Source organism: Sphingomonas sp., assembly GCF_041661885.1.
GTDB lineage: Bacteria > Pseudomonadota > Alphaproteobacteria > Sphingomonadales > Sphingomonadaceae > Sphingomonas.
This window is the reverse complement of record NZ_JBAZTL010000007.1, coordinates 1-55,712: the sequence shown is the minus strand read 5'-3', so window position 1 is coordinate 55,712 and position 55,712 is coordinate 1. Positions and strand designations below refer to the sequence as shown.

Below are 55,712 nucleotides of genomic sequence, written 5' to 3'. Positions count from 1 at the left end.
GTCCTCCTCCATATAGCCCCAGCTATACAGATGGACGAGCGCCGAGACGCTGGTGATGACCACCAGCATAACCGCAGTGAGCGAGTCGACGCGCAGCGCCCAGTCGATGCGCATGTCGCCCGAGTGGATCCAGTCGAGCACCGGCGTCACCGTGGCTTCGCCACCGCTCAGATACGGAATGAACACCGTCCAGCTCAGCACGGCGGACACGAACAGCGCGCCCGTCGTCACGATCTTCGGCAACACCGCCCCGAACGTCTTGTTCGAAAAGCCCGCGACGATCGCCGCCAGCAGCGGCAGGAAAACGATGAAAAGGATAGACGTCACGTCGCGATCACCCCTTCATCCGGTTGACATCGTCAACCGAGATCGTCCCGCGGCTGCGGAAATAGATAACGAGAATGGCCAAGCCGATCGCGGCCTCGCCAGCCGCCACCGTCAGCACGAACATCGCGAACACTTGGCCCACCAGATCATGCAGATAGCCCGAAAAGGCCACGAAATTGAGGTTCACCGCCAGCAGGATCAACTCGATCGCCATCAGCATGACGATCAGATTTTTGCGATTGGCGATGATGCCGAACACGCCGAGCGCGAACAGGATCGCCCCGACGACGAGATAATGGCCGAGCCCAATCACAGGTCTATCCCTCCGCCGACAGTCGGTTGCGTGTTGCGCGTCGCATCCTGCGGACGCCGCGCATTCTGGCGTGCGATGTTCTGCTTGCGCGATCCCGTGCGGTCGCGGTGCGTCAGCACGATTGCGCCGATCATGGCGACCAGCAGCACCAACCCGGCCCCTTCGAACACGAACAGGTAGCGCGTGTAGAGCAGCATCCCGATCGCTTCGATATTCGGCACCGTTTCCGGCGTCGGCGCGGCGCGGCGGGCGAGCTCGATCTTGCCCGCGCTCCAGGCACCAAAGGCGACCATGATCTCCGCCGCCAGCCCGACCGCGAGCACTGCGCCAAGCGCCGCATAGCGCACGAACCCCGCGCGCAGCTCCGCGAAATCGATGTTGAGCATCATCACCACGAACAGGAACAGCACGGCGACTGCGCCCACGTACACGATGACGAGCAGCATCGCGATAAACTCCGCCCCCACCAGCACCATCAGGCCAGCGGCGTTGAAGAAAGCGAGGATCAGCCACAGCACGGCATGGACCGGGTTGCGGGCGGTAATCGTCAACGCGGCCGACACGATAACGATCGTCGCGAAGAGATAAAAGGCGAGTGCCTGTATCACGGAATCAGTGGGCCCCTTACAGTCGGCTGGCGATTAACGGTACGGCGCATCGGCGGCAAGGTTCGCCGCGATGGCGCTTTCCCAGCGATCCCCGTTGGCGAGCAATTTCGCCTTGTCGTAAATCAGTTCCTCGCGTGTTTCGGTCGCATATTCGAAATTCGGCCCTTCGACGACGGCATCGACCGGACATGCTTCCTGGCACAGGCCACAGAAGATGCACTTGGTCATGTCGATGTCGTAGCGCGTCGTGCGGCGCGATCCGTCATCACGCGGTTCGGCCTCGATCGTGATCGCTTGCGCCGGGCACACCGCCTCGCACAGCTTGCACGCGATGCAGCGTTCCTCGCCATTCGGGTAGCGCCGCAACACATGCTCGCCACGGAAGCGCGGGCTGAGCGGGTTCTTCTCGAACGGATAGTTGATCGTCGCCTTCGCCTTGAAGAAATACCGCAAGGTCAGCGCGTGCGCCTTGACGAACTCCCACAGCGTGTAGGACTTGATGATCTGAGCAAGGCTCATGACGGAACTCCAACGCGGGTCAGCATGAGGAAGCCGGACACCAGAAACACCCAGAACAGCGACAGTGGCAGGAAGATTTTCCACCCCAATCGCATCAACTGGTCATAGCGATAGCGCGGCACAGTCGCCTTTACCCAACTGAACAGGAAGAAGAACGCGAGGATCTTGATAAACAGCCAGATGATCCCCGGCACCGCGTACAGGATCGGAATGTCGAGCGGCGGCAGATAACCACCCCAGAACAACGTCGCGTTCAAGGCGCACATCAGGATAACGTTGGCATATTCGCCAAGCCAGTAGAGCGCGAACGCCATCGACGAATATTCGGTCTGATAGCCCGCGACCAGTTCGCTCTCGGCTTCGGCAAGATCGAACGGCGCGCGCTGCGTTTCGGCGAGCGACGAGATGAAGAACACCACCGCCATCGGGAACAGCAGCGGATTGAGGAAGAAGCCGTTGACCGGCGTCCCCATCACGCTCTTCTGCGCCTCCACAATCGTGGTCAGGTTGAAGCTGCCGCTCCACAGCACGATCGAGATCAGCACAAAGCCGATCGCAACTTCGTAAGACACCATCTGCGCAGCGGCGCGGATTGCCGAGAAGAACGGATATTTCGAGTTCGATGCCCAACCGGCGAGGATGATGCCGTACACCCCGAGCGACGACGCCGCGAGCACATAGAGCAAGCCGACATTGATATCAGCCAGCGCCGCGCGCGCCTCGAACGGCACCACCGCCCACACGATCAACGCGACGGTGAAGGTAATGATCGGTGCCAGTAGGAACAGCGTCTTGTTCGCTGCCGAAGGAACGATCGTTTCCTGCAGGAACACCTTGAGGCCATCGGCGAAGGATTGCAGCAACCCGAGCGGGCCAACCACGTTCGGACCCCGGCGGAGCGCCATCGCCGCCCAAATCTTGCGATCGGCATAGATGATCATCGCCACTGCCAGCATCAGCGGCAGCGCGATCAGCAGGATGTCCATCAGCGTGGCGAGGAACCACGCCCAGCCAAAGGGAAGGCCGAAACGGTAGGTGAAGAAAGAGGTCATTCCGCCGCCTCCGCGAATTCCTGGCCGTGGACAAGTTCAGCCGAGCAGCGCTGCATCGTCGGCGACGCGCGACAGATCGCGTTCGTCAGGTAGAAATCCTTGATCGGATAGCCGACAATCTCGCCCGCAGCCGCCGCGTCGAGCGCAGGCGGTGCCCAGTCGAACGTCGCCAGCCCCAGCGTTCCGAGCGCAGACGTATCGACCGCCATCGCCGCACGCAGTTCCTCGATCGTGTCGAACGGCAGCGTCTTGCCCATCACGCCCGACAGGGCGCGCAGAATCGTCCAATCCTCGCGGGCATCGCCCGGCGGGAAGACGGCGCGCTCGCCGCGCTGCACCCGGCCTTCGAGATTGACATAGGTGCCCGATTTCTCGGCATAGCTCGCCGCCGGCAGAACCACGTCCGCTGCCGCTGCACCCTTGTCGCCATGATGGCCGATATAGACTTTGAAGGTTCCCGCAAACGCGCCGAAATCGACCTCGTCCGCGCCCAGGAAGAAAGCGAGCTTCGGCTTGGCCGCGACCAGATCTGCAATGCCGCCCTTCTGCGCATAGCCCAGCATCAATCCGCCCATGCGGCTCGCCGCCATGTGCAGCACGTTGAAGCCGTTCCAGCCGTCCTTGACCAAACCCAGCGAGGGCACCAGCGCCAGCGCCGCGCCGAGCGCCTTCAGCCCAGCCCCGCCGACGATCACCATCGGACGCTCGGCCTTGGCGAACGCCTCGGTCACGGCCTCGGGCAGATTGCCGAGCACGCCGAGATCGGCACCCAGCCATTCGACCTTATAGGTCAGCTCGGTTTCCGGCCCAATCGCGAAGACCCTTGCGCCCTTCTTGATCGCCTTGCGGATGCGTGTGTTCACCAGCGGCGCTTCCCAGCGCACGTTGCTGCCCACGATCAGGATCACATCGGCCTTTTCGGTGCCCGCGATCGTCGTGTTGAAATTGACCGCGGCGAGACTCGACGTGTCGTAATCCATGCCGGTCTGACGGCCTTCGAGCAGGGTCGAGCCCATGCTGCCGAGCAATGCCTTGGCGGCATACATCGTCTCGCAATCGACCAGATCGCCCGCGACCGCCGCCACGCTCGCGCCCGCATCGACCTGTGAGATCGCCAGGAACGCCGCATCCCACGATGCTTCGGTCAGGCGACCGTCCTTACGGATATAGGGCTTGTCGAGGCGACGGCGCACCAGCCCGTCAACGACATGGCGCGTCTTGTCGCTCGCCCATTCCTCGTTCACGTCCTCGTTGATGCGCGGCAGCGCGCGCAGCACTTGGCGACCGCGCGAATCCAGCCGGATGTTGGTGCCGACCGCGTCCATCACGTCGATGGTCAGCGTCTTCTTCAGCTCCCACGGCCGGGCTTCGAACGCCGAGGGCTTCGCCGTCAGTGCGCCGACCGGGCACAAATCGACGACATTGCCCGACAATTCGCTCGTCACGGCCTGTTCGAGATACGACACGATCTGCATGTTCTCGCCACGCCCGATCGCGCCAATTTCCTCGACGCCGGCGACTTCCTCGGCAAAACGGATGCAGCGCGTGCACTGGATGCAGCGCGTCATCACCGTCTTGACGATCGGCCCCATATATTTCTCGGTCACCGCGCGCTTATTCTCGCTGTAGCGCGACTGGCCACGGCCATAAGCAACCGATTGGTCCTGCAGATCACATTCGCCACCCTGATCGCAAATCGGGCAATCGAGCGGATGGTTGATGAGCAGGAACTCCATCACCCCTTCGCGCGCATTCTTTACCATCGGCGAGTTGGTGAAGACTTCCTGATTTTCAGCAGCGGGCAGCGCGCACGATGCCTGTGGCTTGGGCGGTCCCGGCTTCACTTCGACCAGGCACATCCGGCAATTGCCGGCGATGCTCAGGCGCTCATGATAGCAGAAGCGCGGAATTTCCTTGCCGGCGAGCTCGCACGCCTGGAGCACGGTGGCACCAGCGGGTACTTCGATCTCGACGCCATCGACTTTAAGTTTAGGCATGTGGAGCATTCCGTTTCGCGACGCTGAGACGATAAAGGGCTTCGGCAGCTAGGCCTCGCATAATGGATGTGCTCAATGTAACGGTACGCCCAGCGTCCATGCACTTCGAAACAACAGGCACTAGCGCTTTGATTGACGCCGTTTCCTGATCGCTTTCAACATTTGTCAGGATAAGCGTGCGCGCTGCCGCAGGGTCTGCGTGGACCATGCAATCGCCCACTTCCATCTCAAGCCGATACTTCGCGCCGTCGCGATATTGATCTTCTTGCGATACCGGATAGGCTATCGGCGCGACGTCATCGAACGTTACAACCGCCGGAAACTTACCGAAATCCATGCGATAAATAATTTCGTAAAAAGCTCCACGCATCACATTAGGTTGAAATCGAAGCGAACCTTCAATGTCGAGGCAGCCTTCGTCAAGCAGGCTTATCCAGCGATCGCGCGTCGCTTTGGCTCCAACGGGAAGATCGAGGATTTTCCGCAATTTAAAACCCGCGCGATTTTGCAGACAGGCTGCGAACGCCATCATTGTTTTCCGTGCTTCGCCAACTACCACCTCCCGTTTTACGGGCGCAGCCGAAATCAACGCGAGAGCGACAAGCATGCTCATTCCGCCGCCTCCATCATCGGGCTCAACCCGCCGCCACGCTTTTCGGTGATGCGCCGCTCCATCTCGGGGCGGAAATGGCGGATCAACCCTTGGATAGGCCAGGCCGCCGCATCGCCGAGCGCGCAGATCGTGTGGCCCTCGACCTGCTTGGTCACCTGATACAGCGTATCGATTTCGGAGATGTCGGCGTCGCCGGTGCGCATCCGCTCCATCACGCGCCACATCCAGCCGGTGCCCTCGCGGCACGGCGTGCACTGGCCGCAGCTCTCATGCTTGTAGAAATAGGACAAGCGGCTGATCGCGCGGACGATGTCGGTCGACTTGTCCATCACGATGACCGCCGCCGTACCGAGACCCGAGCCGACCTTCTTGAGGCCGTCGAAATCCATCGGGCAGTCCATAATCTCGGCGGCCGGCACCAGCGGCACCGACGATCCACCGGGGATCACCGCGAGCAGATTGTCCCACCCGCCGCGAATACCGCCGCAATGCGTTTCGATCAGTTCGCGGAAGGTGATCGACATCGCTTCTTCGACCACGCACGGCGTGTTAACATGGCCGCTGATCTGGAACAGCTTGGTGCCGCGATTGTTCTCGGCACCGAAGCTGGCGAACCATTCAGGGCTGCGCCGCAGGATCGTCGGCACGACCGCGATCGACTCGACGTTGTTCACCGTGGTCGGGCAACCATACAGCCCCGCCCCCGCCGGGAACGGAGGCTTCAGGCGCGGCTGGCCCTTCTTGCCTTCCAGGCTTTCGAGCATCGCGGTTTCTTCGCCGCAAATATATGCGCCCGCGCCGCGATGGACGAACACGTCGAAATCATAACCCGAACCGCTCGCATTCTTGCCGATTAGGCCCTTGGCATAAGCCTCGGCCACGGCGGCGAACAGCACTTCGGCTTCGCGGATATATTCGCCGCGAATGTAGATATAGGCGGCGCGCGCGCGCATCGCATAGCCCGCGATCAGCGCGCCCTCGATCAGCTTGTGCGGATCATGCCGGATGATCTCGCGGTCCTTGCACGAACCCGGCTCGGATTCGTCGGCGTTGATGACCAGAAAATTCGGGCGATCCGGCTTCGGTTCCTTGGGCATGAACGACCATTTGGTGCCGGTCGGGAAACCCGCGCCGCCACGGCCACGCAAGCCAGATGCCTTGACCGCATCGATCAGGGCATCCTGCCCACGCGCCATCAGGCCCTTGGTGTCGTCCCAGTCACCACGCATGATCGCGGCGTCGAGCGTCCACGGCTGGAAGCCGTAAACGTTGGTGAAAATGCGATCCTTGTCCGCGAGCACGTTACTTGCCCCCCCCGATCCGCTTGTTGCCGGTGAGCGCGAGATAAATCACGACCCCAAGCCCGATCACGACCAGCGGCCCGAGCAGCGACAGCGTCAGCCGCAACACCCAGCCCGCGACCACGATGCCGCCGATGATCGCCAGGATCAGTATGATAGTGTTTTTGTTCATGCCCATTCCCCGCGATAATCGTGGTTCTCGGCAACCATGTCCTTGAGCGTGGTCGGGCCACCCGCCGGGCAGCTATCGCGTCGCCCGGTCTGCGAACCCGCCGTCACCGGCTTGCCCTCGGCGAGCGCTTCGAGCAGCGCGATGGTCTTGTCGTAGTCGAGGTCTTCGAAATTATCGTCGTTGATCTGCACCATCGGCGCATTGGCGCACGCGCCCAGACACTCGACCTCGGTCAGCGTGAACAAACCGTCCGGGGTGGTATGCCCCTTCGAAAGGCCCTTATTCTTGCACGCCGACAAAACATTGTCGCTGCCACCCAACAGGCACGGCGTCGTGCCGCACACCTGAACGTGATAGCGGCCGACCGGCGCCATGTTGAACATCGTGTAGAAGGTCGCGACCTCGTACACGCGCATATACGGCACGCCGATTTGGCGGGCGACGAACTCGATCACCGGGACCGGCAACCAGCCTTGCGTCTGGGTCTCTGCACCGACCTGGCGCTGTGCCAGATCAAGGAACGGGATCGACGCCGATTGCTCGCGGCCCTTGGGATAGCGCGCGAGAATCTCGTTCGCCTTGACCTGGTTCTCTTCAGTCCAGGCAAAGAAACCCCAGCGTTCGCGGGTTTCGGCTTCGTCGGGGATTTTGGGGGCTTCAGCCATTCGAAACCATTTCTATGGTCGTCAGGAAATTAGCGCGCTCTTGAACTCGCTTCATCCGTCGTGATCGCAAATACAACCCAGCGACGAACGAAAGCGTTGCTGGAACAATGCCGAAAATCAGAAACGCCGATACTGCCAAAGCCGTTTCTCCGGCCGATGCCACCCAGATTGAGAGGCCACAGAACACGAGCAAAAGTGTTGCTGCGAGCGCGAAAAGCCCACGCTCTAAATTGGACGCCGCAACGTACTCGATTGACGGGTAAGACTTTGGGTCGATCACCGGTCACACTCCCCGAACACGATATCCATCGCGCCCAGAATTGCCGTCGTATCCGCCAGCATGTGCCCCTTCGCCATGAAGTCCATCGCCTGTAGATGCGAGAACGCGGTCGGGCGGATCTTGCAGCGGTACGGCTTGTTGGTGCCGTCGGCGACCAGATACACGCCGAACTCGCCCTTGGGGCTTTCCGTGGCGACATAAACATCGCCAGCCGGCACATGATAGCCCTCGGTGTAGAGCTTGAAGTGATGGATCAGCGCTTCCATCGACCGCTTCATCTCGGCGCGCTTGGGCGGCACCACCTTGCGGTCGAGCGACGCGATCGGCCCCTCGGGCATTTCGCTCAGGCACTGCTTCATGATCCGCGCCGATTGACGCACTTCCTCGACACGCACCATGAACCGGTCATAGCAATCACCGCGCGTGCCCACCGGCACGTCAAAGTCCATCTTGGCGTAGACATCGTACGGCTGCGACTTGCGCAAATCCCAGGCGATGCCCGAACCCCGGATCATCGGCCCCGAAAAGCCCCATTTGATCGCATCGTCACGGCTGACCGTGGCGATATCGACATTGCGCTGCTTGAAAATGCGGTTGTCGGCAACGAGCGAGATCGCGTCCTCGAACAGACGCGGCAAGCGCGTGTCGAGCCAGTCGGCAATGTCGGTCAGCAGCTTGAGCGGTGCATCCTGATGCACGCCGCCCGGACGGAAATACGCGCTGTGCATCCGCGCGCCCGAGACGCGCTCGAAGAAGTTCATGCAGTCTTCGCGGATTTCGAACAGCCACAGGTTCGGCGTCATCGCGCCGACGTCCATGACGTGCGAACCGAGGTTCAACATGTGGTTCGAAATGCGCGTCAGCTCGGCGAACAGCACGCGCAGATATTGCGCGCGCAGCGGCACCTCAAGGTCGAGCAATTTCTCGACCGCGAGCACATAGCTATGCTCCATGCACAGCGGCGAGCAGTAATCGAGCCGGTCGAAATAGGGCAGCGCCTGCGTGTAGGTCTTGTACTCGATCAGCTTCTCGGTGCCACGGTGCAGCAGGCCGACATGCGGATCGACACGCTCGACGATTTCACCGTCCAGCTCCATCACCAGCCGCAAAACGCCGTGCGCGGCGGGATGCTGCGGGCCGAAGTTGATCGTGTAATTCTGGATCTCGACATCGCCGACTTCGGGGTTTTCCCCGTCAAGGCGATGTTCGATCTGGTCGAGATAGTCGGTCATAGCTTGACCTCGAACATTAGCGCTTCCCCGGCGAAGGCCGGGGCCCCGTCGCGAAAGTGGATGTTATAGAGCACAGCACCCGGCCACGGCCCGCTCGCGGCCAGGCCTCGGCCTTCGCCCGGGAAGGGATGAAGGGAAAGGGACATTATTTGGCCCCCGCTTTCTCATCGCCCGGAAGCACGTATTCGGCACCTTCCCAGGGACTCATGAAATCGAAGGTGCGGAAATCCTGCGCCAGCGCGACAGGCTCGTATACAACGCGCTTGGCTTCTTCCGAATAGCGCAGTTCGACATAGCCGCTGAGCGGGAAGTCCTTGCGCTGCGGATGACCACGAAAGCCGTAATCGGTGAGAATGCGGCGCAGATCGGCATTGCCCGAGAACAGCACGCCGTACATGTCATACACTTCGCGCTCCAGCCATCCGGCAACGGGCCAGATGCCCGTCACCGACGGCACCGGCTTTTCATCGTCGGTCTGCACATGCACGCGGATGCGATGATTGCGCGTCAGCGACAGCAGGCAATAAACCACCTCGAACCGGTCGACACCGCGATCCGGATAATCGACGCCCGCGATTTCCATCAACTGCTGATATTCAAGGCCGGGCGTGTCGCGCAGCGCGACCATCGTCTCGACCAGCGAGGCACGATCGACATGCAGCGCGACTTCGCCGACCGCATCAACCGGCGCGAGCAACTTGGCACCAAGCGCCGCACGGGCCGCGTCGATTACGCCATCATTGGCGACATAGGCTGGAGCGGGGGCCCTCACCGTTCGATCGTCCCGACACGGCGGATCTTCCGCTGAAGCTGCATGATGCCGTAGAGCAGCGCTTCGGCGGTCGGCGGACAGCCGGGCACATAGATGTCGACCGGCACGATTCGGTCGCAGCCACGCACCACCGAATAGCTGTAATGGTAATAGCCGCCGCCATTGGCACAGCTACCCATCGAGATGACGTATTTCGGCTCGCTCATCTGGTCATAGACCTTGCGCAGCGCAGGCGCCATCTTGTTGCACAGCGTGCCCGCCACGATCATCACGTCCGACTGACGCGGCGACGCGCGCGGTGCCGCGCCGAAACGCTCGAGGTCATACCGCGGCATGTTGACGTGGATCATCTCGACCGCGCAGCAGGCGAGCCCGAAGGTCATCCACCACAGCGAGCCGGTGCGCGCCCACTGGAACAGGTCTTCGGTCGAGGTGACAAGGAAACCCTTGTCGCCGAGTTCGCCATTCAGATCGTTGAAGAACGACGCATCGGGCTGGATGATATCCTGACCGGACGGACGGATGAGTTCTACTCCCATTCGAGCGCTCCCTTCTTCCACGCATAGACCAGGCCGAGCGCCAGTTCGACGATGAACAGCATCATCGAGCCCCAGGCGACCCAGCCAAGTTTGAAGACCGACACGGCCCAGGGATACAGAAACGCCGCTTCCAGATCGAAGATGATGAACAGGATGGCGACGAGGTAAAAGCGCACGTCGAACTGGCTGCGCGGATCCTCGAAGGCGGGGAAGCCGCATTCATATTCGCTCAGCTTTTCAGGGGTCGGCTTGTGCGCGCCGGTCAGGCGGGCAACGATCATCGGCAGGAACACGAACGCGCTGGAAAGCGCGAGCGCCACGCCGAGGAACAACAGGATCGGCAAATAATGGGACAGGTCAACCAATGGGTTTCTCGCATGTGCGAACAGGTGTGCGTGGGCTTTAGGACGATGCACTTTGAGGGGCAAGGGTCGCGGGAGTGAGAATGAATCGCAACTGAACGTCCTCCCCCAAGGACCGACCGTCTCCCCCAGTAAGCGCAGCCGGTGGCAGTCGGCTCTGCTCTTTGTGGCGTTGTGCCTTCGTGCGAGCAAAACCGCTTCTCGCACGAAGACGCAAAGCCACGAAACGTCGCGTTCGCGCTGGACTGTACCGCTCCCTTCCCGACGAGGGAGAGACGATATTTTAGCGGAGCGCGCCCGCGAGCAGCTTGTGCAAGCGCGATTGCAGCGCGTCGTTGGCCGCAAGGAATTCGCTGCGTTCCATCATGCGGTCGCCGCCCCGAAAATCGGTGACGAAACCACCGGCTTCCTTGACCAGCAACAGGCCTGCCGCAACATCCCACGGTTGCAGCGCCGACTCCCAATATCCGTCATACCGGCCGGCGGCGACCCAGGCGAGATCGAGCGCGGCCGATCCCATCCGGCGGATGCCCGCGACTTCCGGCGCGATCGCACCGAAAATGCGGCTCCATTCGACGAAATTGCCGTGGCCCAGGAACGGGATACCCGTCGCGATCAGCGAATCGGCGAGGTCGCGCCGCGCCGACACACGCAACCGCTGCTCCTGCACCCACGCGCCCCGGCCCTTTTCGGCCCAGAACGCTTCATCGGTGATCGGCTGATAGATCAGCCCAGAGGTAATCTCGCGCTTGCCATTGGGCATCGGCTCCTCGACCGCGATCGAAATCGCGAAGTGCGGGATGCCGTGGAGAAAGTTGGTGGTGCCGTCGAGCGGATCGACGATGAAGCGCGGCTTGTTGGGGTCACCCGCGACCTCGCCGCGCTCCTCCATCAGGAAGCCCCAATCGGGCCGCGCGCGCGACAGTTCCTCATACAGCGTCTGTTCGGCGCGCTGGTCGGCCATCGACACGAAGTCGGCAGGCCCCTTGCGGCTGACCTGCAATTGCTGGACTTCGTTAAAGTCGCGACGCAGGCGCGGGCCGGCCTTGCGCGCGGCGCGGTCCATGATGGTCATGAGACCGGAATGGGATGCCATATTCTTACTTTCTTTCTCCCTCTCCCCTTCAGGGGAGAGGGTCGGGGAGAGGGGCAGGTTCGAGCGCTACGCCCGACAACTGCCCCTCTCCCTCGCTTCGCTTCGCTCGCTTGCCCTCTCCCCGCCAGCGGGGAGAGGGAGATGAATTAATCCGCCCGGCGGACGTAGCTCTGTTCATACACATCGACGACAATGCGCGTGCCCGCACCGATATGCGGCGGCACCATCACGCGCACCCCGTTTTCAAGGATGGCAGGCTTGTAGCTCGACGAGGCGGTCTGCCCCTTCACCACGGCGTCAGCCTCGACGATCAGCGCCTCGATTGTGTCGGGCAATTGCACCGAGATCGGGCGTTCTTCCCACAGCTCCATCACGACATCCATGCCGTCCTGCAGGAAGGCGGCGGCATCGCCGAGGATGTCGGCGTCGAGCGAAATCTGCTCGTAATTGATCTTGTCCATGAAGGTCAGCGTATCGCCTTCGCGGAACAGGAACTGGAAATCGACGGTGTCGAGCCGGACCTTCTCGACGCTTTCCGCCGAGCGGAAGCGGACGTTGGTCTTGCGCCCGTCGATGAGGTTTTTCATCTCGACCTGCATATAGGCCCCGCCCTTGCCCGGCTGGGTGTGCTGGATCTTGACGGTTTTCCAGATGCCGCCTTCATATTCCAGGATGTTGCCGGGACGGATTTCGACCGCGTTGATCTTCATGGGGGAGCCTGTAGTTGGAAAGAGCGAGGCGCGGCCTTTAGCCGGGCAAGGGCCTTCCGGCAAGATAGGGCCAAGGATCGATATCCGCCCCTTCATACCAATGCCGACCGGGCGCGGTGTACCTGAGGCATCACGTCCCGCGTGCAGGACGAAATCGGGCGGTGATGCGGCAGGCAGCGCTTTTGTTCCCGGCTGGACGGCTGCAACGAGCCCAAGCGACGCTATTGCCCGACAGGCCGATCCCGCCACGGTTTTTCGCGTCGGCTGAAGCGCCTACATTGAAATATGAGTTCCACCAATGAATGGAATACCCGCTTGTGCCCGACGCAACCCCAGCCACGATGAAGCTCTCCCGCCGCTCCATGCTCGGCGGCGTGATCGCTGGCGGCGCCGCGTTGGCGATGCCCTTCCCGGCGGTGGCGGTCGGCACCGAATGGCGTCTCGCCATCCGCAATGTCCATAATAACGAAACCGTCGATGCGCTGTTCGCCCGCGACGGGGCGTTCGTTCCGGAAGGGTTGGCGGAACTCAACCACGGCCTGCGCGACTGGCGCACCGGAGAAGCGACGGTCATGGATCGCCGCTTGCTCGCCTTGCTCGTGCAGTTGCGCGACAAGTTGGAACTCAGCGGCGGCAGCAAGATCAACCTGATCTCGGGCTATCGTTCGCCCGCCACCAACGCCGCACTCCGCGCCAAAGGCGGCGCGCATACGGGCGTCGCAAACCAAAGCCAGCACATGCTGGGCAAGGCGACCGATATCATGGTGCCGGGCGTAACGCTCGACCGGCTGCATGGTGCGGCGCTCGCTTTGGGCGGCGGCGGGGTTGGCTATTATCCGCGCGACGGCTTCGTCCATGTCGATACGGGGCGCGTTCGCCACTGGTAGAAGTGGCCCGCCAAACCGCCCACGTATATCCCCTACTGGACTTGCTCTGCGCGCTGGATAACAGTCCTCATCCGTGCGCAAGTTCCTAGCCGATGCTGAAGCCGTACTCGGCTCCCCCGCCCGTAACCTCGTCACGATTCTGGGCTATGTCGGCACGGTCATCATCGTCGCGACGCTCGGTTATATGGCGGCGGGATGGAATCTCACCGACGCCTCCTACATGGTGCTGCTGACGGTATTTTCGGTCGGTTACGAGGAAGTCAGGCCGATCGACACGGCCTATCTCCATGCCGTCACCATCGGGACGATCGTGCTTGGCTGCACCGGCATGATCCTGTTGACGGGCGCACTCGTTCAATTCTTCACCGTCCTGCAATTGCGGCAGATTCTGGGAGCCAATCGGATGCGTGCGCGAATCGACAAATTATCCGGCCATGCCGTGATCTGCGGCTTCGGTCGCATCGGCACGATGCTCGCGCGCGATCTTGCCGAAGCGAATATGCCGCTGGTGGTGATCGAGCGCAGCGCTGACCGGCTCGCCGAAATCGAGGCGGCGGGCCATCTGTGCATCGGCGGCGACGCGACCGAGGAGGAAATCCTGTTCGCCGCCGGGATCGACCGCGCGCGCGTGCTCACCACCGTGTTGCCCGATGATGCGGCCAACGTCTTCATCACGCTCAGCGCGCGCAACCTCAATCCCAAGCTCGAAATCATCGCGCGCGGCGAGGCCCCGACGACCGAACGCAAATTGCGCCGTGCCGGGGCCGACCATGTCGTACTGCCCACGCATATCGGTGCCGAACGCATCGCGCGCATGGTGCTCTTCCCGAAAAGCGCCGATCTGGGATTGGATTCGGCGCTCAAACGCGCGCGCGGCGAACTCGGCGAAATGGGGCTGGACCTTGAAGTCGTATCGGCACGGGCAGGATCGGCAATGTGCGTACTGACCGTCGGCGAGGCTGAACGTCAGGCAGCCGGGGCCTTCTTCATCGTCCAGATCAAGCGCGCCGGTGCCGCGATCCTGCGGCCCTCCCCCGACGAGAAGATTCGGGTCGATGACGAAGTGATGGTGCTGGTGCGCGATGCCGGCACCACCGCCCGCAAGCTGTTTACCGCCAAGGCCGAAATCCGCGCCGGGCGAAACACCTATTGAGCCGACGTCATCCGGCCAGAACGGCCTCGAACGCGCGCACCGCAGCCGCCTCGTCGCCACCCCACACCGCGCCCGACACCGCGAGGAAATCGGCACCGGCTTGTACCAGCGGCGGCGCGTTGACCGGCGTAATCCCGCCAATTGCAACGCAGGGAATTTCGAACACGGTCGACCACCAGCTTAGCAGCACCGGATCGGCGACATGCTCGGTCGCCTTAGTGGTGGTAGGATAAAAGGCTCCGAACGCGACATAATCGGCCCCTGCCTCGCCCGCTTCCATCGCGAGATGGCGGCTGTCATGGCACGTTACGCCGATTTGCGCCGACGGCCCGAGTTGCGCACGTGCCTCGCGCGGGTCGCCATCCCCCTGCCCCAGATGGACGCCGTCCGCGCCAAGTCGCTTGGCGAGAGCAATGCTGTCATTGACGATAAACGCGACATCGGCATTGGCACAGATGCGCTGCAACGGCTCGGCCAAAGCCGCGGCGCTATGCTGATCGATGTCCTTCACGCGGAACTGGAAGGCCGCGACCGGGCCAGCGTCGAGCGCGCGCTTCAACCGATCGGGGAAAGCGCCGCCAACCTCGAGCGGCGAAATGAGATAAAGCTGGCAGCGCGGCCGACGGTCGTCGCGCTGGAATTGCACCGCGAAATCGGGGTCGAGCGGGCCGAGGGGGTCTTCAATGTCCATTGTCGCGCGATAGCGCGGTGATCGCGGCATGGAAAGCGGCGGGATCGTCGAGCTTGTGCGCAATCGCGTGGATGGGTTTGCCGCGCCGCGCGAAGATGGGCGGGGCGATATCGACCACGACGCTCGGCCAACGCACCAATGCGAGATTCAGCACGCCGCGCTCTTTGAGTACAGCGACATTCCAGGTCGCGCGCAAGCCGGCGATCTGGCCCGTCGGAACCGCGACCGCCTTCAGCAGGCCCGCCCGCATCGTCAGCACGCCATCCGCGATGGTGACCGGCAATCGCCGGAACGACCGCAGCAACACGGCAAGGCTGACCACCAAAGACAGGTCGAGCACGCCGACGAGCAACGCGACTGTCCAGCCAAACAAAGCAGCCACCACCAGATGAACAACGCACATCTCGACAATGGCGATGCCGAGGAGGACGGCTACCATCGGCCCAAGGCTGCGATGATAGGCGAACTCCTGGGACATCGTGCTCAGACCGCTTCCACCACGGCCAGCACAAAGCCATCCCATTTCTTCGCGCCAACGGTCTGCACGGCGGTGGCGCTCAACCGGGGTTCGTTGGCGATCATCTCGAACAGCGCCCGTACCCCGTGAACGCGCGAGTCCGCACTCGCTGCGTCCAGCACCTCCCCCTCGCGCACGACGTTGTCGATGACGATCGTCGTGCCCGGTCGTGCCAGCGCCATCGCCGCGCGGACATAGGCCACGCTGCTTTCCTTGTCGGCGTCAACAAAGACCAGGTCGAAGAGCTCCTCGCCTTGTGCGATCATCGCCTCAAGCGACGACAGTGCCGCGCCGACGCGAATCTCGACCCGGTCGCCAAGACCGGCGCGCGCAATGTTGTCGCGCGCGACCGCCGCGTGATGCGGTTCGATCTCCAGCGTCACCACTTGTCCGCCCTCAGGCAGCGCGCGCGCCAGCCAAATCGTCGAATAGCCGCCAAGCGTGCCGATCTCGAGAATGCGGCGCGCACCGACCATCCGCGCGAACAAATGCAACATCTTGCCCTGCGCGGGCGAAACGTCGATTTGCGGCAGCCCAGCGGCGGCGTTGGTGGCGAGCGCGGCATCCAGGGCGGCGTCAGCACTCAGCAAATGGTCAACGATATAGGCGTCGACCGCACGCCACGCCGCCCCGGACATCGCGTTTACTCCTCGCCCTTGTAGATCGCGATGATCTTGGCGAGCATCTCGAGCGCCTCGGCGCGCGGGCGCTGGAAGGTGTTGCGGCCGATGATCGAGCCGTTGCCGCCGCCATCGCGAATGTCGCGCGCATCCTGATAGACCGCATCGGCGCCCTTGGCCGCACCACCCGAGAATACCACGATGCGCCGCCCGGCAAAGCTCGCCTGGACGACATGGCGGACGCGGTCCGCCTGTTTCGACCAGTCGGTGCCCTCGTACAGCGGTTTGGCTTCTTTCTGCTCGATATGGTCGCTCGGCAGCTTCACCTTGATGATGTGTGCGCCCAGCAACGCCGCCATGTGCGCGGCATAGGCACCAACATCGAGCGCCAGCTCGCCTGATTTGGGCAGGATACCACCGCGCGGATAGGACCAGATCACGGTGGCGATGCCGACCGATTTGGCCTCGGCGGAAAGTTCGCGGATCTGGCCGATCATGTCGAACAGGTCGTCCGACCCCGGATAGATGGTAAAGCCGATCGCCGCGCAGCCAAGCCGCACCGCATCCTCGACACTGCCCGTCACCGCCTGGTTTGCGCCCTGCGCCCAGCTATTCGAACTGTTGACCTTGAGGATCGTCGGGATTTGCCCGGCAAAGGTTTCGGCCCCGGCTTCGAGCATACCGAGCGGCGCGGCATAAGCCGACAGGCCGGCGTCGATCGCGAGCTGATAATGATAATGGGGATCATAGGCCGCAGGATTGACCGCGAAGCTGCGCGCGGGCCCGTGTTCGAAACCCTGGTCAACCGGCAGAATCACCAGCTTGCCCGTTCCGCCGAGCTTCCCCTGCATCAGGATGCGGGCGAGATTGGCCTTGGTGGCAGGGTTGTCCGACTCATATTTGTCGAGAATGGCCTTGACCTGTGGCGTCATCGGAAGCTCCCATTACCTATGGTTGTTGCAGCGGCTGTTAGCCGTGCAGGGCACCGGGAGCAACGCTTGACGCACCCTTGTTGGCGCGGCACCTTCCCGTTTCCACCTGGGGGAAAACCGATGCTGCCTTTGTCCAAGATATCTCAGCGCCTTGCACTGGGGCTTGCCGCAATCGCCTTGCTCGGGGGCAGCGGGCCGCCCAAGGTCGGAGACATCGCACCGCCTTTCGAACTGACGTTGATCGACGGCACCAAAGTCTCCTCTGAAGCACTGCGCGGCCAGGTGGTGGTGCTCAACTTCTGGGCAACGTGGTGCGGGCCATGCAAGCGCGAACTTCCGACGCTCGACCGCTATTATGACATTCAGAAGGAACACGGCCTGAAGGTTTTCGCCATCGCAACCGAAGATTCGCTGCCGCTGTTCCAGCTCAAGAAGCTGTTCGCGGCGATGCACATGTCGTCGGTCCGCAAGATCAAAGGCAATTATCCGACCCTTGGGGGCGTGCCGACCAACTATATCATCGATCGATCGGGCCATGTCCGTTACGCCAAGGCATCAGCGTTCGACCTCGACGCTTTGAACGAAGAGCTGGTCCCGCTGCTGCGCGAGCCAGCCCCCTCCGTTCCGTCAAGCTGAACCGATCAGCCCCGCGCGAGCGCCGCCACGCCGGGGAGATCCTTGCCTTCCATCCATTCGAGGAACGCGCCGCCTGCGGTTGAAACAAAGGTGAAATCGTCGGCCACGCCCGCCTGATTGAGCGCGGCCACGGTATCGCCGCCGCCAGCCACCGAGACGAGCGACCCGCTCTTGGTCAGCGCCGCCGCCGTTTTCGCCAGCGCAACCGTGGCCGTGTCGAACGGCGGCGTTTCGAAGGCGCCGAGCGGGCCGTTCCACACCAGCGTCCGGCAAGTCTTGAGCACATCGGCCAGCGCCTCGGTCGCGGCTGGCCCGATGTCGAGGATCATCTCGTCCGCAGCAACTTCATGCACGTTGACAGTGCGAACCGGCGGGTTGGCGCGGAATTCCTTCGCCACCACTACATCATACGGCAAATGGATCGTGCAGTTTGCGCCGTCCGCAGCTTCGAAGATCTCCTCCGCCGTTCCAGTCAAATCGTGCTCGCACAGCGATTTGCCGACATCGACCCCGCGCGCGGCGAGGAAGGTGTTGGCCATACCGCCGCCGATGATGAGATGATCCACCCGCGTTACAAGGTGCTTGAGTACGTCGAGCTTGGTTGAAACCTTGGCCCCACCGACCACCGCCGCAACGGGATGCTCAGGGTTGCCCAGCGCCTTGTCGAGCGCGTCGAGTTCGGCCTCCATCGCGCGACCGGCAAAGGCGGGCAGCTTGTGCGCGAGCCCCTCAGTCGAAGCGTGCGCGCGGTGCGCGGCGGAGAAGGCGTCGTTGACGTAAAGATCGCCCAGCGCGGCAAAGCGATCGACCACTGCCGGATCGTTCTTTTCTTCACCCCCAAAGAAGCGGGTATTTTCGAGCACGGCGATATCGCCGGGCACCAACGCCGCAACCGCTGCCGCATCGCCTTCCCAGTCGACATAGGTGACCGGCCGCCCGAGCACGACTGCATAGGGGCCGACGAGTTGCTTCAGCGAAAACTCGGCAGACGGCACGCCCTTCGGCCGACCGAAATGCGCCAGGATCAACACGATCGCGCCCTTGTCGGCAAGTTCGGTGATCGTCGGGATCGTCGCGCGCAGCCGCGTATCGTCGCTTACCGCGCCATCGTGCATCGGCACATTGAGATCCTCGCGCACCAGCACACGCTTGCCGCGCACATCGCCCATATCGTCCAACGTCTTGAAGGCCCGCGTCATGTCCATCACTCCTCAAGAACCACTATTGCATCGCCAACGCGGATCATCCCGCCAGCCAGAACCCGCGAACAGGCGCCTCCGCGCCAGTCGGGCAGCAGCGCTGCCTTCAACCCGGGCGCAAGCGCTTCCATGCGTTCGCACGGATCGGTCTCGCGCGTAATCATCACGATCACCGTCTCGCCAATCCGCAGCCGCGCGCCGGGAAGCTGCGGCAAATCAAGCCCATCGACCAGCAAGTTCGCACGACGCTCGAACCAGGGCAGGTTATGCCCCACCTCAGCCATCGCCGCATCCCAATCGCCACGTTCCAGTAACGTGACTTGCCGCCGTCCCTTGCCACCGGGCTTGATGACGCCGTGAAAATCGCTGTGGAGACCGCCGTCCACTGTCACTTCGACATGGTCGACGGTCTCCATCGGGCCTTTCGGGCGCCCGTGGCGGGCAATGCCCGCCAGCACCCCCATCAGAGGAACTTGCCCATCGCTCCTGCGGTATCGACCATGCGGTTGGAGAAGCCCCATTCATTGTCATACCAGCTAACGACGCGGACCAGCTTGCCGTCCATAACCGCCGTTTCCAGGCTATCGACCGTCGACGAGGCCGGCGTGTGGACGATATCGACCGAAACCAGCGGCTCGTCGGAAAACACCAGCACGCCCTTGAGCGGGCCGCTTTCCGACGCAGCCTTCAGGATCGCGTTGACTTCGTCTTTGGTCGTCTCGCGCGACGGCATGAAGGTCAGGTCGATCAGGCTGCCATCGGGAACCGGCACGCGGATCGCCGAACCGTCGAGCTTGCCCTTCAGTTCGGGCAGCACTTCGCCGACCGCACGCGCGGCACCCGTGGTGGTCGGGATCATCGACATGGCAGCGGCGCGCGCGCGGCGCAGATCGGGGTGGATCTGGTCGAGGATCTTCTGGTCGTTGGTGTAGGCGTGAACCGTGGTCATCAGGCCGCGCTCGATGCCGATCGCATCGTTCAGTACCTTGGCGACGGGTGCGAGGCAGTTGGTGGTGCACGATGCGTTCGACACGATCGTGTGCTCGGCGGTCAGCTTGTCATGGTTGACGCCGAAAACGACGGTCAGATCGACGCCCTTGCCGGGCGCCGAAATCAGCACTTTCTTGGCACCGGCATCGAGATGCTTCTGGCAGCTCGCGCGATCGGTGAAGAAGCCGGTGCATTCGAGCACGATGTCGATGCCCTGCTCGGCATGGGGCAAATTGGCGGGATCACGCTCGGCGGTGACGCGGATGCGCTTGCCGTCGACGACCAGATCGTTGCCCTCTGCCGAAACTTCGCCCGGATATTTGCCATGCACCGAGTCGCGGCTGAACAGCCAGGCGTTGGACTTGGCGTCGGCAAGATCGTTGATCGTGACGAGTTCAAGCCCGCTATCGCCACGCTCCAGAATGGCGCGTGCGACAAGGCGACCGATACGCCCGAAACCGTTGATCGCTACCTTGATCGTCATAATGCTGGCTCCTTCAAGCGGCTGACCCCGTAGCAGCGCGCCACCGAGTCCTTCGAATGCGCGCGTCTTTGCGGGCGACAGGCGGGCGCGTCAACCGCCCGCCCCGTTCCTCCATCTGCATCGCGCAATCCGAACGGATGACGCGAAGGCGTCACAAATGCGCCTTGTCCCCGCGCCGCGCCATGCTATCTCAACGAAATGGCAGACGTTCCTTATCCTGCCGCGCTCGACCGGATCGACCGTGCCCTCGCTCGCATCGACGCCGCCGCCCAAGCGCGGACGACCCGCTTTGAGGCACTTTCGCGCCGCCATGAAACGCTGCGCGCCCGCATGACCGACGCCATCGCCGCCCTCGACGCGATCCTCGAACGCGAGGGCGAGTGATGGCCGACGTTACGCTGACGATCGGCGACCGTCGCCACACCGTTGCCTGCCCCGATGGGCAGGAGGATCAGTTGCTCCGCCTCGGCACCCTGCTCGACGCGAAATGGGCCACCGCCGCGCGCGCCTCAGGCGGGATGAATGGCGAGCGCACGATGCTGTTCGTCGCCTTGATGCTGGCCGATGCACTGGACGAGGCGGAGCGTCGCCCCGCGAAGATCCAGGATGAGGTGCTGCTCACGCGCATTGCCGAACGGCTCGAAGCGCTCGCCAGCTCCCTTGAGCAATAGCGCGCAAGCGCCTATATCGTTTGGCGGCGGGCACTGCCCGGTACGAGCCTTTATTATCCCTGAGGCTATTCATCATCCAAGGGGGCTGTCCCTGCCCGGGCCCTGGCCCGACGCACATGGTCCCCACCTGACGTACCGTGCGTCAGAGGATAACCCGGCACACGGCCACGGCGGTCCCGCCACCCCGCTTTTCCGTGGCGCTCCGGCCACGTATGGGCCGTTGCCCGACGAGATACCGTGATGCAGACGACGATCGACAAGCGGGCGTTGCGCCCACGGATCCGCGCCGAGCGCGACGCCTTTTTCGCGCGTTCGCCCGCACCGATCGAGGCACCGACGCCTTTGCTTGCGCTGCTGAAGCCGGGGCGGATCGTTACCTCCTACATGCCCATCGGCAGCGAAGCCGATCCCCGACACCTCACTGCCGCAGCGATTGCCTCAGGCTGCCGTCTGGCCTTGCCCCATATAACCACGCGGGAAGCGCCAATGCGCTTTCTGGAGTGGGATGGGCGCTCCGCGCTTGTCGAGGGGCGGTATGGGCTCTCCCAACCTCCCGGCGACGCGCTGGCGGTGCAACCCGACATCATCCTCACGCCGCTGCTGGCATTCGATGCGAAGCTCGATCGGTTGGGGCAAGGTGCCGGCTATTACGACCGCGCCTTCGCGGTGTTCCCCGAGGCGTGGCGGATCGGGGTTGCGTGGAGCGTGCAACAGGTGGAGACGTTGCCGACCGAAGCGTGGGACATGCCGCTCCATGCCATCATCACCGAATGTGGATGGATTCCCCGACCATGACCCCAAGTTGGCGTAAACCGGTCGGGATGCTGGCGATTTTGGTGTTGATCGGCGTGTGGTGCCTTCTCGTCGTCAGCCTGTCCCGGTTTGTCGGCGGCTGGCATCCGTTATTGCAAGCGGCCTTCTATCTGATCGCTGGCATCGCCTGGATCTGGATTCTGCCGATGCGGCGGATGCTGGCGTGGATGGAGACGGGAAAATTTCGCTGAATTCCCCTTGGTGTGAAAGGGAATGGCGCGAGTGACGGGGCTCGAACCCGCGACCTCCGGCGTGACAGGCCGGCGCTCTAACCAACTGAGCTACACCCGCTTGAGAAGCGAGAGGCGCGGCTCCTAAGCGACACCCCCTACCCTGTCAATGACCTCAGGCGGACACGATACGATTGATCCTCGAACCGTGGACACAGCCGCCTCAGCCGAGGCCCGGAATGTTGAGAAAATCGTGGGATATCGCCGCCTTCCCAAGCAATTTGCGGGGAATGGCGCGAGTGACGGGGCTCGAACCCGCGACCTCCGGCGTGACAGGCCGGCGCTCTAACCAACTGAGCTACACCCGCTTGAAAAGCGTGAGGCGCGGCTCCTAAGCGACACCCCCTAGCCTGTCAACGCTCCGTTTCACTTTCTTCGAAAGAAGCATCGACGCGACTGCGCCCCGGCCGGGTCAAGGTGCCGTGTTCGAACAGAAAACCTGCAATATCAGGCTTGCCCGCTGCACCAAGGACGGTCTGGATGATAATCAGCAACGGCACCGCCAGCAGCGTGCCCGCCGTGCCCCACACCCAGCTCCAGAAACTGATCGAGACGAGAATCATGATCGGGTTGATCGTCAGGCGATGCCCCACAATCAGCGGCGTCACCGCATTGGCCTCGAGCAAATGGCATCCCACCATCACAAAGGCGGGCACAAGCGCGACCCAAATGTCATGGAACGTCATCAATCCACCGAGCGCGAGCAACAGCGCCGATGTGAACGGCCCGAAATACGGCACATAGTTGAGCAGCGCGACAATGCCGCCCCACATGAGCGGATATGGCATACCCATCACCCACAACACACCTGCAATCACCAGGCCGAAGGACAGGTTGATGATCGTGATCGTGCCGAGATAGGCCGATGTATCGTCCACCACATCCTGAATGACGCGCGCGGTGGCCATCGCCCCGCCAAAACTTGCGCGGCTGGTGATCGTTTTCTTGCGCAACCGCGTCCAGCCGGACAGGAAGAAGAACACCACCAGGATGCCGAAAAACACCTGCACGATCACCGATGGCGCAAAGCTCGCCGCCAGTTCGAGGATCGAGCTCGGCGGCGCGACGGCGGCAGTGGCCGGGGCCTTGACCGGACCCGAAGCGGCGAGATGCTGCACCGTCCGGTTCAGATAGCGCTCGAAGCTCGAATATAAATCGATCAGCGGCGCAATGTTCATCTGGATGCGGTCGATCCGTTCGGGAAGCCGCCGGAAAAATTCGGTCGCGGGCACCACGATCGCGGCCAACGCGACGTTTGCCGCCACCAGGAACAGCAACACACAGGTCAGCGCGGCGAGCGACGAGGGAACACCGCGCCGTTCCAGCCATTCGAGTATCGGCACCAGGGCGATGGCGATGACCAGAGCCGCCGTGATCGGCAGGAAAAATTCCGCCCCTGCCTTCAACGCAAACGGCAGCGCCACCGCCAACCCGATCCCCGCGATCAGCGTCAGCGCCGCCAGCAAACGATCGCGCCGTATGTCGATCCGATGTTCCTCCGCCGAATCGACATCGCGCGACACGCTCAACCCGAAGGCGCCACTCTTGCTTTGGTCCCGATCTGCCATGCCATTTCCCTAGCGGCATTCCCTCGCCGCGCAAACCGCGCTAGCCCTGTTACATGTCCGATTTGATCCTTGTCATCGACGAAGGCACCACCTCGACCAGAGCGATGCTGTTTCGTCCGGGCGGTGCCTGTCTCGCCACGGCTGCGGCGGAACTTACCCAATTTTACCCCGAGCCCGGGCGGGTCGAGCACGACGCCGCCGAAATCTGGGACAAGACGCTCGCCGTCACCCGCACGGTGATCGACAAAGCCGGGGGTGCCGAAAAGGTCGCCGCGATCGGCATTACCAACCAGCGCGAAACGATCGTGTTCTGGGACCGCGAAACGGGCGAGCCGCTTGCTCCCGCAATCGTCTGGCAGGATCGCCGTACCGCCGCGACGTGCCGCTCGCTGAAGGAAGTGGGCCATGAGCCGATGGTGCAGACCAAGACCGGCCTGTTGCTCGACCCCTATTTCTCGGGAAGCAAAATTGGCTGGGCGATGGCGCATTGGGATGCGGTCAAAGCCGCCGGAACGCGACTCGCCGTCGGCACGGTCGAAAGCTGGCTGATCTGGAAGTTGACCGGTGGGCTGCACATTACCGATGCAACCAATGCCAGCCGCACCGCACTGATGGCAATCGGCAGCGGCCATTGGGACGATGGCCTGATCGAACTGTTCGGCGTGCCGCGCACGGCCTTGCCCGAAATCGTCGATTGCGCGGGGCGATTCGGCGAAACCCGATTGTTCGGCGCGCCAATCCCGATTTGCGGCATCGCCGGGGATCAACAGGCAGCGACCATCGGCCAGTCCTGTCTTCAGATCGGCGAGACCAAGGCAACCTTTGGCACCGGGGCCTTTGTGCTGAGCCAGGCCGGGCCGATTCCCCCGGCCTCACGCAACCGTTTGCTCTCCACGATTGCGTGGCAAATCGATGGGCGACGCGCTTATGCCCTCGAGGGATCGGTGTTCGTCGCGGGCAGCCTGATTAAATGGTTGCGCGATGAGATCGGCCTGATCGGCACCGCTGCCGAAACCGAAGCGCTTGCCCGCAGCGTGCCCGACAATGGCGGCGCCTATCTTGTTCCGGCGCTTTCGGGCCTCGGCGCGCCGTGGTGGGAGCCCGAAGCACGCGCCGCCATCTCGGGTCTCAGTTTCTCGACCGGCAAGGCGCATATCGTTCGCGCCGCGCTGGAGGCGATGGCGCATCAGGCGCATGACCTGAAGACCGCCTTTGCCGCCGATGGCGTCGATTGGGCGAGCGTGCGGATCGATGGCGGCATGGTCGCCAACAACTGGATGGCACAGGACATGGCCGATATTCTCGGGGTTAATGTCGAGCGCCCCAGATTTGCCGAAACAACCGCGCTGGGTGCGGCGATGCTGGCGGGCGTGGGCTGCGGGCTGTTCACGGGTCTTGCCGAGGCGAGCGCGATGCGGGGGCAAGTCGAAACCTTCACACCGCACTTGGCGGCGGACGCGCGCGCCGCCCGGCTCGATGGGTGGCGCAGCGCGGTACGGCGCGTTATCGCACCCGACTGAACGATCACGCATCGTCGAGAATTTTGGATTGCGGGGGACATTCATGACCGACACCGAGAGCACCCAACCCCGCAACCGGGGACTCCGCCACATCTTTATCGGGAGCGATGGACTGCGCGCGGGCTGGAGCCTGCTGCTGTTTTGCGTGATCCTGACGGTGCTGTCGATCACCGCTGTGGCGGTGGCAACCTTCATAAACGGGCGGCCGTCCCACGCCCCCGCTGGCGCGCCGCAAGGCGTTATCCCATCAATCAAGGGCGAAGCACTCTCTTTCGTCGTGCTGTTGGTGACCTCTTTGCTGATGTCATGGATCGAGCGTCGCCGCTTCGTCGCTTATGGCCTGCGCCGGGAGCGCGCACTGCCCGATGTGCTGACCGGCATGGCGTGGGGCATCGCGATGCTTTCGCTGCTGGTGGGAATGCTGACGCTATCGGGCGCGCTGGTGTTCGATGGCTTTGCGATCAGCGGCGGCACGGCATTGGGGTATGGCGCAGCGTGGTTCCTTGCCTTCTGCCTGGTCGGGGTGTTCGAGGAATTTCTGACGCGCGGCTTCCTGCAATATACGCTCGCGCGGGGCGTTGCCGGAATCGTGCGCGCCGTGGCCCCCGACAATAAGCGCGCTCGCACGATCGGCTTTTGGGTGGCGGCGCTGGTCTTCTCGGTCGGGGTGTTCGCGGCAGGTCATCTCGCCAACAAGGGCGAGACGGCGATGGGCCTGGTCAGTGTCGCGCTGGCCGGGCTGACCTTCGCCTATGTGCTGTATCGCACCGGCTCGCTGTGGTGGGCAATCGGCTTTCATGCGACGTGGGACTGGGCGCAGTCCTTCCTCTACGGCGTGCGCGATTCAGGGCTCGCGGTGCAGGGGCATCTGCTCGTCTCGCACCCGGCGGGTGCCGCCTTGCTGTCGGGCGGCGACACCGGGCCGGAGGGGAGCGTGCTTGTCGTGCCAACGTTGCTCCTTACCGTGTTCATCATTCACCGCACGTTGCCGCGTCGCGCGACCGCCTTCGACGCGTAATCGCACGGGCTCAAGCGGCGGCGCGATCCTCGAACAGGCCCTTCAGGTCCTTTTTCAGGATTTTGCCATTGGCATTGCGCGGCAGCGTTTCGTGGACGAAGCGGATCGCCACCGGCGTCTTGAACACCGCAAGCCGCTCGCGCACCCATGCCTGCAATTCCGCCTCGGTTGCGGTCGTGCCTGGCGCAAGGTGGACCACCGCCGCCGGTTCCTCGCCCAATGTGCGATGCGGGATGCCGATCAACGCGCAATCGGTCACCGCCGGATGCGCGTAGAGGACGTTTTCGACCTCCGATGAATAGATGTTCTCGCCACCACGGATAATCATGTCCTTGGCGCGATCGACGATATAGACGAAGCCTTCCTCGTCGAGCCGCGCGAGATCGCCGGTACGCACCCAGCCATTGACGAAGGTGGCGGCGGTTGCCTCGGGCTTGTTCCAATAGCCTTTCACCACCATTGGCCCGCGCGCCCACAATTCGCCGACTTCGCCGACCGGCAGTTCGGAAGTGCCGTCTTCGTCCATGATCTTGAGGTCGGCAACGGGCACGGGCGGCCCAGCGCTGGTCGGTCGCGCGAGATAGTCCTCCGCCCCGTGCCCGGTCACCGTCGCCATCGTTTCGGTCATGCCCCAGCCGTTCGACGGCAGCGCGCCAAATTCGGTGTAAATCCGCCGCACCAGCTCGGGGGCAGACGGCGCACCGCCATAGGCGATCATCTCCAGCGAGGAGAGGTCGTATTTGGCGCGGTCAGGATGCTCCAGGATCTGCCAGGCGATCGTCGGTACGCCGCCAGTGGCATGAACCTTCTCCGTCTGGATAATCTCCATCGCGCGGACCGGATCCCATTTGCGCATGAACACCAGCGTGTTGCCTGCCGCAATCGAGCCCATCATCGTCGCGCTGCACGCCGTTACATGGAACATCGGGATGACGGTGAGATAGGTTCTGGGTTCAGGCTCCGGCACTGCCACGCCGCGCCGGACAAAGCCGCGCGCGCCGCCAAAGGCGGAGCTGAGGATATTGGTCATCAAATTGCGATGCGTGCCGAGCGCCCCCTTCGGATTGCCGGTGGTGCCGCTGGTATAGAAAATCGTCGCATCATCGTCGGTCGCAATGTCGACCGGGGGCAGCGCCGTATCGGGCAAGCGCGCATAATCGTGCGGCGTGCCGATCAAATCCTCCAGCCGTCGCGCGCCATTGCCGACCGCACCCGAGGCACGCGCAACGACCATCGTTTCCAGCGCCGGCAAGCGAGGAGCGTGCGCCACCAGCCGCTGATAGCGCTCGTCATCGACGAACAACACGCGACAGCCCGAATCGGTGATGCCATATTCCAGCTCGCCCGCCGTCCACCACGCATTGAGCGGCACCACGATTGCACCAATGCTGGCGGCGGCGAAGAAAATCACCGGCCATTCGGGCAAATTGCGCATCGCCAGCCCGACGCGGTCGCCCTTGCCAATTCCCATCCCCACCAGCACATGCGCCAGCGCCGCCACCGCGCGAAAATTCGCCGCGTAGCTGATGCGCTCATCCTCATAGACGGTAAACACCCTCTCGCCGTGCATCCGCGACGCCGCGATCAGCCAAGCGAGCGACGGCGGCGCGTGCTTCCACACGCGGGTGGGGAGGCCATTGATCGTTACGGTCTCGATCTCGAACTTGCTGCCCGCCGCCGTCAACGCAGCGTTGGCCTGCGCCAGGGTCATTTTCGGCCATGCCGGATCAAGCACGACAAGCGGTTCTGTATCCACGACGCATCCTCTTCCACGGCTTGCCGGAACGTTCGAGTTGAAACTCGGGTTTGTCGGAACCGGCGCTTATTGCAAGGTTAGTGTTGATTCGTGCGCGACTCAAGGCAATAGGAGAGCAAGGCTTTCGAAGTGAGGGTATGGAAATCGACATGAGCGGAACGATGCCAGCGATCGGGCGATTCGACGCAGCACGGCTGAACCGCATCGATGCCTTTCTGAAGGAGCGTTATCTCGATTCCGGACGGCTGGCGAACGCACAGATCCTGATCGCGCGCGGCGGTGAAATCGCGCATCTTTCCTCGCAGGGGCCAGCGCGCGAAGGCGGCAAGAGCATCGATGAAGGATCGCTGTTCCGCATCGCATCGATGACCAAGCCGGTCACCTCGATTGCCTTCATGATGCTGCTCGAACAGGGCAAGGTCGCGCTCGACACCCCCGTCCACCACGTGCTGCCCGCGTTCAAGGGCGTCGGCGTGTACAATGGCGGCGGCGGCGGTGTGCCGTTCCAGACGCGCCCGACCACGGAGCCGATGCGGATGCTCGACCTGCTCCGCCACACCTCGGGGCTGACCTACAGTTTCCAGAACCGGTCCTATGTCGATGCCGCCTATCGCGAGGGCAAAATCGAGAATTGGCACGGCAATCTCGATCTGGACGGTTTCATCGAGGCGGTCGCGAAAGTGCCGCTCGAATTTTCACCGGGCGAGGCGTGGAATTATTCGGTCTCGACCGACGTGCTGGGCGCGGTGGTCGAGAAGGTTTCGGGTCAGTCGCTCGCCGACTTTTTTCGCACGCAAATCTTCGCGCCGCTCAAGATGGACGACACCTTTTTCGCGGTGCCCGAAGACAAGATCGACCGGCTCACCGATTGCTACACCTTCACTCCAGAAAAGGGCCGCTTCCTGTATGACCGCGGCGAAGCGAGCGCGTGGAGCCGCCCGCCCAAACTGGTGTCGGGCGGCGGCGGCCTGGTTTCGACCGCACTCGATTATCATCGCTTCTGCACGATGCTGCTGAACGGCGGCGAGCTCGACGGCGCGCGTATCGTCGGGCGCAAGACGATCGAACTGATGACGATGAACCATTTGCCCGGCGGCTCCGACCTGTCGAAAATGTCCAAGTCGATGTTCAGCGAAACCACCAATGCCGGCACCGGCTTTGGCCTGGGCTTCGCGGTCAATATCGATGTCGCGCGCTCGATGATCCCGGGCTCGGTTGGCGAGTTTTATTGGGGTGGCATGTTCTCGACCGCCTTCTTCGTCGATCCGGTCGAGCAAGTGCACATGGTGTTCATGACGCAGATGAGCCCCAGCAACGTGTACCCGATCCGCCGCGAGCTGAAGACGTTGATCTACAGTGCGCTGACCTGACCCGCGCCGTGCTCCTGCGCAGGCAGGAGCCCAGAGTTACGAACGCCGCCCCTGCGGCCCTGGGCTCCTGCCTTCGCAGGAGAACAATGAGGAGAGAGAAATGACCAGTCCGATCACCACCGAACTCCACGACGACGTCCTCGTCATCATCTCGAACAACCCGCCAGTCAACGCGCTCGGCGCGGCGGTGCGGCAGGGGCTGGAGGCCGGGATCAAGGAAGGCCTCGCCAATCCGCAGGTGAAGGCGATGGTCATCCGCTGCGATGGCCGTACCTTCTTCGCAGGGGCCGACATCACCGAATTCGGCCGCCCGATGCAGGAGCCAGGCTTGCCGACCGTGGTCGACATGATCGAAGCCTCGGACAAGCCCGTTATCGCCGCGATCCACGGCACCGCGCTTGGCGGCGGGTGCGAGGTGACGCTCGGCTGTCATTACCGCATCGCCGTGCCTTCGGCCAAAATCGGCACCCCCGAGGTCAAGCTCGGCCTGCTCCCCGGCGCAGGCGGCACGCAGCGCCTGCCACGCATCGCGGGTGTGAAGCTTGCGCTCGAACTGACCGCCAAGGGCGATCCGATCCCGGCCAAGCTCGCTTTGTCCGCCGGGCTGATCGACCGGATTGCCGGTGAGGACAGCTTGGTTGCCGACGCGATCGCCTTCGCGCGCGAGGTGGCCGATGCCCGGCCCCTGCCCCGCGCGCGCGAAAAAGCCGCGCAGGCCGACCCCGAGGCGATTGCGGCGTTCAAGAAGGACAACGCCAAGCGCTTCCGTGGTTTCGATGCGCCCGCCGCCAACATCGCCTGCGTCGAAAAGGCAACCGACGGCTCCAGCTTCGACGAAGGCATCGCGTTCGAGCGGCAGGAATTTATGAAGCTGATGATGGGTGTGCAGTCCGCCGCGCAGCGCCACATCTTCTTCGCCGAGCGTCAGGCCGCCAAGATTGACGGCATCGATCCCAAGATCGCGTTGCGCGAGATCAAGCGCGTCGGCGTCATCGGCGCGGGTACGATGGGCGGCGGCATCTCGATGAACTTCCTCTCGGCTGGTATCCCGGTCACGATCGTCGAAATGGCGCAGGAAGCGCTTGACCGTGGCACCGGTGTGATCCGCAAGAATTACGAAGCGTCGGCTGCGAAGGGCCGGTTGAAGCCCGAACAGGTCGAGGCGGCGATGGGTGCGCTCAACCCCACGCTCGATTTCGATGCGCTGGCCGAGTGCGACCTCATCATCGAGGCGGTGTATGAGAATATGGACGTAAAGAAGGATATCTTCTCACGCCTCGACGCCATCGCCAAACCCGGCGCGATCCTCGCGTCGAACACCTCCTATCTCAACATCGACGAGATCGCCTCGGTGACCAAGCGCCCCGGCGACGTGCTCGGGATGCACTTCTTCTCGCCCGCCAACGTGATGAAGCTGCTCGAGGTGGTGCGCGGCGCGCAGACCGATGACGATGTCCTCGCCACCGTCATGGCGCTGTCCAAGACGATCCGGAAGGTCGCGGTCGTTGCCGGGGTGTGTGACGGCTTTATCGGGAACCGGATGCTGAAGCCGCGTCAGGTCGAGGCGATGAAGCTGCTGTTGGAAGGCGCCACGCCCGAGCAGATCGACCGCGTCCACGTCGCCTTCGGTATGCCGATGGGGCCGTTCCAGATGAGCGATCTCGCCGGCGTCGACATTGGCTGGCACCGCGACCCGACGCGCATCGAAAACATCCGCGACGCGCTCGCCGCCGAAGGTCGCTGGGGGCAGAAGACCGGCAAGGGCTTTTACGATTATGACGAGAAGCGCAACCCGACGCCCTCGCCCCGCGTGGCGGAAATCATCGAGGATTTCCGCTCCAAATCGAACCTGCAAAAGCGCGAAATCAGCGACGAAGAGATCGTAGAGAAGACGCTCTACACGATGGTCAATGAAGGCGCGCTGATCCTCGAGGAGAAGATGGCGCAACGCGCGTCGGACATCGATGTGGTGTGGATCTATGGCTATGGTTGGCCGGTCTATCGCGGCGGGCCGATGTTCTGGGCGGATACCGAAGGGCTCAAGAAGATTGTGGCGGGGCTTGGAAAGCACGGGTTCGCGGTGGCCGAACTGCTGAAATCAAAGGCGGAATCCGGTGGCCGGTTCAATGGGTAACCAATCTTCTTCTCCCTCTCCCCCGTGGGGAGAGGGTCGGGGAGAGGGGCGGCTCCGCACCGCCCACCAAACCGCCGCCGCGATCCGCTCCGGCGAAACCACCGCGCTCGCCGAATGCGACGCGGCGATCGCGCGCATCGAAGCGGGCGATGGGGCGATCAACGCGGTGGTCGTGCGGGATTTCGAGCGCGCGCGCGACACCGCGCGCGCAATCGACGCGAGCCCCAGGGGCGACCGCGCGTTGCTTGGCGTGCCGATGACCGTCAAGGAAAGCTTCGATATTGCAGGCCTGGTGACAAGCTGGGGCTTTGCCGACCATGCCGATCACGTCGCCACCGAAGATGCGGTCGCCGTTCAGCGGCTAAAGGCAGCCGGGGCCGTCATCCTCGGCAAGACCAACATCCCGGTCGGGCTTGCCGACTTGCAGACCAACAACCCCAATTACGGTCGCACGCGTAACCCCCACAATCCCGACCGTGTCAGCGGCGGCTCTTCAGGCGGATCGGCGGCGGCGCTGGCCGCTGGGTTCGTACCGCTCGAATTCGGTTCCGATATCGGCGGCTCGATTCGCGTGCCTGCGGCGTTTTGCGGCGTGTGGGGGCACAAGCCGACCTTTGGCATGATCGATACCGACGGCCATTATTTTCCCCGGACCAAGGGGGCCGCGCCCAATCTCAGTGTTATCGGCCCGCTCGCCCGCAATGCCGAGGATCTCGCACTCGCGCTGGACCTCACCAGCGATTTGCCGCTGCCCAAACCCGCACCGCGCCCGACGAGCGCCTGGCGTATTCTCATCCTTGCGCGCCATCCCCTGGCCGCGACCTCCACCGCCGTGGCCGCAGCAATCGAATCGGTTGCCACCGCCTTTGTGAACAGTGGAGCCAAGGTCGATCGCGACAGCGCGCTCTTGCCCGATCTTGCCGAACAACATGCCGATTATATGCGAATTCTGGCGGTGGCGATGGCGCGCGGACAGCCGCCTGTTGGGGGGCCGCCTTCAACGCCGATGATCGTGCTGCTCGATCGGCAGGCGGCCTGTCGGCGCGCGTGGCGTCGACTGTTCCGCGATTATGACGCCGTCATTGCCCCGGCCTGGGGCACCACCGCCTTTGCCCATGACGATACCCCCCTGCCCGAGCGGATCGCGCTGATCGATGGCGTGCCAACGCCATTCGCGGCGCAGATCGCTTATCCAGGCCTTGCGACCTTCCCTTTATTGCCCGCCACCAGCGTACCGGTCGGCATGGATTCCGATGGCATGCCGATCGGCGTGCAAGTGATTGCCGATCGCTATGCCGACCACACCGCCATCGCCGTTGCGCGTGCCGCCCACGATCTTGTCTGGAGCCGATGAATGACTCAGGATCTCAACACCTTCCGCCAAGAAACGCGCGCCTGGCTGGAGGCCAATTGCCCGCCCGAAATGCGCGAGCCGATCCGCTCGGAAAAGGACGCCTGCTGGGGTGGCCGCAACCCGGATTTCCAACCGGGCCAGAAGGAATGGATGGACGCAATGGCGTCGCGCGGCTGGACCGTGCCCGATTGGCCAAAGGCCTATGGCGGCGGTGGCCTGTCACCCGCCGAAACCAAGATTCTGCGCGAAGAGATGGCGGCAATAAAGGCGCGCAATCCGCTCAATTCGTTCGGTATTTCCATGCTTGGACCGGCGCTGCTCAAATATGGCACGGAAGCGCAGAAGCTTGACTATCTGCCCAAGATCGCGCGCGGTGAAATCCGCTGGTGCCAAGGCTATTCCGAACCCAATGCCGGCTCCGATTTGGCCAGCCTCGCCACTTCCGCCGAGGATGCGGGCGACCATTATATCGTCAACGGCCAGAAGGTTTGGACGTCCTATGCCGACAAGGCCGACTGGATTTTCTGCCTGGTTCGCACCTCCAAGGAGTCAAAGCAGGGCGGCATCAGCTTCGTGCTGTTCGACATGGCCTCACCCGGTGTTTCGACCAAGCCGATCTTGCTGATCTCGGGCTATTCGCCGTTCTGCGAAACCTTCTTTGACAATGTGAAGGTGCCCAAATCGCAGCGTGTGCATGAGGAGAATAAGGGCTGGGATGTCGCCAAATATCTGCTGGGCCATGAACGCGAAATGATTTCCGGCATGGGTCTGGCGGGAAGCGGCGGTAACCCGTTGATCGAAGGTGCGATTGCAACCGTCGGGCTCGACCATGACGGGCGCTTGGCCGATCCGCTGCTGCGCGCGGCAATCGCGACGTTCGAGGTCCGCTCACAGGCGTTCGGGGCGATGTCCGAACGCTTTATCGACGCGTTGAAGGCAGGCCGCGCGCACCCGGCGCAACCCTCGATGATGAAATATTACGGCACCGAGCTGAACAAGACCCGCTACGAATTGCAAATGGCGGCAGGCGGGTCGAACGCGCTCGAATGGGAAAGCGACGCGTCGGGCGGCGGGCGTGAGGCGCGCGCGTGGCTGCGGACCAAGGCAAATTCGATCGAGGGCGGGACGAGCGAGGTACAGCTCAACATCATCGCCAAGCGGATACTGGAATTGCCGTCGTAAAATCGAGGGAACCGTTACCCCGGTCTTGTGCCGGGGTCCACTTCTCCCACCGGCGGCTCGGCCCGAGGCGCGGTGGACCCCGGCACAGGGCCGGGGTGACGCATTGTTAGGACTGACACATGCCACTCTATCTCAACGACGATCAGACAGCGCTTCAGGACACGATCCGTGACTTCGTTGCCGACCATGCACCGGTCAGCCACATGCGCGCGCTCCGCGACAGCAAGGACACCACCGGATTCAGCCGCGACCTGTGGAGGAACTTCGCCGAAATGGGCTTTACCGGCATTTTGATCGACGAAGCCGAGGGCGGCCTTGGGCTCGGCCATGTCGAAGCGGGCGTGGTGCTGGAGGAAATCGGCCGCAACCTGTCGCCTTCGCCCTTCCTCGCCACCGCCGTCGCCGCAGTCGAAGCCCTGAAGGGCACCGCCCATGCCGCGCGCTGGTTCCCCGGCATCCTCGCGGGTGAAACCGTCGCCGCGCTCGCGATCGACGAAGCCGCCAAGCATCGTGACACGATCGGATTGCAGGCCGAACGCTCGGGCAACGGCTTCAAGCTCACCGGCAAGAAGCAATTCGTTACCCACGGGCATGTCGCCGATCTGCTGATCGTCGCCGCGCGCACCACAGGCAATGCCGACGATGCCGACGGCATTACGCTCTTCGCCATCCCCAAGGGTGCCGCCAACCTGACCGCGACGCCCGAGCGCCTCGCCGATGCCAGCCTCGCCGCCCGGTTCGATTTTGACGGGGTCGAGGTCGATGCCGATGCGGTGATTGGCGAGGTCGATCATGGCCGTTCGCCACTCGACCGCTTGCTCCGCGCCGGGCGTACCGGTGCCGCCGCCGAGCTACTCGGTGTCGGTGGCGGCGCGATGGACATGACGGTTGGCTATCTCAAGGAGCGCAAACAGTTCGGCACGGTGATCGGCAGCTTCCAGGCGCTGCAGCACCGCGCCGCGCACCTCTATTCCGAAATGGAAGTCGCGCGCGCGGCGGTGCTGAAGGCGCAACAGTTGCTGGACGCCGGGAGTGATGCCGCCGACACCGCCGTGTCGGTTGCCAAGGCGATGACGGGCATGGCGACGACGCTGTCGGTGCAGGAAGGCGTCCAGATGCACGGTGGGATCGGCATGACCGATGAATATGACATTGGCTTCTACATGAAGCGCGCGCGCGTGCTAGCCGAGATGTTTGGCGATGCCCATTTCCATGCGGACCGGATCGCGCGGGCGGCGGGCTATTGATGGACGACGTGCCTACGCCCGCCGAACTCGCGCAAAACCTCGTCGACTTGCTCGATGTCGAGGAGATCGACACCGATCTGTATCGCGGCATTCGCGGCAATGACGGGTTCGGGCGCGTGTTCGGCGGACAGGTGATCGCGCAGGCGTTGCAGGCAGCGCAACGCTCGACCGACGCCCTGCGCGCCGCGCATTCGCTCCATGCCTATTTCATGCGGCCAGGGGCGGAGGACCACCCGATCCTTTATCGGGTAGTGCGCGATTTCGACGGCAAAAGCTTTTCCACCCGTCGCGTGATCGCGACGCAGCGCGGCGTACCGATCCTCAACCTCGCTTGCTCGTTGCAGATGCCCGAAGGCGGCCTTGCCCATCAGGACGCAATGCCCGACGTGCCGCCGCCCGAAGGCCTGACCAACGATCGCGATTTGCGGCTGGCGATGATCGACCGCATTCCCGATCGCTTCCTCGCCAATTTCCTGCGCCCGCGCATGGTGGAAATCCGCCCGGTCGCGCCGCGCAGTTGGTTGGACCCGGTCAAACAGGCGCCGTTCCAGAACAGTTGGTTCCGCGTGGTCGCACCGATTCCGAATGATCCTGCCCTGCACCGCGCGGTGCTCGCTTATGCCTCGGACATGTCGCTGCTCGGCACGGCAACGCTGCCGCACGGTGTCAATTGGCTCACCCACAAATTGCAAAGCGCCAGTCTCGATCACTCGGTGTGGCTGCACGAAGATTTCCGCGCCGACGACTGGTTGCTCTATGCCTGCGACAGTCCGTGGGCCGGGCACGCGCGCGGGTTCAATCGCGGCAAGATTTTCACGCGTGACGGGCGTCTGGTCGCCAGCGTCGCGCAGGAAGGGCTGATCCGCCTGCGCGAGTGAGCGGAGCGTCGCCCCGCTCAACCCGAACGGGTTTGGCCGCGAAACACCGCGCTACACCGCAGTCTTGCCATAGTCCTGCCGGGTTACGGGGTGGCTGCTCGACAGCCCGCCATCGACCGCAATCGCCTGCCCGTTGACATAGCTTGCCGCGTCCGATGCCAGGAACGCCGCGACCTCCGCCAGTTCCTCGGGCTGCGCGCCGCGCCGCAGCGGGTTCAACCGACCGAGCCGGTCCATCTTCCCCGCATCGCGCGCATAATCGAACGTGGGCCTGGTCATGCCCGTCTCGGTCAAGCCGGGGCAGATCGCGTTGACGCGGACATTCGACCCCGAAAGCTGCTGCGCCGACACCATCGCCAGATTGATAACGCCAGCCTTGGATGCGGAATAAGCGGGCGACCCCGCGCCCGAGCGGATGCCCGCGACGCTCGCGGTCAGCACGATCGCGCCACCGCCACGCTCGGCGATCTTGGGGGCGGCGTGCTTGATCGCGAGGAACGGACCGATCATATTGACCCGCAACACCTCGGTTATCAGCGCGACATCGGTATCGAAGATGTTCGCCATCCCGCCGGAAATCCCGGCATTGGCGAACATGACGTCAAGACCGCCATAATATTCGCACGCGACCGAAACGGCGCGCACCACATCGTCCTCATTCCCCGCATCGATTCGGATCGCATGGGCAGTACCGCCCGCGCGGTCGATGAGATCGGCGGTTTCCTCGACCGTCTCGGCCTGGTCGGCGACGATCACCGATCCGCCCTCGCGCGCAAACAACAGCGCCGTCGCCCGCCCGATGCCCGAGCCAGCACCCGTGACGATGATCGATTTGCCGGTAAAGCGTGCCATATCTGCCTCTCCTAAATCGTCACGCCGCCATCGAGGACGATCGTCTGCCCGGTCATGAAGCTGCTCGCTTGCGCGGCGAGGAACACCACCGCCCCGGCGATTTCCTCGGGCTCACCAATGCGGCGCAGCGGCACGATCTTGTTCGCGGCTTCGATCCGTTCGGGGTCTTCCCATAGCGCACGCGCGAAATCGGTCTTGATAAGGCCGGGCGCGATGCAATTGACCCGGACGTTATCGGGCCCGAATTCATGCGCAAGGTTGCGCGCGAGTTGCATGTCGGCGGCCTTGGAGATGCAATAGGCCCCGATCAGCGTCGAGCCGCGCAATCCGCCGATCGAAGAGACGATGATGATGCTCCCTGCTTTACGCGCGCGCATCTCGGGCGCGACCATCGCGATCAGCCAGTGGTTGGAGACGATGTTGTTGTCGAGAATCTTGCGGAACTGCTCGTCGGCAATCCCCGCCTGCGGGCCGTAATAAGGATTGGAAGCGGCATTGCACACCAGCACGTCGATCTGCCCAAAGGCGGCGCGCGTGGCATCGACCAGATGTTGTAGCCCGGCCTTGTCGGAGATGTTCGCCGCAACCGCAATCGCGCGGCCTTCGCCATAGCGCGCGTTGATTTCGGCGGCGACGGTGTCGCACGCGTCCTGCTTGCGGCTGGAGATCACGACCTTCGCGCCATGCTCGGCCAGTTCGAAGGCGCTCGCCTTGCCGATTCCGCGCGAGGAACCGGTGATGATGGCGACTTTGCCGCTCAGGTCGAATTGGCTCATGCGTTTCCCTCTCTCGGCCCGCGTTTACGCGCCCGCCTTTTTGGCGAAATCCCATGCCGCCTCGGCCAGCGGACCGACCCGCTCGGCGGTTCGCGCCGCTTGCGCGCTGGAGGCGGTGCCATCGACGATGCGTTTCTTGATGCCCTGAACGATGCCGGTCAGGCGGAACAAGCTGTAGGCGAAGTACCAGTTGAGATTGGGCAGTCCGTTTCGCCCTGTTGCCGCACAATAGCGCGCCACCACTTCATCCACGGTGGGGATGCCGGTTTCAGGCCCATCCAGCCCCTTCACGCCAGAGCGCCCCTCGGGCTCGGTCACCCAGTTCATCAGGAAATAGGCAATGTCGGCCAGCGGATCGCCCAGCGTCGACAATTCCCAGTCGAGCACCGCCGCGACGCGCGGCGCGTCGGCTGCAAAGATCATATTGTCGATGCGGAAATCACCGTGGACGATCGACGTGCGCGTCTGCTCGGGCAGGGTGGCGGGCAGCCATTCGATCAACGCCTCGACCGCTGGCATATGCTCGGTCTCGGACGCGCGATATTGCTTGGTCCAGCGCGCCACCTGGCGTTCGAAATAATTGCCGGGACGGCCATAATCACCCAGCCCCGCCGCGACATAATCAGTATTGTGCAAGGCGGCGAGCGTATCGACCATCGCATCGTAATGCGCGCGGCGCTCGGGTGAGGTCATGCCCGGAAGCGCCCCGTCCCACAGGCTGCGCCCCTCGACCAGTTCCATCACATAGAACATCGATCCGATGACCGCTGGATCTTCGCATAGCCCGAACGGCGCCGGCACTGGAAAGCCGGTTGGATGCAACCCTGCGATCAGCCGATATTCCCGGTCCACCGCGTGCGCGGACGGAAGCAATTTGCCAAATGGCTGACGTCGCAGGACATAGCTTTTCCCTGACACATCAACCCGATATGTCGGGTTCGACTGACCGCCTTTGAACTTCGACAGCGTGACAGGACCGTCAATTGCGGGCATATGGCCCTTCATCCACGCCGCCACCGCGCCCGCATCGATCGTGTCGTCGGCGGGCACCGGAATGGTGCCGACCATCGTGATATCCGCGCTATCGACCATCATGCGAACTCGATCACAGACCGCACCGTGTCGCCGGTGCGCAAATTGGCGAGCGCGTGGTTGACGTCTTCGAGCGCGATCCGCTCCGCCACCATCGTGTCGAGATCGAGCTTGCCGTCGAGATACAGTTGCACCAGCCGCGGCATATCGATCGGAAAACGAGTCGAGCCCAACAGCGATCCTTGCAATTTTTTGCCGGTCAGGAAGGTCGGCCCGGCGATCTTCACCTCGCCGCCGGGCGCGATCATGCCGAGGATCGTCGCGGTGCCGCCGCGCCGCAGGATCGTCCAAGCGAGTTCGGCGGTATTGGGCCGCCCGACCGCCTCGATCGCATAATGCACCCCGCCCCCGGTCATCCCGGCGACCTTCTTCGCCAGATCGGGGTCGTTCGAATCGAGCGTGTGCGTGGCGCCCAGCTTCTCCGCCAGCGCGCGCTTGTCGGCGACGGGATCGATCGCGATGATCTGCCCCGCGCCCGCAATCTTGGCGGCGTTGATCGCCGCGAGCCCGATCCCGCCGCAGCCGATTACGGCAACGCTTTCGCCCGGCCGCAACTGACTGTCGTTGAAAATTGCCCCCGCCCCGGTAATCACCGCGCAACCTAGCAACGCCGCGCGATCCAGCGGCATCTCCTTGCTGATCGCGACACAGGCGTTTTCATGCACCAACATCATCTCGGCAAAGGCCGAGAGATTCAGGAACGGAGCGAGCGGCGTGCCGTCCTTCAAGCTCAGTCGCGGTGGCGCGCCCTTCGCCCGCCGCGTCGAGGGATCGATGCACAGCGACGGTCGCCCGCTCACGCAAAATTCGCACGCGCCGCAGAACACCGTGAAGAAGGTGATGACATGATCGCCTACCTTCAAATGCGCGACGTCGGAGCCGACCGCCTCGACAATCCCGGCAGCCTCATGCCCCGGCACGGTCGGCATCGGGTGCGGGAAGGCGCCATCGACGAAATGCAGGTCGGAGCGGCACACCCCGCACGCGACCGTGCGGATCAGCACTTCGCGGGGCCCCGGATCGGAGATCGCGATGTCCTCGATCACCAACTCGGTTTTTGGCGCGTAAAGGACAGCCGCTTTCACCGCGACACCGCCAGATCGCCGCTCGATGGCCGGTCCGCCTTGAACTCGGCATATTTACCGAACTCGTTGCGGGCGATCGCGCGGTTGTGGACTTCATCCGGGCCATCGGCGAAGCGCAAGGTCCGCATCGCGGCCCAATCGTGCGCCAGATGGAAATCGCTGGAGACACCCGCCCCGCCATGCGCCTGAATGGCGTCATCGAGGATTTTCAGCGCCATCATCGGCGCCTGCACCTTAATCATCGCGATTTCGAGCTGGGCTGACTTATTACCGGCCTTGTCCATCATGTCAGCGGCCTTCAGGCACAGCAGCCGCGTCATCTCGATATCGATCCGCGCGCGCGCGATGCGTTCTTCCCACACGCTATGGTCAGCGATGCGCTTGCCAAAGGCGACGCGCGACAGCAGGCGCTTGGCCATCGCCTCGATTGCGGTTTCCGCCGTCCCGATCGTGCGCATACAATGGTGGATGCGCCCCGGCCCGAGCCGCCCCTGCGCAATCTCAAAGCCGCGCCCTTCGCCCAACAGGACGTTCTCGACCGGAACGCGCACGTCCTTCAACACCACTTCGCCATGCCCGTGCGGGGCGTGGTCATAGCCATAGACCGACAGCATCCGCTTGATCGTCACGCCCGGCGCATCCATCGGCACCAGCACCTGGCTTTGCTGACTGTGCCGCGACGCGCCGGGGTTGGTCTTGCCCATCGTAATCGCCACCTTGCAGCGCGGATCGCCCACGCCCGACGACCACCATTTGGTGCCGTTGATGACGTATTCGTCGCCATCACGCACGATCGAGGTCTCGATATTGGTCGCATCGGAGGATGCCACCGCAGGCTCGGTCATCAGGAAGGCGGATCGAATCTCGCCGTTCATCAATGGCCGCAGCCACTGCTCCTTCTGTTCGCGCGTGCCATAACGATGCAGCACCTCCATATTGCCGGTATCGGGGGCCGAGCAGTTAAAACATTCGCTCGCCCAGCCAACCTTGCCCATCTCCTCGGCGCATAACGCATATTCGAGATTGGTCAGTTGGGTGCCTTCGAATTCGAAACTGTCGTCGACATGGCTTTGCCCCGAATGCGGCGGCATGAAGAAATTCCACAGCCCGGCGGCCTTGGCCTTTTCCTTCATCTCCTCGATGACGGGAATGACCTTCCAGCGCTCGCCCGCGTCGTGTTGCGCGTCAAATTCGGCCTGGCGCGGACGGATCTGCTGGTCGATGAACCCCTTCACGCGGTCCCGAAAATAGGTTTCGCGTTCGCTGAAGCTGAAGTCCATCTGCTCTCTCCGATCTTGCTGTCGGATCGCTGGTTAGACCGTACCGCGTATTCGGTAAAGCGTCTTTGGCGCTCAAAATGCGCGGAATGCCGCAGCTAACAAAAATGACTGTTTCTTCTAAAAGATGATGTTACAGTTTCCGGCATGGAGGCCACCGACACCATTCCGCCCGAGGAAGACACCAGCACCAAGCGCTTTCGCGCCAAGCGTGACGCGATTCTGGCGGCCGCAGCCGAAGCGATCAACGAACAGAGCGCGAAGGGTATGACCTTCGCCGATGTCGCGCGCCGGGTCGGCCTGAATACCACCAGCGTTACCTATTATTTCAAGCGCAAGGAAGACCTCGCCGCGGCGTGTTTCGAGCATACGCTGGAGCGGCTACTCGGGATGCTCGAGGAATCGCTCGCCGAACCGACGCCGCGCGCGCGTGTCGCGAAATATCTGTCGCTCAACATGGCGCGATTGGCGCGAATCCAGCGTGGCGAGGAAACTTCGTTCGCGATTCTGTCCGACCTGCGCGCGATGGAAGAGCCCGTGCTCGGTCGCCTTATGTCGGGCTGGCGCGAAGTCTTTCGCAAGACGCGCAGCCTGTGGGGCCCGACCGCGAACCGCGCACAAACCGATTTGCACGGCGGGCGGGCGCATGTGCTGCTGGAAAACACCTTCTGGCTGCCGGTGTGGCTCAACCGGTACGATCTCGACCAATATCCGCGTGTCGAAGAGCGCCTAATGGACGTGTTCGCCCACGGCATCGCCGGGCCGAACGCGCATTGGGCGCCCGAGTTGATCGATCTCGCGCATGATGAGCCAGAGCCGGGGCGCGAGGCGTTTCTGCTCGCGGCGACGCGACTGATAAACCAACTCGGCTATCGCGGCGCTTCGGTGCAGAAAATTGCGTCCGAACTGAATGTTACCAAGGGCAGTTTCTACCACCATCTCGATGCCAAGGACGATCTGGTGCTGGCATGCTACAAACGCAGCCTCGACACCGTCGCCGACGCGCAGCGCCTTGCCGACGAACGCGGCGGCAGCCATTGGGAGCGCCTTTCGGGCACGATTGCCACTTTGCTCGACGTCCAGTTTTCCGAACGCGGGCCGCTGCTGCGCACGACCGCACTGTCTGGCCTGCCAAGCGAGGCGCGACTGGCAATGGTCGATCGTTCGAACCGGATCGCGCGGCGCTTTGCGGGCACGATGAGCGACGGCATCGCCGAAGGTTCGATCCGCCCGGTCGACCCGTTGATCGCCGCGCAGGCGCTGATGGCGATGCAAAATGCGGCGTTCGACATGCGGAAATGGGCGCATACGATGACACGCGAGCGCGCGATCGGCTATTACGCGTCAACCCTGGCGTTCGGCCTGTTCGACGACCGGATTTTGGACCAATAACCTCTTCCTTTCATACTTCCCCGGCGAAGGCCGGGGCCCAACCGGAGTGCCAGAGGTAAGCGGGCACAGCCCTCGCCAACGATCACTTCGCCACTGGGCTGCGGCCTTCGCCGGGGAAGCATTCAGAATGATAAATGCTGGAGTATCACATGGCCGAAATGGCGCGTTTCGATTGGGCCGACCCGTTCTTCCTCGACGATCAGCTTGAGGATGACGAACGGATGATCCGCGATTCGGCGCGGGCTTATGCGCAGGACAAGCTCGCCCCGCGTATTATCGACGCCTTTCAGAACGAAATCACCGACCCCGACATCTTCCGCGAAATGGGCGCGCTCGGTCTGCTCGGGCCAACGGTGCCCGAGGAATATGGCGGCGTTGGTGCCTCCTATGTCGCTTATGGCCTGGTCGCGCGCGAAGTCGAGCGCATCGACTCGGGCTACCGTTCGATGATGTCGGTGCAGTCGAGCCTCGTCATGTACCCGATCCTGGCTTACGGATCGGAAGAGCAGAAGCGCAAATATCTCCCCAAGCTTGCGACTGGCGAATGGATCGGTTGTTTCGGCCTGACCGAACCCGATGCAGGCTCCGACCCCGGCAGCATGACGACGCGCGCGAAGAAGGTCGATGGCGGCTATCTGCTGTCAGGCGCGAAAACGTGGATTTCCAATTCGCCAATCGCCGATGTGTTCGTCATCTGGGCCAAGTCAGAGGCGCATGGCGATGGCATTCGCGGCTTCATCGTCGAAAAGGGCGCAAAGGGCCTCGCCACGCCCAAAATTGAGGGCAAACTGTCGCTGCGCGCTTCGATCACCGGCATGATCCTGATGGACGAGATCGAACTTAACGAAGACGCGTTGCTGCCCAATGTGCAGGGCCTGAAAGGCCCGTTCGGCTGCCTCAACCGCGCACGCTACGGCATCAGTTGGGGCGCGCTTGGCGCCGCCGAATTCTGTTTCCATGCCGCGCGGCAATATGGGCTCGACCGCAACCAATTCGGCACACCACTCGCCGGGCGGCAATTGTTCCAGAAGAAGCTGGCCGACATGGAAACCGAAATCGCGCTTGGCCTGCAGGCTTCGCTGCGTGTCGGTCGCCTGATGGATGCGGGCAAGTTCGCGCCCGAGATGATCTCGATCGTCAAACGCAACAATGTCGGCAAGGCCTTGGACATCGCCCGCAACGCCCGCGACATGCACGGCGGCAACGGCATTTCCGGCGAATATCAAGTGATGCGCCATTTGATGAACCTGGAAACGGTCAACACCTATGAGGGCGCGCACGACGTCCACGCGCTCATCCTCGGTCGCGCGATTACCGGGATTGCCGCCTTTTAAGGCCAATAAGGAGAGACAGCATGGCATCCCCGCCCCTCGCCGGACTTCGCATCCTCGAAATGGCGGGGATCGGGCCGGGGCCGTTCTGCGGCATGATGCTTGCCGATCATGGCGCGGAGGTTATCCGGGTCGAACGCCCGGGCGCCGGTGGACTGACCGAGGCCGCGCGCGATCCCTTGCTCCGCTCGCGCCGGACGATCGCGCTTGACCTTAAAAAGCCCGAGGCGATCGCTGCGGTCCGTCGCATCGCCGCCACGTGCGACGGGCTGATCGAGGGTTTCCGGCCAGGCGTAATGGAGCGCCTTGGGCTCGGCCCGGAGGTGCTGCTCGCCGATAATCCGAAGCTCGTTTATGGCCGCATGACCGGCTGGGGCCAGACCGGCCCACTGGCCAGCGAGCCGGGCCACGACATCGATTACATCGCGATTTCGGGCACGCTCCACGCCTTGGGCGAAGCCGGAGGCAAACCGGTCGCGCCGATCAATCTGGTCGGGGATTTCGGCGGAGGCGGGATGATGCTGGCCTTCGGTATGCTCGCCGCGATCCTGAAGGCGCAAGCGACCGGCCAGGGACAAATCGTCGATTGCGCGATGACAGATGGCTCGGCGGTGCTCGCCAGCATGATCTGGGGGTTCCGCGCGATGGGCCGCTGGAGCGGGGAGCGCGGCACCAACCTGCTCGACGGCGGCGCGCATTTCTACGACACGTATGAAACCGCCGACGGCAAGTGGATCGCGGTCGGGGCGATCGAACCGCAATTCTATGCGGCGCTACGCCGGGTAATGGGTTTGGATGGCGCGGAATGGAATGCCCAATTCGCCCCCGCATCGTGGCCGCGGCTGAAGGCGGAACTCGCCGATCGCTTCAAACTGCGCACGCGCGACGCGTGGGTTTCGGCGTTCGAGGGCCACGAAGCCTGCGTCGCCCCTGTCCTCGGCTTCGATGAAGCCGTCGCACACCCGCACAACGTCGCGCGCGCGACCTTCATTACGACGGGCGGGGTTACGCAACCCGCTCCCGCCCCGCGCTATTCAGCGAGCGACACCGTGCCGCCGCGCATGGCAGGCGACACGGAAAGCGCTGCGATCCTAGCTGAAGTCGGTTTTGAGCCCGGCGAGATCGCGACCTTGCTCGGCTGATTGCGCGACGACCGGTCGCCGCGCGTAGATCCCATAGCCAGCGATGATCGCATAACAGGCTGCCGGCAGGATCAACGCGAAGCGCAGGCTGCTGGCATCGGCGATCATACCCGTCAGCGGCGGGATCACCGCGCCACCGACGATTGCCATCGCAATCACGCCCGACCCTTCCGCCGCACGCTTGCCCAGGCCTTCGCTCGCCAGGCTGAAAATGGTCGGGAACATGATCGAATTGACCAGCCCGATCGTCAGCAACGACCAGCCCGAAACCACGCCCGTGCTGTTGGCGGACAGCAGGATCAGCGCAATCGCGCCCACCGCGACACCCGCCAAAACCTTGCCCGGCGATACGTAGCGCAGCACGACACCGCCAACCACGCGACCGACCAACGCCCCGAACCAATACACCGCGACATGCTTGCCAGCGGTTTCGCCATCGAAACCAAGCGTGTTGGCCTGCATCAGATAGCTGACGATCAGCGAGCCGATCGCGACTTCCGCGCCGACGTAGAGGAAGATGCACATCGCGCCGAGCCCGAAGCGCGGGCGCTGCAGCAGATCGAACGCGCGCAGGATGCTGCCTTGATCGTCAACCGCCGTGGTCAGGCGGTTGCGACGAGTCCAGACAACCGCCGCCACGATCAGCAACGCGATCGCCAGACCGATATAGGTGTGAACCACCGTCTGCGTCTCGGCTGTACGGTAAGCATCAAGCGCTGCGCCCGACAAGGTCTTCGGGTCGATCTTCGCCAGCGAACCGAGAATCAGGATCGATCCCACGATCGGGAAAACCGTCGTGCCAAGCGAATTGAACGCCTGTGCAAAGGTCAAGCGGCTCGACGCGGTGCGCGGCGGCCCGAGCAGCGAGATCAGCGGATTGGCGACGACCTGCACCGTGGTGATGCCCGCCGCCAGCACGAACAACGCCATCAGGAACACGGCAAAAGTGCCCGATTGCGATGCCGGAATGAACAGCAAACACCCTGCCGTCATCGTCAACAACCCAATCGATGCGGCCCGCATATACCCCGCCTTGCGCACGACTGCGGCGGCGGGAATCGAGAAGATGAAATACGCCGCGAAAAAGGCCGATTGCACCAGCAACGCCTGCCCGTAGCTTAGCGTAAACAGGTCTTTCAGCTTGGGGATGATGACATCATTCAGGCTGGTGATGCCGCCGAAGATGAAGAACAGCGCAAACACGAAAACTTGCAGATCAGGCGCATTCACGCCCTTGGTGGCAATATCGTCAACATCCTGCGTTGGTTTGGCGGCGTCGATGTGCATGTGATCCTCTCTCGGCCGCTAACGCGCCGTTTTCCTGCTCATCGCCCCTGTGCCCCGACCAAGGGCGGTCTGGCAATCCCCCGGTCTGGCAATCCGGTGAATCTCATGCGATACCAACATCACAGAAAAATAATCCGGATGAGGAGAGTCCGCTATGGCCACCGCAATCCTTCGCGCCGCGAAGATGTCCGAAGCCGAATGGGCGACGCGACAGGAGCTCGCCGCCTGCTACCGCGTCTTCGCGATGCTTGGCTGGTCGGAAATGATCTACAACCACATCACGCTGAAAGTGCCCGAGGAAGAGGGTGCCTTCCTGATCAATCCGTTTGGCCTGCATTTCAGCGAGGTCACCGCCTCCAGCCTGGTCAAAATCGATATTGACGGCAACAAGCTCGACGACAGCCCCTACCCCGTCAATCGCGCCGGGTTCGTGCAGCACGCGCTGTTCCACCGCCATCTGCCCGACGCGCACTGCATCATGCACACCCACACCACCGCCGGCATGGCGGTGAGTTCGCTTGAAGGGGGCCTACGCGCGACCAATTTTTACGCATGCAATTTTGCCGGGCAGATCGCCTATCACGATTTCGAAGGCGTCACCGTTCGCGACGAGGAAGGCACACGGCTGCTCGAACATCTCGGCGACAAGCGCGTAATGCTGCTCAAGAATCACGGCATTCTCGTCATGGGCAGGACGCTGCCGGAGGCGTTCGTCAAGCATTGGTCGCTGCAACGCGCCTGCGAAATCCAGATCGCGACGATGTCGATGGGCACGCCAATCGAGGTATCGCCAGAGGTGATCGCGGTGCATCAGCGCGACCTGCACATGGCACAGGTGCCGGGTGGGCCCGGCAAGGCCGATTTCGACGCGATGGTGCGCTTGGTCGACAAGATCGATACCGGCTGGCGCGCCTGAAACCTCAGCCGAAACGATAGCCCGACAACGCCCAACCGAGCACGTGATCGGCATAGTCGCGCACCGCCGGACCGTCGCCCCCCGCGCCGAGCGCAACCATCAACGGTAGCAGATGCTCGGCCTGCGGGTGTGCGAAGCGCGCATGGGGCAATTTTTCCCACGCAGCCACTCGCGCGGCACGGGCGGCGGGATCGGGATCGGTAACGGCTGCGGTCAGCGCGGCGTCCCATTCGTCGGCGACCGCCGTCACCTGTGGGCCGCGTGCGCGCAAATTGTGGAAACTCATGCCAGACCCGACGATCAGCACCCCTTCATCGCGGAGCGGTGCCAACGCTCGCCCGATCGCGATGTGCGCGGCGGGATCGAGATCGGCGCGCAGCGAAAGCTGCACCAGCGGAATGTCGGCATCGGGCACCGCAACCATCATCGGGATGAACACACCATGATCCCAACCGCGCGCGGAATCTTCCTTCGTGGGGAAGCCCGCGCCCTCAAGCAGCGCCGCCACGCGCCGCGCCACATCCGGGTTGCCGTGCGATGGCCAGTCGAGCCGATAGGTATGCTCTGGAAAGCCGTAATAATCGAACAGCATGGGGTGCCCGTCGCCGCCATTGATGGTCAGCTCCGGCTCTTCCCAATGCCCCGACACCATCAGGATCGCGCGTGGTCGATCGGGCAGCGACGCGATCATCCCGGCCAGATAGGCCTGCATCGCCCGCCACATCGGGTCGGGTGGTCCGCCCGCCGGATCCATGAAAAAGCAGGGGCCACCGCCATGCGGAATGAAGAGTGTAGGAAGCGTCATACGCTGCATATCGCCCGCCCCGCCCCACCCCACAATCGCAGGACGGGAAACGACCCGTTTCGCCCAGGCGCATCTTGGCCTATCGTCGCGGCATGACCCGCTTCACCGTCAATAACCAGCCTGTGCAATATCGGATGGATCCGGACACGCCCTTGTTATGGGCGCTGCGCGATGCCTCGAACCTGACGGGGACGAAATATGGCTGTGGCAATGGCGAGTGCGGGGCGTGCACCGTCGACATCGATGGCGAAGCGGTGCGATCATGCCAGCGCACGATTGGCGCGGTCGAGGGGAGTTTTGTCACCACGATCGAAGGGCTGTCGCGCGACCGCACGCATCCGGCGCAAATGGCCTTCCTGGCCAAGAACGTGCCGCAATGCGGGTTTTGCATTCCCGGCATGATTATGGCGGCAGCGGTACTGCTCAAGAAAAACCGCAATCCCAGCGAGGATGACATCCGCGCCAGCATCACCAATCTGTGCCGCTGCGGCATTTATCCGCGATTGGTCGAAGCGGTGTTGCTCGCGGCAAGCGTGCAACGCGGCGACGAAACCATCGATGCTCCGCCGTCGCCCGGCGTTTCTCCAACCGACGCGGCACGCGAAGTTCCCGCGCTCATCCCACGCAGTAAATAATACCTTTCGCAAAGCTGTCAGCGCAATTCAGCGACGGCTCATCGACACTGGACCATAACGGGTTCAACGACCGGACATGGCGTCTGGACGAAGACAAGGATGTTTTGATGCGCAAGTCTCTGCTCGCCGCAATCATGGCGGCCTCTGCGTTGATCCCGGCGGCGGCGATGGCACAGGAGGGTGCCGACCGGCCGCATCGCGGTGACGGCCAAGGCCAACGGGAGGGACGGCCGCAGCGCCCGGCGTTGGTGGGAGACGAGGGTCGTCCGCAATGGCGCCGCCCCGAGGGGCAACCGGCCCCGCAGGCCCCGGTGGCGCGCCCACCCGAACCCCAGCGGCAACCGCAGCCGCAGGCACAACCCGCGCCGCAAGCGCAGCCGCAAGCCCCCCGGTGGTTCGATCGCGGTGACCGCGGTGACCGTCCCGATGGCCAAGGCGGCCGTCCCAGTTTCCGCCCGGGTCGCGGCGATGATCGCGGTGTGCAAGTGCCAGGCGTTCCGCCCCAACAGCCGCAGGGGCGCCCGTTGGATGGACGTCCCGAATATGGTGGCGGGCCGCGCGGTGGTCGTCCCGATTTCGACGACGGCGCGCGCGGACGGGATCCGCGCGCCGATGGTCGCGGTAATGACGGGCGGGGCAATGACGGGCGGGGTGGCGATTGGCGCGACCGCGATCACCGCTCCAACACTGGATATAATGGTTATAACGGTGGCTGGAACGGCAACGGGAATGCCAACCACAACTGGAACCGTGACTGGCGCCGCGACAATCGGTACAATTACAATTATTACCGCAACCGAAACCGCAACGTCTATCACCTGCCGCGTTATTATGCTCCGCCCGGATGGGGCTATGGATATCGGCGGTTTTCAATCGGCTTTACGCTGAGTGCATTCCTGTTCGATCAGGATTACTGGATCGATGACGCGGCCTATTACCGGCTCCCGCCGGCCTACGGCCCCTATCGCTGGGTGCGATATTACAATGACGCGTTGCTGGTTGATATCCGCACCGGCTATGTCGTCGATACGGTGTACGATATCTTCTGGTAACAACCGGAAACACGATGACAGTTGGGGCCGCAAACCGACGTTTACGGCCCCTTGTTTTTTCAGGCGTGCTCGGCAAAGTCCGCCGTCATGGCTCTGTTTGCAAAGAAATCGGGCGGCCCCTCGCCCTTACGCCGCCTGGTCGGCGAATCCGTATCGCTCCGGCTTGACGCCAATCCCGCAGTGAAGCGGGCCAAGGTCGAAGGTGCGCAAGTCTTCTACCACCCCGATTTTCTCGATGCCGCGACATGTGATCGGCTGGTCGGCTTGATCGACACCAACCGTCGCCGCTCGACCGTGCTCGCCGAGGAATCGGTGCAGGATTTTCGCACCAGCGACAGTTGCGATATGGATCGCTGGTCACCCGACGTCCGCCCGACCGACGAAGCGATCGCCGATCTGCTCGGCATCGACCCAATTCACGGCGAAACGATGCAGGGCCAGCGTTACGCTATCGGCCAGCATTTCCGCGCGCACTTCGACTATTTCAACGAAGCCCAGCCTTATTGGCCCAAGATGGTCGAAACGGGCGGGCAACGCACCTGGACCGCGATGATCTACCTCAACGATGTCGAGGAAGGGGGTGCAACCTGGTTCCCCACCATTGGGCTTCGCGTTGCCCCGAAAAAGGGCTTGTTGCTTACCTGGAACAACATGAAGCCCGATGGCGATCGCAATACCGCCACGCTGCACGAAGGGATGCCGGTGGTGCAGGGCACCAAATATGTCGTCACCAAATGGTTCCGCGAGGGCAATTGGATCAAGCCATGATCCAACCGCTTATTGGCTGATCCGCACGCTCTTGCGCCCCCCGTCTGCCAAAATCTGCGCCTCGCTAAACGGCAAATGGTGGAAACGCTTCGCCGAAAATGCGCGCGTCTGGTCTCCGAAATACGGCGATGCCGGATCGGTCGATTGCGAATAACTGAGCAGCGCATCCGCCACCGGCCCGGCTTTGTCGAAGGTGACAATCTGGACGTAGCTTGACCCATGTTTGGGCACGATCCCGCCCGGAACGGCGTCGGATTGCTGGACGTTGAGCACGCCCAATTGACCGGAGGCGCCGTGGATCGGGATATGGTTCTGCCCGCGCACCGCGAACTGGACGTCGCCCCAACGCGCATCGAGCGCGATTCCCTGCTTTTCCAGCGCAGCCGAAGCCGCCTTCAGCGCGGCAAGCAATTTGGCCGCTTGTGCGCCGCTCGTCACAAAATCGCGTGGGGTGTGAACGGGATCGGCCTTGTCGAACGGCACCGCCCACAAGCCCGGCAGCGACCGCACTCCCTCCCAGAAGGTTGCGAACAAATAAGCGCCACGGCTGTCGAGATCGAAGCGCCGGTCCCAACCGCCAAGCGCCGCGCACGCCGCCGCCACATCCTCCTGCCCGCGACACAAAGCCAGTAATGGATCGATCGCAAGTTCAGCCGCCAGGCTCTTATTGGCAAAGGCCATCGCTTCAGCGGCGGCGGGGTCGACCTTGGTGCCCGGCAATCCATCGGTGCCGTTCAGCCGTCGGTCGATCTCGATCAGGCCCGAGCGCGTCCGCAGCGTCCGTTCGCTCTCGGCTGCCCCCAGGATGGGCGAGCGGACCACGGCGGGAACCTTGGGGTTGCTCAACCAATAGCTGTCATTGCTGTTGGCGACATAGTCCCGCCGCTCCAGCACCGCCTGATCCCCCGCCGGCATCAAGCCGGCGACCGGCGTGCCCACGGCCCGATCCCAATCGCAGACCGAGCGGCTACCATCGAGCAGAATGAGTTTGCCTTTCAGCGCGCCGGACAGCGGCATCCCGCACGTACGCACCTTCTCCGCCGATACGTTGGGCACCGCAGTTACATCGGCGTGCAGCGCATTTCCCGCGCGATCGGCGGCGATGGTGTTGACCCACGGAATGCCCAGCGTCCGCTCCACTGCCGCGCGTACCTCGCCCACGCTGCGCGCCTGCCCGATCGCGACCCACGTTTCCAGCGCCCGCTGATTGTTGTGGTTGGCATCGCGCAGCGCATAGGCTTGGGTCCTGGTCCAGCCGAACCCGGCCAGCGGATTGTAGACGATCGTCCCGTAGCGCGTCGCATAGGTCGTCCGCTGTACCGGCGGAGCGCCATCCGGCATCGGCACAGAAATCACCTGCCGCCGCATCGCCTCGCTCTTGCCATCGACCAGATATTTAGTCGGGTCGGCGGGATCGAGCTTGAGCTGGAACACCGTAAAATGCTGCGCTGCCGTCACCGTGTGCGTCCAGGCGACGTCCTTGTTAAAGCCAAGCGTTACGATCGGCGCACCCGCGATCCCCACGCCCATCGCATCATACTGGCCGGGCAAGGTCAGGTGCATCTCATAAAAACGCGACGGCCCGTTCCACGGAAAATGCGGGTTTCCGACAACAAGGCCGCGACCGTTGGCGGTGACCTCTTTGCCGAAGGCCCAGCCATTGCTGCCAAAACCAATGTCGCGCGGCCGCAGCCGGTCTTCACCAGGGATGAATGCAGCCTGTGTCCCGCCGGGCGGCACCGCGTGGACAACCAGTGGCGCCAGCGCCAGCGAGCTTGCCAGCAACATCTGCTTTTCGTTCAACCGCAGCATATCGTCGAGCGTGATCGGGCGAACCCACCCCTTGCCGCGACACTCGCCGGGGACACCCGCCGGGCCGATATCGCGCAGCAGCTTGTTATACCCGGCGACATAGCCGCGCACGAGCGCACGCGTGGTGGGATTGCCGCGCGCCATGCCCGCCCGCAAGGTTGGCACATCGATCACCGAGCGGAAAAAGACATCCGACGAGAGATTGTCGATCTTGTCGAAGCCGAGCACGGCGCTCTCCTTCGGCCCGAACCAGCGCGATCGCTCGCCCGCGACGGTGGCGAACTCCTCGGCCAACATACACAGATTGTCCTGCGCATAGGCATAAGCGACGCCGTAGCCGAGGCCACCCCATGTGGTCGCGCGGATATGCGGAATGCCGAAGGTCGTGCGGGTGATCGTCGCGGAAAAATGCGCCGGAGCGGCCCCCACCGGCGTGGCCGCCATCAATGCCAACCCCAACGCCGCGCTCGTCACGTACCGCATCGCCCCACCCTCTCTTGTTTTTTGGTATCGTCGCACAGCGCGTGGATGCGGTCCAGCCGCACCGCGATTTGCGCGATGGCGACATCGGCGTAGGAGGGCGGCAATGAACACCGTGCTCAACATCACCCATTCGATTCTCGGCCAGCCGTGGCGCTGGCGTATGCTGGAGACCGACGCGCGTGACCCCGGCTTCGCGCCCGATGATCTGGTCACGCAATTGCTGCTGGCACGCGGTTGCCCGCGCGATGCGCTGACGGCCTACAAAGCCCCCAGCATCCGCGCCTTCATGCCCGATCCCTCGATTTTCCGGGATATGGACCGCGCCGCTGATCGCCTTGCCGACGCGGTGCAGGCGGGCGAACAAATCGCGGTGTTCGGCGATTATGACGTCGATGGCGCCACCTCGGCGGCGTTGATGATCCTGTTATTGCGCGACCTTGGCCTGGAGGCGCGGCCCTATATTCCGGACCGGCTGATGGAGGGTTACGGCCCGTCAGGCCCGGCACTGGTGCGCCTGAAGGACGAGGGTGCCAGCCTCATCATCACCGTCGATTGCGGCGCGCAGGCATTCGAGGCGCTGGAGATGGCGCGCGTCGCTGGCGTGGACGTTGTCGTGGTCGACCATCACAAATGCGCGAGCGCCCTGCCCCATGCACTCGCCCTGGTGAACCCCAATCGGCTCGACGAGACCGAGGGGGCAGCGCACGGCCATCTCGCCGCCGTCGGCGTCGCCTTTCTGCTGGGTGCCGCGCTGATCCGTACACTGCGCACACGCGGATTTTTCACCGATCGCGCCGAACCAAAATTGCTCGATTTGCTCGATCTGGTGGCGCTCGGCACCGTCGCCGATGTCGCCTCGCTCAAGGGCCTCAACCGCGCCTTCGTCGCGCAAGGGCTCAAGGTGATGGCCAAGCGCGGCAATATCGGGATCGACGCGCTGCTGACAGCCTCACGGCTGACTCGCGCGCCGACCAGCACCGATCTCGGCTTCGCGCTCGGACCCCGCATCAATGCCGGCGGGCGCGTCGGGAAGTCCGATCTCGGCGTCCGCTTGCTGACAACGCGCGACCCGGGCGAAGCCGAGCGAATCGCAACCGAACTCGACCAGCTCAACGAAGAACGCCGCGCGATCGAAGCGATCGTACAGGAAGCCGCCGAAACGCTCGCCGCGCACAAGAGCAACCGCGCGGTGATCGTCGTCGCCGGACATGGCTGGCACCCCGGCGTGATCGGGATCGTCGCCGGACGCCTGAAGGAGAAGTTCGGTCGCCCGGCACTCGTCATCGCGCTCGACGATGCGGGCATCGGCAAGGGCTCGGGGCGATCGATCCCCGGCGTCGATCTGGGGGCCGCTGTGCTCGCCGCAAAAGAGGCCGATTTGCTGGTGGCAGGCGGCGGCCATGCGATGGCGGCTGGCCTGACGATTGCCGAGGACCGCATCGACGCCTTTGGTGACTTTCTGAGCGAACGTCTCGACGCCGCCGTCACCCGTGCGATGGGCGACCGCGCCCTGTTGCTCGACGCGGTGCTGAGCGCACGCGGCGTGACGCCCGATCTGGTCACGACAATGGAGGCTGGAGGCCCCTATGGCATGGGCTGGCCGCAACCGCGCGTGGTCGCGGGGCCGGTCCGCATCCTCAAGGCCGATGTGGTCGGCAACGGCCATGTCCGCGCGATTGTCAGCGGCGATTGCCCCGGCGGCGGCGGCGGCACGCTGAAGGCCGTCGCCTTCCGCCAGGCCGACACCGCGCTGGGCCAGGCCTTGCTGGGGGTAGCCCCGCACCGCCGCCTGTGGCTGGCGGGCCGCGCACGCATCGACGACTGGGGCACTCGCCCCGCCGCCGAATTGCACATCGATGATGCCGCCTGGGCTGATTGATTCAACAAATGCGACACAATGGGTTGACCAACCCGCCCACTTTGCCTAACCGGCCCTTCGCTCCCGAGCATTCGGGCACGGCCCCTTCGTCTAGCGGTTAGGACGCGGCCCTTTCACGGCTGAAGCACGGGTTCGATTCCCGTAGGGGTCACCAGGCAAGCGAATTATCGCGTTGGTTTGGCGTGATAAAATCGCAAATCGCCCGTTTCGGCACCACAAATGTTCCCACATATTGCATTGGTTCTGATGGGCCGTATCAAGACGACGTGGGACGATTCGATCGATAATTCGGTGGGATAGGACGGCGCGCTGGACCGTTTGTGGCCATGCCCTTCCGGTCGTTGAGCTTCTCGCCGGTGCCCATTCCTTACGCTCAACGAGTGAGCGCGCCACCGAAGTCAGTATCGTTAAGACGATGGTGGCCTTGGGTTCGCAGGAGCACCATTGTTATAGCTCACTGAAAATAGCAATCTGACATGGCCGACGCGGGGATCGTGGGGCTCATCAAATCAAGCCGAAAGTGCTGGGAATTCCGGACGATTCCGTTATGGTCGTGAAATCGACCCCACAAATTTTGCGCGAAGCGCCTTAGAGCGTGACCTGCCCCCCGCTGGTCCCGCAGTCATAACGAGAGTCTGTCGGATTGATATTCTTGCTCGCCCGCCGGCACAAGCGCGCCGGGCGGGACGCTTCTATTTTGCAGGAACGCCCGGCGCGCTT

General features: G+C 63.3%; 56 protein-coding genes, 3 tRNA genes and 1 pseudogene (1 of these 60 running past the window's edge). 24 read left to right on the top strand and 36 right to left on the bottom strand.

The features are described 5' to 3' along the window. From nuoL to efp, 17 genes and pseudogenes are all read right to left on the bottom strand, one after another. Positions 1-327 carry the 5' end (the start) of an NADH-quinone oxidoreductase subunit L gene (nuoL, locus tag WC704_RS13900; RefSeq protein WP_372890864.1) on the bottom strand. The gene continues 1,755 nt to the left of window position 1, outside the view, so only the first 327 of its 2,082 coding nucleotides appear in the window; it begins with the start codon at positions 325-327; its stop codon lies beyond the left edge, outside the window. A gap of 7 nt (positions 328-334) precedes the next feature. Next, positions 335-640 (bottom strand): NADH-quinone oxidoreductase subunit NuoK, encoded by a 306-nt coding sequence (gene nuoK, locus WC704_RS13895; RefSeq protein WP_010402606.1) that lies wholly within the window; start codon positions 638-640, stop codon positions 335-337. Next, positions 637-1,248 carry an NADH-quinone oxidoreductase subunit J gene (locus WC704_RS13890; RefSeq protein WP_372890862.1) on the bottom strand — a complete coding sequence of 204 codons (612 nt, stop codon included), beginning with the start codon at positions 1,246-1,248 and terminating at the stop codon, positions 637-639. Before WC704_RS13890 ends, nuoK begins: the two co-directional genes overlap by 4 nt. A gap of 33 nt (positions 1,249-1,281) precedes the next feature. Beyond that, complete coding sequence (gene nuoI / locus WC704_RS13885) at positions 1,282-1,767, bottom strand: NADH-quinone oxidoreductase subunit NuoI (protein WP_372890860.1); 486 nt, start codon at positions 1,765-1,767, stop codon at positions 1,282-1,284. Next, positions 1,764-2,819: an NADH-quinone oxidoreductase subunit NuoH gene (gene nuoH / locus WC704_RS13880; protein ID WP_372890858.1), complete on the bottom strand. Its 1,056-nt coding sequence runs from the start codon at positions 2,817-2,819 to the stop codon at positions 1,764-1,766. The genes nuoI and nuoH overlap by 4 nt, the downstream gene beginning before the upstream one ends. Further along, on the bottom strand, positions 2,816-4,816 hold the full coding sequence (nuoG, locus tag WC704_RS13875) for an NADH-quinone oxidoreductase subunit NuoG (RefSeq protein ID WP_372890856.1): 2,001 nt from the start codon (positions 4,814-4,816) through the stop codon (positions 2,816-2,818). The genes nuoH and nuoG overlap by 4 nt, the downstream gene beginning before the upstream one ends. Continuing rightward, positions 4,809-5,429 (bottom strand): hypothetical protein, encoded by a 621-nt coding sequence (locus WC704_RS13870; protein WP_372890854.1) that lies wholly within the window; start codon positions 5,427-5,429, stop codon positions 4,809-4,811. Before WC704_RS13870 ends, nuoG begins: the two co-directional genes overlap by 8 nt. After that, a complete protein-coding gene (gene nuoF, locus WC704_RS13865; RefSeq protein ID WP_372890852.1) occupies positions 5,426-6,730 on the bottom strand; it encodes an NADH-quinone oxidoreductase subunit NuoF in 1,305 nt (434 codons plus the stop codon). Before nuoF ends, WC704_RS13870 begins: the two co-directional genes overlap by 4 nt. Before the next feature lies 1 nt (position 6,731). Next, a complete protein-coding gene (locus WC704_RS13860) occupies positions 6,732-6,902 on the bottom strand; it encodes a hypothetical protein (protein ID WP_156142946.1) in 171 nt (56 codons plus the stop codon). Next, a complete protein-coding gene (locus WC704_RS13855; protein WP_372890849.1) occupies positions 6,899-7,567 on the bottom strand; it encodes an NAD(P)H-dependent oxidoreductase subunit E in 669 nt (222 codons plus the stop codon). Before WC704_RS13855 ends, WC704_RS13860 begins: the two co-directional genes overlap by 4 nt. Further along, positions 7,560-7,847, bottom strand: a complete 288-nt coding sequence (locus tag WC704_RS13850) for a hypothetical protein (protein WP_372890847.1) — start codon at positions 7,845-7,847, stop codon at positions 7,560-7,562. Before WC704_RS13850 ends, WC704_RS13855 begins: the two co-directional genes overlap by 8 nt. After that, positions 7,844-9,079: an NADH-quinone oxidoreductase subunit D gene (locus tag WC704_RS13845; protein WP_372890845.1), complete on the bottom strand. Its 1,236-nt coding sequence runs from the start codon at positions 9,077-9,079 to the stop codon at positions 7,844-7,846. The genes WC704_RS13850 and WC704_RS13845 overlap by 4 nt, the downstream gene beginning before the upstream one ends. Before the next feature lie 157 nt (positions 9,080-9,236). Continuing rightward, positions 9,237-9,851 (bottom strand): annotated as a pseudogene (locus tag WC704_RS13840) (NADH-quinone oxidoreductase subunit C); the annotation flags it as partial. Beyond that, positions 9,848-10,390: an NADH-quinone oxidoreductase subunit B family protein gene (locus WC704_RS13835; RefSeq protein WP_372890843.1), complete on the bottom strand. Its 543-nt coding sequence runs from the start codon at positions 10,388-10,390 to the stop codon at positions 9,848-9,850. The gene WC704_RS13835 and the pseudogene WC704_RS13840, both read right to left, overlap by 4 nt. After that, positions 10,381-10,755 (bottom strand): NADH-quinone oxidoreductase subunit A, encoded by a 375-nt coding sequence (ndhC, locus tag WC704_RS13830; protein WP_010402587.1) that lies wholly within the window; start codon positions 10,753-10,755, stop codon positions 10,381-10,383. The genes WC704_RS13835 and ndhC overlap by 10 nt, the downstream gene beginning before the upstream one ends. Positions 10,756-11,035: 280 nt before the next feature. Continuing rightward, a complete protein-coding gene (locus tag WC704_RS13825; RefSeq protein WP_033963272.1) occupies positions 11,036-11,848 on the bottom strand; it encodes an inositol monophosphatase family protein in 813 nt (270 codons plus the stop codon). Between the two features lie 146 nt (positions 11,849-11,994). Continuing rightward, positions 11,995-12,558, bottom strand: coding sequence for an elongation factor P (efp, locus tag WC704_RS13820; protein WP_126847269.1), 564 nt, complete (start codon positions 12,556-12,558; stop codon positions 11,995-11,997). Positions 12,559-12,860: 302 nt separating this feature from the next. On the opposite strand from efp, the gene WC704_RS13815 reads away from it, so the two are divergent. Next, positions 12,861-13,445, top strand: coding sequence for a DUF882 domain-containing protein (locus WC704_RS13815; protein ID WP_372890839.1), 585 nt, complete (start codon positions 12,861-12,863; stop codon positions 13,443-13,445). Positions 13,446-13,518: 73 nt separating this feature from the next. Then, on the top strand, positions 13,519-14,598 hold the full coding sequence (locus WC704_RS13810; protein WP_372890837.1) for a TrkA family potassium uptake protein: 1,080 nt from the start codon (positions 13,519-13,521) through the stop codon (positions 14,596-14,598). A gap of 7 nt (positions 14,599-14,605) precedes the next feature. Here the strand turns inward: WC704_RS13810 and thiE are convergent, their stop codons facing one another. From thiE to WC704_RS13790, 4 genes are read right to left on the bottom strand one after another with little or no spacing between them, the layout of a single operon-like run. Beyond that, entirely contained in the window at positions 14,606-15,289 is a 684-nt protein-coding gene (thiE, locus tag WC704_RS13805) for a thiamine phosphate synthase (protein ID WP_372890835.1), read from the bottom strand. Continuing rightward, positions 15,279-15,767 carry a hypothetical protein gene (locus WC704_RS13800; RefSeq protein ID WP_372890833.1) on the bottom strand — a complete coding sequence of 163 codons (489 nt, stop codon included), beginning with the start codon at positions 15,765-15,767 and terminating at the stop codon, positions 15,279-15,281. Before WC704_RS13800 ends, thiE begins: the two co-directional genes overlap by 11 nt. A 5-nt stretch (positions 15,768-15,772) precedes the next feature. Continuing rightward, positions 15,773-16,444: an O-methyltransferase gene (locus WC704_RS13795; RefSeq protein ID WP_372890831.1), complete on the bottom strand. Its 672-nt coding sequence runs from the start codon at positions 16,442-16,444 to the stop codon at positions 15,773-15,775. A gap of 5 nt (positions 16,445-16,449) precedes the next feature. Beyond that, a complete protein-coding gene (locus tag WC704_RS13790) occupies positions 16,450-17,358 on the bottom strand; it encodes a class I fructose-bisphosphate aldolase (RefSeq protein WP_033965763.1) in 909 nt (302 codons plus the stop codon). A gap of 120 nt (positions 17,359-17,478) precedes the next feature. Between WC704_RS13790 and WC704_RS13785 the strand changes: the two genes are divergently transcribed. Continuing rightward, positions 17,479-17,994, top strand: coding sequence for a TlpA family protein disulfide reductase (locus tag WC704_RS13785; RefSeq protein WP_372890830.1), 516 nt, complete (start codon positions 17,479-17,481; stop codon positions 17,992-17,994). A gap of 5 nt (positions 17,995-17,999) precedes the next feature. Here WC704_RS13785 and pgk read toward each other — a convergent pair whose 3' ends face one another. From pgk to gap, 3 genes are read right to left on the bottom strand one after another with little or no spacing between them, the layout of a single operon-like run. Next, a complete protein-coding gene (gene pgk / locus WC704_RS13780; protein ID WP_372890829.1) occupies positions 18,000-19,193 on the bottom strand; it encodes a phosphoglycerate kinase in 1,194 nt (397 codons plus the stop codon). 5 nt (positions 19,194-19,198) lie between these two features. Then, complete coding sequence (locus WC704_RS13775; protein ID WP_372890828.1) at positions 19,199-19,657, bottom strand: MOSC domain-containing protein; 459 nt, start codon at positions 19,655-19,657, stop codon at positions 19,199-19,201. Then, positions 19,657-20,667 carry a type I glyceraldehyde-3-phosphate dehydrogenase gene (gene gap / locus WC704_RS13770; RefSeq protein WP_372890827.1) on the bottom strand — a complete coding sequence of 337 codons (1,011 nt, stop codon included), beginning with the start codon at positions 20,665-20,667 and terminating at the stop codon, positions 19,657-19,659. Before gap ends, WC704_RS13775 begins: the two co-directional genes overlap by 1 nt. A gap of 198 nt (positions 20,668-20,865) precedes the next feature. Between gap and WC704_RS13765 the strand changes: the two genes are divergently transcribed. From WC704_RS13765 to WC704_RS13750, 4 genes are all read left to right on the top strand, one after another. Next, a complete protein-coding gene (locus WC704_RS13765; RefSeq protein ID WP_372890825.1) occupies positions 20,866-21,051 on the top strand; it encodes a hypothetical protein in 186 nt (61 codons plus the stop codon). Continuing rightward, positions 21,051-21,338 carry a cell division protein ZapA gene (locus WC704_RS13760; RefSeq protein ID WP_372890823.1) on the top strand — a complete coding sequence of 96 codons (288 nt, stop codon included), beginning with the start codon at positions 21,051-21,053 and terminating at the stop codon, positions 21,336-21,338. Before WC704_RS13765 ends, WC704_RS13760 begins: the two co-directional genes overlap by 1 nt. A gap of 240 nt (positions 21,339-21,578) precedes the next feature. Then, positions 21,579-22,133, top strand: coding sequence for a 5-formyltetrahydrofolate cyclo-ligase (locus tag WC704_RS13755; protein WP_372890821.1), 555 nt, complete (start codon positions 21,579-21,581; stop codon positions 22,131-22,133). Then, positions 22,130-22,342: a DUF2842 domain-containing protein gene (locus WC704_RS13750; RefSeq protein ID WP_372890819.1), complete on the top strand. Its 213-nt coding sequence runs from the start codon at positions 22,130-22,132 to the stop codon at positions 22,340-22,342. Before WC704_RS13755 ends, WC704_RS13750 begins: the two co-directional genes overlap by 4 nt. Before the next feature lie 23 nt (positions 22,343-22,365). Here WC704_RS13750 and WC704_RS13745 read toward each other — a convergent pair. The 3 genes from WC704_RS13745 to WC704_RS13735 form a co-directional block, all read right to left on the bottom strand. Continuing rightward, a tRNA-Asp gene (locus tag WC704_RS13745) sits at positions 22,366-22,442 on the bottom strand. A 170-nt stretch (positions 22,443-22,612) separates the two neighbouring features. Then, positions 22,613-22,689 (bottom strand) — tRNA-Asp (locus tag WC704_RS13740). Between the two features lie 45 nt (positions 22,690-22,734). Beyond that, complete coding sequence (locus tag WC704_RS13735; RefSeq protein ID WP_372890817.1) at positions 22,735-23,949, bottom strand: AI-2E family transporter; 1,215 nt, start codon at positions 23,947-23,949, stop codon at positions 22,735-22,737. Between the two features lie 53 nt (positions 23,950-24,002). On the opposite strand from WC704_RS13735, the gene WC704_RS13730 reads away from it, so the two are divergent. Then, positions 24,003-25,469: an FGGY family carbohydrate kinase gene (locus WC704_RS13730; RefSeq protein WP_372890815.1), complete on the top strand. Its 1,467-nt coding sequence runs from the start codon at positions 24,003-24,005 to the stop codon at positions 25,467-25,469. Between the two features lie 43 nt (positions 25,470-25,512). Beyond that, entirely contained in the window at positions 25,513-26,487 is a 975-nt protein-coding gene (locus tag WC704_RS13725) for a lysostaphin resistance A-like protein (RefSeq protein ID WP_372890813.1), read from the top strand. A gap of 10 nt (positions 26,488-26,497) precedes the next feature. Here the strand turns inward: WC704_RS13725 and WC704_RS13720 are convergent, their stop codons facing one another. Continuing rightward, positions 26,498-28,198, bottom strand: coding sequence for a class I adenylate-forming enzyme family protein (locus tag WC704_RS13720; RefSeq protein WP_372891276.1), 1,701 nt, complete (start codon positions 28,196-28,198; stop codon positions 26,498-26,500). 194 nt (positions 28,199-28,392) lie between these two features. Here WC704_RS13720 and WC704_RS13715 point away from each other — a divergent pair, with 194 nt between their 5' ends. The 6 genes from WC704_RS13715 (at position 28,393) to WC704_RS13690 (ending at position 36,408) form a co-directional block, all read left to right on the top strand. After that, positions 28,393-29,613, top strand: a complete 1,221-nt coding sequence (locus WC704_RS13715) for a serine hydrolase domain-containing protein (RefSeq protein ID WP_372890811.1) — start codon at positions 28,393-28,395, stop codon at positions 29,611-29,613. Between the two features lie 100 nt (positions 29,614-29,713). Continuing rightward, the gene (locus tag WC704_RS13710) at positions 29,714-31,747 is read left to right on the top strand and encodes a 3-hydroxyacyl-CoA dehydrogenase NAD-binding domain-containing protein (RefSeq protein WP_372890809.1); all 2,034 of its coding nucleotides are present in this window, start codon (positions 29,714-29,716) and stop codon (positions 31,745-31,747) included. After that, positions 31,740-33,101, top strand: coding sequence for an amidase family protein (locus tag WC704_RS13705; protein WP_372890807.1), 1,362 nt, complete (start codon positions 31,740-31,742; stop codon positions 33,099-33,101). The genes WC704_RS13710 and WC704_RS13705 overlap by 8 nt, the downstream gene beginning before the upstream one ends. Beyond that, the gene (locus tag WC704_RS13700; protein ID WP_372890805.1) at positions 33,102-34,283 is read left to right on the top strand and encodes an acyl-CoA dehydrogenase family protein; all 1,182 of its coding nucleotides are present in this window, start codon (positions 33,102-33,104) and stop codon (positions 34,281-34,283) included. Positions 34,284-34,402: 119 nt separating this feature from the next. Continuing rightward, complete coding sequence (locus WC704_RS13695; RefSeq protein ID WP_372890803.1) at positions 34,403-35,530, top strand: acyl-CoA dehydrogenase family protein; 1,128 nt, start codon at positions 34,403-34,405, stop codon at positions 35,528-35,530. Then, positions 35,530-36,408: an acyl-CoA thioesterase gene (locus tag WC704_RS13690; RefSeq protein WP_372890801.1), complete on the top strand. Its 879-nt coding sequence runs from the start codon at positions 35,530-35,532 to the stop codon at positions 36,406-36,408. The genes WC704_RS13695 and WC704_RS13690 overlap by 1 nt, the downstream gene beginning before the upstream one ends. Before the next feature lie 51 nt (positions 36,409-36,459). Here the strand turns inward: WC704_RS13690 and WC704_RS13685 are convergent, their stop codons facing one another. Genes WC704_RS13685 through WC704_RS13665 form a run of 5 tightly spaced genes read right to left on the bottom strand, consistent with a single transcriptional unit; the run spans position 36,460 to position 41,493 of the window. After that, entirely contained in the window at positions 36,460-37,260 is an 801-nt protein-coding gene (locus WC704_RS13685; protein WP_372890799.1) for an SDR family NAD(P)-dependent oxidoreductase, read from the bottom strand. A gap of 11 nt (positions 37,261-37,271) precedes the next feature. Then, positions 37,272-38,036, bottom strand: a complete 765-nt coding sequence (locus tag WC704_RS13680) for an SDR family NAD(P)-dependent oxidoreductase (protein WP_372890796.1) — start codon at positions 38,034-38,036, stop codon at positions 37,272-37,274. A gap of 24 nt (positions 38,037-38,060) precedes the next feature. After that, the gene (locus WC704_RS13675) at positions 38,061-39,128 is read right to left on the bottom strand and encodes a phosphotransferase family protein (RefSeq protein ID WP_372891274.1); all 1,068 of its coding nucleotides are present in this window, start codon (positions 39,126-39,128) and stop codon (positions 38,061-38,063) included. Then, entirely contained in the window at positions 39,128-40,213 is a 1,086-nt protein-coding gene (locus tag WC704_RS13670) for a Zn-dependent alcohol dehydrogenase (protein WP_372890794.1), read from the bottom strand. Before WC704_RS13670 ends, WC704_RS13675 begins: the two co-directional genes overlap by 1 nt. Then, positions 40,210-41,493 carry an acyl-CoA dehydrogenase family protein gene (locus tag WC704_RS13665; RefSeq protein WP_372890792.1) on the bottom strand — a complete coding sequence of 428 codons (1,284 nt, stop codon included), beginning with the start codon at positions 41,491-41,493 and terminating at the stop codon, positions 40,210-40,212. The genes WC704_RS13670 and WC704_RS13665 overlap by 4 nt, the downstream gene beginning before the upstream one ends. Before the next feature lie 144 nt (positions 41,494-41,637). Here WC704_RS13665 and WC704_RS13660 point away from each other — a divergent pair, with 144 nt between their 5' ends. From WC704_RS13660 to WC704_RS13650, 3 genes are all read left to right on the top strand, one after another. Then, positions 41,638-42,882, top strand: a complete 1,245-nt coding sequence (locus WC704_RS13660) for a TetR/AcrR family transcriptional regulator (protein WP_372890791.1) — start codon at positions 41,638-41,640, stop codon at positions 42,880-42,882. A 149-nt stretch (positions 42,883-43,031) separates the two neighbouring features. Then, positions 43,032-44,216: an acyl-CoA dehydrogenase gene (locus WC704_RS13655; RefSeq protein WP_372891272.1), complete on the top strand. Its 1,185-nt coding sequence runs from the start codon at positions 43,032-43,034 to the stop codon at positions 44,214-44,216. Positions 44,217-44,236: 20 nt separating this feature from the next. Next, entirely contained in the window at positions 44,237-45,355 is a 1,119-nt protein-coding gene (locus WC704_RS13650) for a CaiB/BaiF CoA transferase family protein (RefSeq protein WP_372890789.1), read from the top strand. On the opposite strand, the gene WC704_RS13645 is transcribed toward WC704_RS13650, so the two are convergent. Beyond that, positions 45,305-46,642 (bottom strand): sugar MFS transporter, encoded by a 1,338-nt coding sequence (locus WC704_RS13645; RefSeq protein ID WP_372890787.1) that lies wholly within the window; start codon positions 46,640-46,642, stop codon positions 45,305-45,307. The genes WC704_RS13650 and WC704_RS13645 overlap by 51 nt on opposite strands. A 154-nt stretch (positions 46,643-46,796) precedes the next feature. Here WC704_RS13645 and WC704_RS13640 point away from each other — a divergent pair, with 154 nt between their 5' ends. Continuing rightward, positions 46,797-47,558 (top strand): class II aldolase/adducin family protein, encoded by a 762-nt coding sequence (locus WC704_RS13640; RefSeq protein ID WP_372890785.1) that lies wholly within the window; start codon positions 46,797-46,799, stop codon positions 47,556-47,558. A 4-nt stretch (positions 47,559-47,562) separates the two neighbouring features. Here the strand turns inward: WC704_RS13640 and WC704_RS13635 are convergent, their stop codons facing one another. Beyond that, positions 47,563-48,363 (bottom strand): class III extradiol ring-cleavage dioxygenase, encoded by an 801-nt coding sequence (locus WC704_RS13635; protein ID WP_372891270.1) that lies wholly within the window; start codon positions 48,361-48,363, stop codon positions 47,563-47,565. 92 nt (positions 48,364-48,455) lie between these two features. On the opposite strand from WC704_RS13635, the gene WC704_RS13630 reads away from it, so the two are divergent. The 3 genes from WC704_RS13630 (at position 48,456) to WC704_RS13620 (ending at position 50,818) form a co-directional block, all read left to right on the top strand. Beyond that, the gene (locus tag WC704_RS13630; RefSeq protein ID WP_372890783.1) at positions 48,456-48,998 is read left to right on the top strand and encodes a (2Fe-2S)-binding protein; all 543 of its coding nucleotides are present in this window, start codon (positions 48,456-48,458) and stop codon (positions 48,996-48,998) included. 107 nt (positions 48,999-49,105) lie between these two features. Next, positions 49,106-50,050, top strand: a complete 945-nt coding sequence (locus tag WC704_RS13625) for an RcnB family protein (RefSeq protein WP_372890781.1) — start codon at positions 49,106-49,108, stop codon at positions 50,048-50,050. Between the two features lie 87 nt (positions 50,051-50,137). Continuing rightward, the gene (locus WC704_RS13620) at positions 50,138-50,818 is read left to right on the top strand and encodes a prolyl hydroxylase family protein (RefSeq protein WP_372890779.1); all 681 of its coding nucleotides are present in this window, start codon (positions 50,138-50,140) and stop codon (positions 50,816-50,818) included. A 9-nt stretch (positions 50,819-50,827) separates the two neighbouring features. On the opposite strand, the gene WC704_RS13615 is transcribed toward WC704_RS13620, so the two are convergent. Then, positions 50,828-53,113 (bottom strand): penicillin acylase family protein, encoded by a 2,286-nt coding sequence (locus WC704_RS13615; RefSeq protein ID WP_372890777.1) that lies wholly within the window; start codon positions 53,111-53,113, stop codon positions 50,828-50,830. A 103-nt stretch (positions 53,114-53,216) separates the two neighbouring features. Here WC704_RS13615 and recJ point away from each other — a divergent pair, with 103 nt between their 5' ends. Together recJ and WC704_RS13605 are read left to right on the top strand one after the other, a co-directional pair. After that, positions 53,217-54,992 (top strand): single-stranded-DNA-specific exonuclease RecJ, encoded by a 1,776-nt coding sequence (gene recJ, locus WC704_RS13610; protein ID WP_372890775.1) that lies wholly within the window; start codon positions 53,217-53,219, stop codon positions 54,990-54,992. A 79-nt stretch (positions 54,993-55,071) separates the two neighbouring features. Next, a tRNA-Glu gene (locus WC704_RS13605) sits at positions 55,072-55,146 on the top strand. Positions 55,147-55,712 lie beyond the last annotated feature (566 nt).

What these genes read in the sequence shown, in the direction of transcription:
- WC704_RS13650 (WP_372890789.1), top strand. Translation starts at nt 44,237, where the DNA reads ATGGCATCCCCGCCCCTCGCCGGACTTCGCATCCTCGAAATGGCGGGG.
- WC704_RS13760 (WP_372890823.1), top strand. Translation starts at nt 21,051, where the DNA reads ATGGCCGACGTTACGCTGACGATCGGCGACCGTCGCCACACCGTTGCC.
- WC704_RS13800 (WP_372890833.1), bottom strand. Translation starts at nt 15,767, where the DNA reads ATGTCCCAGGAGTTCGCCTATCATCGCAGCCTTGGGCCGATGGTAGCC.
- WC704_RS13715 (WP_372890811.1), top strand. Translation starts at nt 28,393, where the DNA reads ATGAGCGGAACGATGCCAGCGATCGGGCGATTCGACGCAGCACGGCTG.
- efp (WP_126847269.1), bottom strand. Translation starts at nt 12,558, where the DNA reads ATGAAGATCAACGCGGTCGAAATCCGTCCCGGCAACATCCTGGAATAT.
- WC704_RS13790 (WP_033965763.1), bottom strand. Translation starts at nt 17,358, where the DNA reads ATGACGCCACAGGTCAAGGCCATTCTCGACAAATATGAGTCGGACAAC.
- WC704_RS13675 (WP_372891274.1), bottom strand. Translation starts at nt 39,128, where the DNA reads ATGGTCGATAGCGCGGATATCACGATGGTCGGCACCATTCCGGTGCCC.
- WC704_RS13665 (WP_372890792.1), bottom strand. Translation starts at nt 41,493, where the DNA reads ATGGACTTCAGCTTCAGCGAACGCGAAACCTATTTTCGGGACCGCGTG.
- WC704_RS13845 (WP_372890845.1), bottom strand. Translation starts at nt 9,079, where the DNA reads ATGACCGACTATCTCGACCAGATCGAACATCGCCTTGACGGGGAAAAC.
- WC704_RS13685 (WP_372890799.1), bottom strand. Translation starts at nt 37,260, where the DNA reads ATGGCACGCTTTACCGGCAAATCGATCATCGTCACGGGTGCTGGCTCG.
- WC704_RS13835 (WP_372890843.1), bottom strand. Translation starts at nt 10,390, where the DNA reads ATGGGAGTAGAACTCATCCGTCCGTCCGGTCAGGATATCATCCAGCCC.
- gap (WP_372890827.1), bottom strand. Translation starts at nt 20,667, where the DNA reads ATGACGATCAAGGTAGCGATCAACGGTTTCGGGCGTATCGGTCGCCTT.
- WC704_RS13785 (WP_372890830.1), top strand. Translation starts at nt 17,479, where the DNA reads ATGCTGCCTTTGTCCAAGATATCTCAGCGCCTTGCACTGGGGCTTGCC.
- WC704_RS13720 (WP_372891276.1), bottom strand. Translation starts at nt 28,198, where the DNA reads ATGACCCTGGCGCAGGCCAACGCTGCGTTGACGGCGGCGGGCAGCAAG.
- recJ (WP_372890775.1), top strand. Translation starts at nt 53,217, where the DNA reads ATGAACACCGTGCTCAACATCACCCATTCGATTCTCGGCCAGCCGTGG.
- WC704_RS13630 (WP_372890783.1), top strand. Translation starts at nt 48,456, where the DNA reads ATGACCCGCTTCACCGTCAATAACCAGCCTGTGCAATATCGGATGGAT.
- WC704_RS13755 (WP_372890821.1), top strand. Translation starts at nt 21,579, where the DNA reads ATGCAGACGACGATCGACAAGCGGGCGTTGCGCCCACGGATCCGCGCC.
- nuoI (WP_372890860.1), bottom strand. Translation starts at nt 1,767, where the DNA reads ATGAGCCTTGCTCAGATCATCAAGTCCTACACGCTGTGGGAGTTCGTC.
- WC704_RS13730 (WP_372890815.1), top strand. Translation starts at nt 24,003, where the DNA reads ATGTCCGATTTGATCCTTGTCATCGACGAAGGCACCACCTCGACCAGA.
- WC704_RS13645 (WP_372890787.1), bottom strand. Translation starts at nt 46,642, where the DNA reads ATGCACATCGACGCCGCCAAACCAACGCAGGATGTTGACGATATTGCC.
- WC704_RS13775 (WP_372890828.1), bottom strand. Translation starts at nt 19,657, where the DNA reads ATGGGGGTGCTGGCGGGCATTGCCCGCCACGGGCGCCCGAAAGGCCCG.
- WC704_RS13725 (WP_372890813.1), top strand. Translation starts at nt 25,513, where the DNA reads ATGACCGACACCGAGAGCACCCAACCCCGCAACCGGGGACTCCGCCAC.
- WC704_RS13640 (WP_372890785.1), top strand. Translation starts at nt 46,797, where the DNA reads ATGGCCACCGCAATCCTTCGCGCCGCGAAGATGTCCGAAGCCGAATGG.
- WC704_RS13765 (WP_372890825.1), top strand. Translation starts at nt 20,866, where the DNA reads ATGGCAGACGTTCCTTATCCTGCCGCGCTCGACCGGATCGACCGTGCC.
- WC704_RS13750 (WP_372890819.1), top strand. Translation starts at nt 22,130, where the DNA reads ATGACCCCAAGTTGGCGTAAACCGGTCGGGATGCTGGCGATTTTGGTG.
- WC704_RS13735 (WP_372890817.1), bottom strand. Translation starts at nt 23,949, where the DNA reads ATGGCAGATCGGGACCAAAGCAAGAGTGGCGCCTTCGGGTTGAGCGTG.
- WC704_RS13655 (WP_372891272.1), top strand. Translation starts at nt 43,032, where the DNA reads ATGGCCGAAATGGCGCGTTTCGATTGGGCCGACCCGTTCTTCCTCGAC.
- WC704_RS13795 (WP_372890831.1), bottom strand. Translation starts at nt 16,444, where the DNA reads ATGTCCGGGGCGGCGTGGCGTGCGGTCGACGCCTATATCGTTGACCAT.
- pgk (WP_372890829.1), bottom strand. Translation starts at nt 19,193, where the DNA reads ATGACGCGGGCCTTCAAGACGTTGGACGATATGGGCGATGTGCGCGGC.
- WC704_RS13705 (WP_372890807.1), top strand. Translation starts at nt 31,740, where the DNA reads ATGGGTAACCAATCTTCTTCTCCCTCTCCCCCGTGGGGAGAGGGTCGG.
- thiE (WP_372890835.1), bottom strand. Translation starts at nt 15,289, where the DNA reads ATGGACATTGAAGACCCCCTCGGCCCGCTCGACCCCGATTTCGCGGTG.
- WC704_RS13615 (WP_372890777.1), bottom strand. Translation starts at nt 53,113, where the DNA reads ATGCGGTACGTGACGAGCGCGGCGTTGGGGTTGGCATTGATGGCGGCC.
- WC704_RS13860 (WP_156142946.1), bottom strand. Translation starts at nt 6,902, where the DNA reads ATGAACAAAAACACTATCATACTGATCCTGGCGATCATCGGCGGCATC.
- nuoG (WP_372890856.1), bottom strand. Translation starts at nt 4,816, where the DNA reads ATGCCTAAACTTAAAGTCGATGGCGTCGAGATCGAAGTACCCGCTGGT.
- WC704_RS13660 (WP_372890791.1), top strand. Translation starts at nt 41,638, where the DNA reads ATGGAGGCCACCGACACCATTCCGCCCGAGGAAGACACCAGCACCAAG.
- WC704_RS13700 (WP_372890805.1), top strand. Translation starts at nt 33,102, where the DNA reads ATGACTCAGGATCTCAACACCTTCCGCCAAGAAACGCGCGCCTGGCTG.
- WC704_RS13695 (WP_372890803.1), top strand. Translation starts at nt 34,403, where the DNA reads ATGCCACTCTATCTCAACGACGATCAGACAGCGCTTCAGGACACGATC.
- WC704_RS13680 (WP_372890796.1), bottom strand. Translation starts at nt 38,036, where the DNA reads ATGAGCCAATTCGACCTGAGCGGCAAAGTCGCCATCATCACCGGTTCC.
- WC704_RS13870 (WP_372890854.1), bottom strand. Translation starts at nt 5,429, where the DNA reads ATGAGCATGCTTGTCGCTCTCGCGTTGATTTCGGCTGCGCCCGTAAAA.
- WC704_RS13620 (WP_372890779.1), top strand. Translation starts at nt 50,138, where the DNA reads ATGGCTCTGTTTGCAAAGAAATCGGGCGGCCCCTCGCCCTTACGCCGC.
- WC704_RS13815 (WP_372890839.1), top strand. Translation starts at nt 12,861, where the DNA reads ATGGAATACCCGCTTGTGCCCGACGCAACCCCAGCCACGATGAAGCTC.
- WC704_RS13635 (WP_372891270.1), bottom strand. Translation starts at nt 48,363, where the DNA reads ATGACGCTTCCTACACTCTTCATTCCGCATGGCGGTGGCCCCTGCTTT.
- nuoH (WP_372890858.1), bottom strand. Translation starts at nt 2,819, where the DNA reads ATGACCTCTTTCTTCACCTACCGTTTCGGCCTTCCCTTTGGCTGGGCG.
- WC704_RS13690 (WP_372890801.1), top strand. Translation starts at nt 35,530, where the DNA reads ATGGACGACGTGCCTACGCCCGCCGAACTCGCGCAAAACCTCGTCGAC.
- WC704_RS13855 (WP_372890849.1), bottom strand. Translation starts at nt 7,567, where the DNA reads ATGGCTGAAGCCCCCAAAATCCCCGACGAAGCCGAAACCCGCGAACGC.
- WC704_RS13710 (WP_372890809.1), top strand. Translation starts at nt 29,714, where the DNA reads ATGACCAGTCCGATCACCACCGAACTCCACGACGACGTCCTCGTCATC.
- WC704_RS13625 (WP_372890781.1), top strand. Translation starts at nt 49,106, where the DNA reads ATGCGCAAGTCTCTGCTCGCCGCAATCATGGCGGCCTCTGCGTTGATC.
- WC704_RS13825 (WP_033963272.1), bottom strand. Translation starts at nt 11,848, where the DNA reads ATGGCATCCCATTCCGGTCTCATGACCATCATGGACCGCGCCGCGCGC.